Origin of the sequence: Kitasatospora sp. NPDC059646, from assembly GCF_042734615.1 — a bacterium.
Classification (GTDB): domain Bacteria; phylum Actinomycetota; class Actinomycetes; order Streptomycetales; family Streptomycetaceae; genus Kitasatospora.
In genome coordinates, this window is the sequence record NZ_JBHWDS010000044.1 from 1 (window position 1) to 55,735 (window position 55,735).

53 protein-coding genes (1 of these 53 cut by a window edge) are annotated in these 55,735 nt (G+C 74.9%); 24 read left to right on the plus strand and 29 right to left on the minus strand.

Annotation, left to right across the window (positions count from 1 at the left end):
- Positions 1-42: 42 nt before the first annotated feature.
- The 3 genes from ACFV1L_RS26480 to ACFV1L_RS26490 form a co-directional block, all read right to left on the minus strand.
- Positions 43-1,995, minus strand: coding sequence for an APC family permease (locus ACFV1L_RS26480; protein WP_380370279.1), 1,953 nt, complete (start codon positions 1,993-1,995; stop codon positions 43-45).
- A gap of 231 nt (positions 1,996-2,226) precedes the next feature.
- Complete coding sequence (locus ACFV1L_RS26485) at positions 2,227-2,787, minus strand: DUF421 domain-containing protein (RefSeq protein WP_380370137.1); 561 nt, start codon at positions 2,785-2,787, stop codon at positions 2,227-2,229.
- Between the two features lie 66 nt (positions 2,788-2,853).
- The gene (locus ACFV1L_RS26490) at positions 2,854-3,432 is read right to left on the minus strand and encodes an O-methyltransferase (RefSeq protein ID WP_380370139.1); all 579 of its coding nucleotides are present in this window, start codon (positions 3,430-3,432) and stop codon (positions 2,854-2,856) included.
- Between the two features lie 234 nt (positions 3,433-3,666).
- Here ACFV1L_RS26490 and ACFV1L_RS26495 point away from each other — a divergent pair, with 234 nt between their 5' ends.
- Complete coding sequence (locus ACFV1L_RS26495) at positions 3,667-4,446, plus strand: VOC family protein (RefSeq protein WP_380370141.1); 780 nt, start codon at positions 3,667-3,669, stop codon at positions 4,444-4,446.
- A gap of 60 nt (positions 4,447-4,506) precedes the next feature.
- Here the strand turns inward: ACFV1L_RS26495 and ACFV1L_RS26500 are convergent, their stop codons facing one another.
- Positions 4,507-5,418 carry a M56 family metallopeptidase gene (locus ACFV1L_RS26500; protein WP_380370144.1) on the minus strand — a complete coding sequence of 304 codons (912 nt, stop codon included), beginning with the start codon at positions 5,416-5,418 and terminating at the stop codon, positions 4,507-4,509.
- Positions 5,415-5,819, minus strand: a complete 405-nt coding sequence (locus ACFV1L_RS26505; protein WP_380370147.1) for a BlaI/MecI/CopY family transcriptional regulator — start codon at positions 5,817-5,819, stop codon at positions 5,415-5,417. The genes ACFV1L_RS26500 and ACFV1L_RS26505 overlap by 4 nt, the downstream gene beginning before the upstream one ends.
- Positions 5,820-5,968: 149 nt before the next feature.
- Between ACFV1L_RS26505 and ACFV1L_RS26510 the strand changes: the two genes are divergently transcribed.
- Positions 5,969-6,991: an NlpC/P60 family protein gene (locus ACFV1L_RS26510; protein WP_380370150.1), complete on the plus strand. Its 1,023-nt coding sequence runs from the start codon at positions 5,969-5,971 to the stop codon at positions 6,989-6,991.
- A gap of 13 nt (positions 6,992-7,004) precedes the next feature.
- Here the strand turns inward: ACFV1L_RS26510 and ACFV1L_RS26515 are convergent, their stop codons facing one another.
- On the minus strand, positions 7,005-7,514 hold the full coding sequence (locus tag ACFV1L_RS26515) for a hypothetical protein (RefSeq protein WP_380370152.1): 510 nt from the start codon (positions 7,512-7,514) through the stop codon (positions 7,005-7,007).
- On the minus strand, positions 7,511-8,422 hold the full coding sequence (locus tag ACFV1L_RS26520) for an arginase family protein (RefSeq protein ID WP_380370154.1): 912 nt from the start codon (positions 8,420-8,422) through the stop codon (positions 7,511-7,513). The genes ACFV1L_RS26515 and ACFV1L_RS26520 overlap by 4 nt, the downstream gene beginning before the upstream one ends.
- 168 nt (positions 8,423-8,590) lie before the next feature.
- Here ACFV1L_RS26520 and ACFV1L_RS26525 point away from each other — a divergent pair, with 168 nt between their 5' ends.
- On the plus strand, positions 8,591-9,241 hold the full coding sequence (locus ACFV1L_RS26525; RefSeq protein ID WP_380370157.1) for a CGNR zinc finger domain-containing protein: 651 nt from the start codon (positions 8,591-8,593) through the stop codon (positions 9,239-9,241).
- 640 nt (positions 9,242-9,881) lie between these two features.
- Here ACFV1L_RS26525 and ACFV1L_RS26530 read toward each other — a convergent pair.
- Positions 9,882-10,628 (minus strand): dienelactone hydrolase family protein, encoded by a 747-nt coding sequence (locus ACFV1L_RS26530; protein WP_380370158.1) that lies wholly within the window; start codon positions 10,626-10,628, stop codon positions 9,882-9,884.
- A 75-nt stretch (positions 10,629-10,703) separates the two neighbouring features.
- Here ACFV1L_RS26530 and ACFV1L_RS26535 point away from each other — a divergent pair, with 75 nt between their 5' ends.
- Complete coding sequence (locus ACFV1L_RS26535; RefSeq protein WP_380370161.1) at positions 10,704-11,225, plus strand: GNAT family N-acetyltransferase; 522 nt, start codon at positions 10,704-10,706, stop codon at positions 11,223-11,225.
- 34 nt (positions 11,226-11,259) lie between these two features.
- Here the strand turns inward: ACFV1L_RS26535 and ACFV1L_RS26540 are convergent, their stop codons facing one another.
- Positions 11,260-11,448, minus strand: a complete 189-nt coding sequence (locus ACFV1L_RS26540) for a hypothetical protein (protein WP_380370164.1) — start codon at positions 11,446-11,448, stop codon at positions 11,260-11,262.
- Positions 11,449-11,601: 153 nt separating this feature from the next.
- Between ACFV1L_RS26540 and ACFV1L_RS26545 the strand changes: the two genes are divergently transcribed.
- Both ACFV1L_RS26545 and ACFV1L_RS26550 read left to right on the plus strand, forming a co-directional pair.
- Positions 11,602-12,825 carry an aminotransferase class V-fold PLP-dependent enzyme gene (locus ACFV1L_RS26545; RefSeq protein WP_380370166.1) on the plus strand — a complete coding sequence of 408 codons (1,224 nt, stop codon included), beginning with the start codon at positions 11,602-11,604 and terminating at the stop codon, positions 12,823-12,825.
- A gap of 4 nt (positions 12,826-12,829) precedes the next feature.
- Positions 12,830-13,012, plus strand: a complete 183-nt coding sequence (locus ACFV1L_RS26550; RefSeq protein ID WP_380370169.1) for a hypothetical protein — start codon at positions 12,830-12,832, stop codon at positions 13,010-13,012.
- 44 nt (positions 13,013-13,056) lie between these two features.
- Here the strand turns inward: ACFV1L_RS26550 and ACFV1L_RS26555 are convergent, their stop codons facing one another.
- From ACFV1L_RS26555 to ACFV1L_RS26580, 6 genes are all read right to left on the minus strand, one after another.
- Positions 13,057-13,464 carry a DUF3224 domain-containing protein gene (locus ACFV1L_RS26555; RefSeq protein ID WP_380370171.1) on the minus strand — a complete coding sequence of 136 codons (408 nt, stop codon included), beginning with the start codon at positions 13,462-13,464 and terminating at the stop codon, positions 13,057-13,059.
- 36 nt (positions 13,465-13,500) lie between these two features.
- A complete protein-coding gene (lepB, locus tag ACFV1L_RS26560) occupies positions 13,501-14,112 on the minus strand; it encodes a signal peptidase I (RefSeq protein WP_380370174.1) in 612 nt (203 codons plus the stop codon).
- 131 nt (positions 14,113-14,243) lie between these two features.
- Positions 14,244-15,479 carry a serpin family protein gene (locus ACFV1L_RS26565; RefSeq protein WP_380370177.1) on the minus strand — a complete coding sequence of 412 codons (1,236 nt, stop codon included), beginning with the start codon at positions 15,477-15,479 and terminating at the stop codon, positions 14,244-14,246.
- A gap of 66 nt (positions 15,480-15,545) precedes the next feature.
- Complete coding sequence (gene cutA, locus ACFV1L_RS26570) at positions 15,546-15,878, minus strand: divalent-cation tolerance protein CutA (RefSeq protein ID WP_380370178.1); 333 nt, start codon at positions 15,876-15,878, stop codon at positions 15,546-15,548.
- Positions 15,879-16,107: 229 nt separating this feature from the next.
- Positions 16,108-16,962, minus strand: a complete 855-nt coding sequence (locus tag ACFV1L_RS26575) for a carbohydrate-binding protein (protein ID WP_380370181.1) — start codon at positions 16,960-16,962, stop codon at positions 16,108-16,110.
- A 269-nt stretch (positions 16,963-17,231) separates the two neighbouring features.
- Positions 17,232-18,101: a helix-turn-helix domain-containing protein gene (locus ACFV1L_RS26580; protein WP_380370184.1), complete on the minus strand. Its 870-nt coding sequence runs from the start codon at positions 18,099-18,101 to the stop codon at positions 17,232-17,234.
- A 182-nt stretch (positions 18,102-18,283) separates the two neighbouring features.
- On the opposite strand from ACFV1L_RS26580, the gene ACFV1L_RS26585 reads away from it, so the two are divergent.
- Positions 18,284-20,047 (plus strand): glycosyltransferase, encoded by a 1,764-nt coding sequence (locus ACFV1L_RS26585; protein WP_380370186.1) that lies wholly within the window; start codon positions 18,284-18,286, stop codon positions 20,045-20,047.
- A gap of 241 nt (positions 20,048-20,288) precedes the next feature.
- Here ACFV1L_RS26585 and ACFV1L_RS26590 read toward each other — a convergent pair whose 3' ends face one another.
- From ACFV1L_RS26590 to ACFV1L_RS26605, 4 genes are all read right to left on the minus strand, one after another.
- On the minus strand, positions 20,289-20,960 hold the full coding sequence (locus ACFV1L_RS26590; protein WP_380370189.1) for a response regulator: 672 nt from the start codon (positions 20,958-20,960) through the stop codon (positions 20,289-20,291).
- Positions 20,945-22,213, minus strand: coding sequence for a sensor histidine kinase (locus ACFV1L_RS26595; protein ID WP_380370190.1), 1,269 nt, complete (start codon positions 22,211-22,213; stop codon positions 20,945-20,947). The genes ACFV1L_RS26590 and ACFV1L_RS26595 overlap by 16 nt, the downstream gene beginning before the upstream one ends.
- A 67-nt stretch (positions 22,214-22,280) precedes the next feature.
- On the minus strand, positions 22,281-22,805 hold the full coding sequence (locus ACFV1L_RS26600; RefSeq protein ID WP_380370192.1) for a hypothetical protein: 525 nt from the start codon (positions 22,803-22,805) through the stop codon (positions 22,281-22,283).
- Positions 22,806-22,869: 64 nt separating this feature from the next.
- Positions 22,870-23,661: a DeoR/GlpR family DNA-binding transcription regulator gene (locus tag ACFV1L_RS26605; RefSeq protein ID WP_380370194.1), complete on the minus strand. Its 792-nt coding sequence runs from the start codon at positions 23,659-23,661 to the stop codon at positions 22,870-22,872.
- Between the two features lie 123 nt (positions 23,662-23,784).
- Here ACFV1L_RS26605 and galK point away from each other — a divergent pair, with 123 nt between their 5' ends.
- The gene (gene galK / locus ACFV1L_RS26610; RefSeq protein ID WP_380370197.1) at positions 23,785-24,930 is read left to right on the plus strand and encodes a galactokinase; all 1,146 of its coding nucleotides are present in this window, start codon (positions 23,785-23,787) and stop codon (positions 24,928-24,930) included.
- Positions 24,931-25,007: 77 nt separating this feature from the next.
- On the opposite strand, the gene galT is transcribed toward galK, so the two are convergent.
- The 3 genes from galT to ACFV1L_RS26625 all read right to left on the minus strand — a co-directional run bounded on the left by galT (position 25,008) and on the right by ACFV1L_RS26625 (position 26,870).
- On the minus strand, positions 25,008-26,090 hold the full coding sequence (gene galT / locus ACFV1L_RS26615; RefSeq protein WP_380370282.1) for a galactose-1-phosphate uridylyltransferase: 1,083 nt from the start codon (positions 26,088-26,090) through the stop codon (positions 25,008-25,010).
- Positions 26,091-26,261: 171 nt separating this feature from the next.
- The gene (locus tag ACFV1L_RS26620; RefSeq protein WP_380370200.1) at positions 26,262-26,522 is read right to left on the minus strand and encodes a hypothetical protein; all 261 of its coding nucleotides are present in this window, start codon (positions 26,520-26,522) and stop codon (positions 26,262-26,264) included.
- Positions 26,523-26,714: 192 nt separating this feature from the next.
- The gene (locus ACFV1L_RS26625) at positions 26,715-26,870 is read right to left on the minus strand and encodes a hypothetical protein (protein ID WP_380370203.1); all 156 of its coding nucleotides are present in this window, start codon (positions 26,868-26,870) and stop codon (positions 26,715-26,717) included.
- A 65-nt stretch (positions 26,871-26,935) separates the two neighbouring features.
- Between ACFV1L_RS26625 and ACFV1L_RS26630 the strand changes: the two genes are divergently transcribed.
- Entirely contained in the window at positions 26,936-27,169 is a 234-nt protein-coding gene (locus ACFV1L_RS26630; RefSeq protein WP_380370206.1) for a hypothetical protein, read from the plus strand.
- 73 nt (positions 27,170-27,242) lie between these two features.
- Here ACFV1L_RS26630 and ACFV1L_RS26635 read toward each other — a convergent pair whose 3' ends face one another.
- Positions 27,243-27,632: a DUF5997 family protein gene (locus ACFV1L_RS26635; protein WP_380370208.1), complete on the minus strand. Its 390-nt coding sequence runs from the start codon at positions 27,630-27,632 to the stop codon at positions 27,243-27,245.
- A gap of 59 nt (positions 27,633-27,691) precedes the next feature.
- Between ACFV1L_RS26635 and ACFV1L_RS26640 the strand changes: the two genes are divergently transcribed.
- The 3 genes from ACFV1L_RS26640 to ACFV1L_RS26650 all read left to right on the plus strand — a co-directional run bounded on the left by ACFV1L_RS26640 (position 27,692) and on the right by ACFV1L_RS26650 (position 31,932).
- Complete coding sequence (locus ACFV1L_RS26640; RefSeq protein ID WP_380370210.1) at positions 27,692-28,492, plus strand: LysR family substrate-binding domain-containing protein; 801 nt, start codon at positions 27,692-27,694, stop codon at positions 28,490-28,492.
- Positions 28,493-28,613: 121 nt separating this feature from the next.
- Positions 28,614-30,257 (plus strand): phosphoglucomutase (alpha-D-glucose-1,6-bisphosphate-dependent), encoded by a 1,644-nt coding sequence (pgm, locus tag ACFV1L_RS26645; RefSeq protein WP_380370212.1) that lies wholly within the window; start codon positions 28,614-28,616, stop codon positions 30,255-30,257.
- Between the two features lie 112 nt (positions 30,258-30,369).
- Positions 30,370-31,932, plus strand: coding sequence for an adenosine deaminase (locus ACFV1L_RS26650; protein ID WP_380370213.1), 1,563 nt, complete (start codon positions 30,370-30,372; stop codon positions 31,930-31,932).
- Between the two features lie 80 nt (positions 31,933-32,012).
- Here ACFV1L_RS26650 and ACFV1L_RS26655 read toward each other — a convergent pair whose 3' ends face one another.
- From ACFV1L_RS26655 to ACFV1L_RS26665, 3 genes are all read right to left on the minus strand, one after another.
- On the minus strand, positions 32,013-33,392 hold the full coding sequence (locus ACFV1L_RS26655) for an NAD(P)/FAD-dependent oxidoreductase (protein WP_380370216.1): 1,380 nt from the start codon (positions 33,390-33,392) through the stop codon (positions 32,013-32,015).
- 119 nt (positions 33,393-33,511) lie between these two features.
- Positions 33,512-35,152, minus strand: coding sequence for an amidohydrolase (locus ACFV1L_RS26660; protein ID WP_380370217.1), 1,641 nt, complete (start codon positions 35,150-35,152; stop codon positions 33,512-33,514).
- Between the two features lie 38 nt (positions 35,153-35,190).
- Positions 35,191-36,690, minus strand: a complete 1,500-nt coding sequence (locus ACFV1L_RS26665) for an APC family permease (RefSeq protein WP_380370220.1) — start codon at positions 36,688-36,690, stop codon at positions 35,191-35,193.
- Positions 36,691-36,894: 204 nt separating this feature from the next.
- Between ACFV1L_RS26665 and ACFV1L_RS26670 the strand changes: the two genes are divergently transcribed.
- Together ACFV1L_RS26670 and ACFV1L_RS26675 are read left to right on the plus strand one after the other, a co-directional pair.
- Positions 36,895-37,593 (plus strand): TetR/AcrR family transcriptional regulator, encoded by a 699-nt coding sequence (locus ACFV1L_RS26670; RefSeq protein ID WP_380370222.1) that lies wholly within the window; start codon positions 36,895-36,897, stop codon positions 37,591-37,593.
- Positions 37,594-37,678: 85 nt separating this feature from the next.
- Positions 37,679-38,068, plus strand: coding sequence for a VOC family protein (locus ACFV1L_RS26675; protein ID WP_380370225.1), 390 nt, complete (start codon positions 37,679-37,681; stop codon positions 38,066-38,068).
- A 15-nt stretch (positions 38,069-38,083) separates the two neighbouring features.
- On the opposite strand, the gene ACFV1L_RS26680 is transcribed toward ACFV1L_RS26675, so the two are convergent.
- Positions 38,084-38,950 carry an alpha/beta fold hydrolase gene (locus ACFV1L_RS26680; protein WP_380370227.1) on the minus strand — a complete coding sequence of 289 codons (867 nt, stop codon included), beginning with the start codon at positions 38,948-38,950 and terminating at the stop codon, positions 38,084-38,086.
- Positions 38,951-39,000: 50 nt separating this feature from the next.
- Between ACFV1L_RS26680 and ACFV1L_RS26685 the strand changes: the two genes are divergently transcribed.
- From ACFV1L_RS26685 to ACFV1L_RS26695, 3 genes are all read left to right on the plus strand, one after another.
- Positions 39,001-39,603, plus strand: coding sequence for a TetR/AcrR family transcriptional regulator (locus ACFV1L_RS26685; RefSeq protein ID WP_380370229.1), 603 nt, complete (start codon positions 39,001-39,003; stop codon positions 39,601-39,603).
- Positions 39,604-39,668: 65 nt separating this feature from the next.
- Positions 39,669-40,205: a GNAT family N-acetyltransferase gene (locus tag ACFV1L_RS26690; RefSeq protein ID WP_380370230.1), complete on the plus strand. Its 537-nt coding sequence runs from the start codon at positions 39,669-39,671 to the stop codon at positions 40,203-40,205.
- Between the two features lie 14 nt (positions 40,206-40,219).
- Positions 40,220-40,729, plus strand: a complete 510-nt coding sequence (locus ACFV1L_RS26695; protein WP_380370232.1) for an NUDIX hydrolase — start codon at positions 40,220-40,222, stop codon at positions 40,727-40,729.
- Between the two features lie 1,231 nt (positions 40,730-41,960).
- Here the strand turns inward: ACFV1L_RS26695 and ACFV1L_RS26700 are convergent.
- Together ACFV1L_RS26700 and ACFV1L_RS26705 are read right to left on the minus strand one after the other, a co-directional pair.
- A complete protein-coding gene (locus ACFV1L_RS26700) occupies positions 41,961-42,716 on the minus strand; it encodes an alpha/beta fold hydrolase (protein WP_380370235.1) in 756 nt (251 codons plus the stop codon).
- 46 nt (positions 42,717-42,762) lie between these two features.
- A complete protein-coding gene (locus tag ACFV1L_RS26705) occupies positions 42,763-45,510 on the minus strand; it encodes an AAA family ATPase (protein ID WP_380370238.1) in 2,748 nt (915 codons plus the stop codon).
- Positions 45,511-45,696: 186 nt separating this feature from the next.
- Between ACFV1L_RS26705 and ACFV1L_RS26710 the strand changes: the two genes are divergently transcribed.
- From ACFV1L_RS26710 to ACFV1L_RS26740, 7 genes are all read left to right on the plus strand, one after another.
- A complete protein-coding gene (locus ACFV1L_RS26710; protein WP_380370240.1) occupies positions 45,697-47,874 on the plus strand; it encodes a M4 family metallopeptidase in 2,178 nt (725 codons plus the stop codon).
- A gap of 392 nt (positions 47,875-48,266) precedes the next feature.
- Positions 48,267-48,476 carry a DUF397 domain-containing protein gene (locus tag ACFV1L_RS26715; protein ID WP_380370242.1) on the plus strand — a complete coding sequence of 70 codons (210 nt, stop codon included), beginning with the start codon at positions 48,267-48,269 and terminating at the stop codon, positions 48,474-48,476.
- 827 nt (positions 48,477-49,303) lie between these two features.
- Entirely contained in the window at positions 49,304-50,845 is a 1,542-nt protein-coding gene (locus ACFV1L_RS26720) for an amino acid adenylation domain-containing protein (protein WP_380370244.1), read from the plus strand.
- 199 nt (positions 50,846-51,044) lie between these two features.
- Positions 51,045-51,362, plus strand: a complete 318-nt coding sequence (locus tag ACFV1L_RS26725; RefSeq protein ID WP_380370247.1) for a phosphopantetheine-binding protein — start codon at positions 51,045-51,047, stop codon at positions 51,360-51,362.
- Positions 51,359-52,756 carry a flavin monoamine oxidase family protein gene (locus ACFV1L_RS26730; protein ID WP_380370249.1) on the plus strand — a complete coding sequence of 466 codons (1,398 nt, stop codon included), beginning with the start codon at positions 51,359-51,361 and terminating at the stop codon, positions 52,754-52,756. Before ACFV1L_RS26725 ends, ACFV1L_RS26730 begins: the two co-directional genes overlap by 4 nt.
- A 144-nt stretch (positions 52,757-52,900) precedes the next feature.
- Positions 52,901-54,616: a class I adenylate-forming enzyme family protein gene (locus tag ACFV1L_RS26735; protein WP_380370252.1), complete on the plus strand. Its 1,716-nt coding sequence runs from the start codon at positions 52,901-52,903 to the stop codon at positions 54,614-54,616.
- An 11-nt stretch (positions 54,617-54,627) separates the two neighbouring features.
- Positions 54,628-55,735: the 5' portion of a KamA family radical SAM protein gene (locus ACFV1L_RS26740; RefSeq protein WP_380370253.1), read on the plus strand. Its footprint extends 317 nt past the window's final position; only the first 1,108 of its 1,425 coding nucleotides appear in the window; the start codon lies at positions 54,628-54,630; its stop codon lies off the right edge, out of view.

Genomic DNA, 55,735 nt, shown 5'->3' on the forward strand with positions numbered 1-55,735 from the left:
GTCCGCGCCTGGCCGCGGCCCCGCCCCCGCGAGCGCCGGGCGCTACCGCCCCTGCCCCCGTCGGACCGCCCCCGGCGCCCGTCGGGCGGGCCGGTCCGCGCGGTTCGCCGACGTCAACTGCCACGGCACCGATATGACCATCACCCCGGGCGTGAACAGCAGTCGGCTCTTCAGCCACAGCGCCGACTGGTTGTGCAGCAGGTTCTCCCACCACCGTCCGACCACGTACTCGGGGATGAACACCGCGACCGCGTCCCCCGGCCGGTCCGCCTTCAGCTCCCGCACGTGCGCGACGACCGGCTTGGTGATCTCCCGGAACGGCGACTCCAGCACCCGCAGCGGAACGTCCAGCCCGCTGGCCTCCCACGCCGCCCGCAGCTCCGCCGTCGCCTCGGGCTCGACGTCCACGGTGACCGCCTCGACGGTGTCCGGCCGGAACGCCTCCGCGTAGCCGAGCGCCCGCAGGGTGGGCTTGTGGAGCTTGGAGACCAGTACCACCGCGTGCACCTGCCGGGGGCGCGAGCTCTCCGCGGCGACGTCCTCGACGGCGAGTTCGGCCGCGACCGTGTCGTAGTGCCGCCGGATGCCGCGCATGGTGAGCCAGAGCAGCAGCGCGGCGACCACGGCCAGCCACGCGCCCTGGGTGAACTTGGTGATCAGCACGATGACCAGCACCAGCGCCGTGGTGACGGCGCCCAGCCCGTTGATCAGCCGGGAGCGCTGGGCGGAGGCCCGCACCGCCGGGTCGGCCTCGGTGGCCAGGGCCCGGTTCCAGTGCCGGACCATGCCGATCTGGGACAGCGTGAAGGAGGTGAACACGCCGAGGATGTACAGGTGGATCAGGCTGGTGACGTCCGCCTTGTAGAACCAGAGCAGTCCGCCGGCCACCACGGCGAGCGCGATGATGCCGTTGGAGAAGGCCAGCCGGTCGCCGCGGGTGTGCATCTGCCGGGGCAGGTAGCGGTGCTGCGCGAGGATCGAGGCGAGCAGCGGGAAGCCGTTGAAGGCGGTGTTCGCGGCGAGGATCAGCACCAGCGCGGTGACGGCCTGGATGAAATAGAAGAGGACCGTGTCGGAGCCGCCGAAGACGGTCGCGGCGAGCTGCGCGATCACCGTCTGCTGGGTGTAGGTGTGGCAGTCCCCGGCCAGGCCGGTGAGCTGGCAGGCGTCCTCGACGTAGTGGACGTGCGAGGTGAGCGCGAGCAGCGTGACGCCGGCGAACATCACCACGGCGACGATGCCCATCACGGCCATGGTCGCGGCGGCGTTGCGGGACTTCGGGGCGCGGAACGCGGGCACGCCGTTGGAGATCGCCTCGACGCCGGTGAGCGCGGTGCAGCCGGAGGCGAAGGCGCGCAGGCCGAGCATCAGCAGGCCGAGGCCCTGCAGGGTGTCCTTGCCGTCGAGCGCGGTGACGCCGAGGGCGGCCGTGGGGGCCTGCGGGTTGTCGCCGAACGCGAGCCGGACCAGGCCGGTGACGACCATCAGCAGGATGCCGCCGATGAACAGGTAGGTGGGCGCGGCGAAGGCCCGGCCGGACTCGCGGACGCCGCGCAGGTTCATCGCGGTGAGCAGCGCGACGAAGCCGACGGCCAGCGCCACCCGGTGCTCGGCGAGCGAGCCGAACGCGGAGATGATGTTGTCGACGCCGGACGCCACCGAGACGGCGACCGTCATCACGTAGTCGACCAGCAGCGACGCGGCCACCACCAGGCCGGAGTTGGCGCCGAGGTTGCGGGACACCACCTCGTACGAGCCGCCGCCGCTCGGGTAGGCGTGCACCACCTGCCGGTAGGACATCACCACCACGGCCATCAGCGCGATCACGCCGGCGGCGACCCAGGGGGTGAGGTAGAGGAAGGCGGTGCCGCCGACGGTGAGGACGAGCAGGATCTCGCCGGTCGCGTAGGCCACCGAGGAGAGCGGGTCGGAGGCGAAGATCGGCAGCGCGAGCCGTTTCGGGAGCAGGGTCTCGCCGAGTTCCTCGCTGCGCATGGCGCGGCCGATCACGAGGCGCTTGAGCGCCTGGGGGAGGTTGAACACAGCACGGGAGCGTATGCGTCAGCGCCGTTAAGACAAGCAGCCCGTCAGATCCTGATACCGGCCACATTTCCGCAGGCCAGAGGCGGTACGACTGATCGATTCGAAGGCCGGAACGGCGTTAACGCCTGCCGTTAAGGATTCGTCAAGGTCGCGCGGAAGACGCCGCAAACCATCCGAAATCGGTCACCCGGCGGCCGGCAGGCGGGCCGCGACGGCGGCCAGCGCGGCCCGGATCGCCGCCACGTCGGCCTTGTCGGCGACCTGGTCGCCCTCCTTCAGCTTCACCAGCAGGGTGCCGCCGGGCTCCAGCACGATCAGCGAGGTCTCCTCGACCGCGTCGCCGCCCTGGTGCCGGATCGCCACGTCCAGGTCGGGCACCCGGATGCCCTGCCGGGCGATCGTCCGACGGTCGTACGCGCCGTCCCGGGCCAGCACCGTCGGCGTCCCGTCGAGCAGCCGGTTGAACCAGTCCCAGCGGGCCGCCTGCCGCACCAGCACCCAGTCCGCGACCAGCAGCACCAGCGCCCCGTACAGGCCGCCGACCACCGAGTTGTCGTCGCCGATCACCGCGTTCTGCACCACGTTCGACAGCAGCAGCATGACCACCAGGTCGAAGGTGTTCAGCTGCGCCAGCCCGCGCTTGCCGATCACCCGCAGCAGCACCAGCAGCGCCAGGTACACCAGCACCGTGCGCACCGTCTTCTCGCCGTACGAGATCCCCGCCTCGAACATGTCGTGCCACATGCCCGCCACCGTAGGCACCGGTCCGATCACCGCACCGGTGCCCACGCCCGCACTCGCCCGGACGGGCTACGGGCGGCGGGTGGCCAGCAGCAGCCCGGTCGAGCAGTCCAGGTGGGTGGCGTGCAGCCGGGGGTCGGTGGTCAGGCGGTCGACCAGCGCGGCGACGGCCTCGGCGTGGCCGGCGGGCCAGGTCGGCTGCGGCAGCAGGTCGTCGACCAGGTAGTGGCCGCCCGGGGCCAGCAGGCCCAGCGCCTGGTCGAGGTGGTGGAACTTGCCGGGCCAGGTGTCGGCGAAGACCAGGTCGAACCGGCGGCCGGCCAGCGCGTCGATCAGCTCGGCGCCCTCGCCCACCACCAGCTCCAGCCGCGGGTCGGACCCCAGGTGCTCGGCGGCGATCGCGGCCACCGCCGGGTCCTGCTCGACGCTCAGCAGGGTGGCGTCCGCGTCCATGCCGCTCAGCAGCCAGCTGGTCGACACGCCCGCGCCCGTCCCGAGCTCCAGGATCCGTCCGCCCGGCCGCGCCGCGGCGAGGGTGCGCAGCAGCTGCCCGGTCGTCGGGTCGCAGGACATCTCGAACCCGAGCGCCGCGCAGCCCTCGGTGATCGCGGCGAGCACCGCGGAGTGGGAGTCGGTCGTGAGCGTCATGGCACAGCCTCCGGTGACGTGACGGTCCGTCAGTGAGCGGACAACCTAGCGGCCGTGCCGGGGCCCGCGCGGCGCGTTCCACTCCTCGGACAGCCGGGCTCCGGGACCTCCGGCTCGCCGCGGCGCGGCGGGGCCGCCCCCGACGGGACGACGTCCGGTGGCGGATCGGGGGCCGCGCGGTGAGGGTGACTTCCTGGGGGGAGCCCCGGAACGCCTCACCGGAAAGAGCGAGAGATGCCCGTAGTCACCGAACCGTACGCGACCGGCACGCCGTGCTGGGTCGACCTGATGGCGAAGGACCAGCAGGCGGCGCTGGACTTCTACCGCGACCTGCTCGGCTGGCAGGGCAAGCCCGGACCGGCCGAGTTCGGCGGGTACGCGGTCTGCGAGCTGGACGGGAAGGCCGTCGCCGGCATCGGACCCGCGATGGCGCCCGAGGGCATGCCGGAGCCGCCCACCGTGTGGACCAGCTACCTGGCCAGCACCGACGCGCAGGCCACCCAGGACGCGATCGTCTCGGCCGGCGGCACCCTGCTGGTCCCGGTCGCGGACGTCGGCGACCTGGGCCGGATGGTGGTCGCCGCCGACCCGCAGGGCGCGGTGTTCGGCGTCTGGCAGCCGGGCGAGTTCATCGGCGCGCAGGTGGTCAACCAGGCCGGCGCGCTGACCTGGAACGAGCTGCACACCAGCGACATCCCGGCGGCCACCGCCTTCTACGGCGAGGCGTTCGGCATCGAGATCGAGCCGGTGGACGGCGTGGACTCGTACTGGGAGCTGAAGGTCGGCGGGCGCAGCGTCGGCGGCGCCACGCTGCTCGCCAACGACCCGCCCGGCACCCCGGCGCACTGGCTGACGTACTTCTCGGTCGACGACGTCGACTCCACGGTGGACGCGCTGGTGCGCTCCGGCGGCACCGTGCTGGCCCCGCCGTTCGACATGGTGGCGGGCCGGATGACGGTGGTCGCCGACCCGCAGGGCGCACCGTTCGCGATGATCCGGCCGCAGCCGATGTAGCCGCCGCACCGAACGCCCGCCGCCCGCCCGGACTGCCCGGGCGGGCGGCTCGGCGTGCGGTCAGGGCACCACGGGACCGCAGGTGAACAGCAGCGGCAGCACCGGCGCGGCGGCGGCGGTGAGGGCGGCGGCGGCGCGCAGCGCGGGGTGCGGGGCGGCGGCGGGGGCCAGCAGGCGGCGTACCCGCAGCAGGGCGGCGGTGCCGCCGGCGGCGAACGCGGTCTGCGGGACGGGGCCGCCGGCGACCCGGTACATGGCGGCGGCGAGCACGGCGCGCGGGTGCCGGCGGACGGCGCGGTCGTCGGCGGCCATCTCCAGCAGCAGCGGGGTCTCCCGGGCGGCGAGGCGGGCCAGCGGCAGGAACGGGAACGCGGCGGCGAGTGCGTCGGCGGCGGTGCGGGCCAGGTGGTGGCGGCCGGCGACGTGGGCGCGCTCGTGGGCCAGGACGGCGGCGAGCTGCTGGGGCGTCAGCAGGTCGAGGGCGCCGCGGGTGAGCACGATCCGGGCGCGGCGGCCGGGCAGGCAGTACGCGGCGGGGGTGTCGTGGTCGAGGACGTGCGCGCCGAGCCGCGGGTCGCGGGCGGCGACCAGGTCGAGCAGGGTGCGGTGGCGGCGGCGGTGCCGGGCGGTGCGGATCAGCACGGCGGCGTACCGGCCGAGCGGCCAGGCCGCCGCCGCGGCGGGCAGCAGCAGCCGCCAGGACTGGCCGGGCCCGGTGGCGAGCAGGCCGCCCGGGTGGTCGACGCCGCACAGGTGCAGCAGGCCGACCAGGCCGAGGTGCAGGTGGACGCCCGGGACGGCCAGGTGGTGGGCGGCCAGCACCAGCGCGGTGAGGAAGGACAGCGTCAGCCCCTGCCAGAGCGCGACGGCCAGCCGGGGCGCGCGATGGGTCCAGCGGGCCCGGGCCAGCGGCAGCGGGGCGAGCACGCCGACCAGCAGGGCGTAGCCGAGCAGGGCGAGGGCGGCGGTCACCGGGCGGCTCCGGGGGTGCCGTCGCCGGGCCGGCCGCCGGGCTGGTCGCGGTCGACGGATTCGATGGCGGCGCGCAGGGCGTCGAGCTCCTCGGGGGTGAGCTGTCCGACGAGGTGGGCGAGGGCGCCGGTGGGGTTGGGGCTCTCGCCGAGGACGTCGCGCATCAGGGCGGCGCTGTACGCCTCGCGGGTGCAGGCGGGCCGGTAGTTCCAGGCCCGGCCGGACTTCTCGCGGCGCAGCATGCCCTTGCGGTACAGGATGTCGGCGACCGTCATGACGGTGGTGTAGGCCAGCGGGCGGGACCGGTTGAGGTCGTCGACGATCTCCCGGACGGTGGCGGGGCGGTCCCAGGTCCACAGGCGGTCCATGATCTCCGCCTCCAGGTCGCCGAGTCTGCGCACTGCCGTTCCGCCCTTGGTGCCGTCGTCAGGTGGTCCGGCTCATCGTAGTGGGCGCGGGGTGGCTTGCCGGTCGTTCTACTGAACTACTAAGTTGTCTCGTAGTGATCGCCCGGACGGCGGGTGCCCCGACCCGAGGAGAGACCGCAGCGATGGGAACGCACCGCCGACCCCGACCCGCCGGACGCACCCGGACGGCCGTCCTCGGCGCGGCCGCCGGCGCCGCCGTCCTGCTGCCCGCCGGCACCGGCTGGGCCGAGCCCGCACCGAGTCTCGACCAGGTGAAGGCGAAGGTCGACGGCCTGTACGAGGAGGCCGAGGCGGCCACCGAGGAGTACAACAAGGTCGACGAGCGGGCCAAGCAACTCCAGGACCAGGCCGGGAAGTTGCAGGACCGGCTGGCCGGACAGCAGGAGAAGGTCCTGCAGTACCAGGAGACGCTGGGCGCACTGGCCGCCGAGCAGTACCGCAGCGGCGGGCTCGACCCCAGCGTGCAGCTGATGCTCAGCGCCTCCCCCGACGAGTACCTGCGGCGGGCCGGCCTGCAGGAGCTGGCCGGCGGACAGCAGGCCGACGCGCTGCGCAGCGCGCTGCGGCTCCAGCAGTCGATCGACCAGGAGCGCGCCGAAACCGCCGCCAAACTCGCCGAGTTGGACCAGGCCCGCACCACCCTGACCGCCAAGAAGGCCGAGGTGCAGGCCAAGCTCGGCGAGGCCTCCCGCATCCTGGCCGGCCTGAAGGCGGCCGACCGGGCCCGCGTCCTGGGCGACAACAACCAGGCGGCGTCCCGCAGTTCGGCCCGCGGCCAGACCTACACCGGCCCCGCCACCGGCCAGGTCAAGGCCATCCTCGACTTCGCCTACGCCCAGATCGGCAAGCCCTACCAGTGGGGCGCCGCCGGCCCGAGCTCCTTCGACTGCTCCGGCCTGACCCTGATGGCCTTCCGGGCCGGCGGCGTCAGCCTCCCCCGGGTCTCCCAGGACCAGTGGAACGCCGGCAAGCGCATCGCCAAGGCCGACATCCAGCCCGGCGACCTGCTCTTCTACTACAACGACCTGCACCACGTCGGCATCTACATCGGCAACGGCAAGCTCCTGCACGCCCCCCGCACCGGCAAGAACGTCGAGATCGTCGACATGGACGTCATGCCGTACATGGGCGCCGTCCGCCCCTGACCGCCCCGCGCCCTCAGCGCAGGCGGCGGGCGCTCACCTCCTGGTCGAGCCGCCAGGTGGCACCGCCGTCGGACGACCGCTCGTTGCGCCAGTGGAAGGCGTCGGCGGTGATGTCGGCGAAGGTCCAGCGGACCAGGGCGGTGCCGGTGGCGCGTTCCATGACGATCTCGTCGCCGATCCGACGGGCGTACATCTGCACCTGGTCGCCGCGGGCGGTGCCGTGGAAGGTGAACCGCCACAGCTGAAGCCGCGGGTCCCAGATCCGCACGCACAGGCCGCACTCCTGGTCCGCGGCACGGTCGGCGCCGGCGAGGTCCTGCTGCCCGGGCCAACGCCAGACGTCGAGGACCGCGCGGCCCTCCAGGGCGTAGCCGAACTCCCATTCGCCGCTGACCCGGTGGGCCGGCGAGCCGTCGGCGGGGTGGTAGGTGATGACGGTCGCCCAGTGTCCGGCCAGCTGCCCGAACTGCTCCATCTCGGCCGGGTGGTGCGGGCCGGGCCCGGCCGCGAGCAGGGTCCTCATGCGTGCGCCTCCGTGGCCGTGAGCGCGGACAGGGCGGCGGCCAGGCACTCGGCGATCGGGGCGGCATGGGCGCCGTCCGGGTCGCGCTCCGGGTCGTAGACGGCGACGTCCAGCCCGGCCACCCGGCCGGTGCCGACCAAGGCGGCGACCAGCTCGGCGAGTTGGGCGAAGTCCAGGCCGGGGCGGCCGGGCGAGTCCACCGCCGGCAGGACGCGTTCGTCGAGCACGTCGAGATCGAGGTGCAGCCAGCTGCGGTCCAGGGCGCGCCGCTCCAGGCGGTCGATCACCCGCTCGGCGAGTCCGGCGATGCCGAGCCGCCCGATCTCCCGGGCGGTGAAGCGGGCGACCGGCAGCACCTCGCCGTCCTCCCGGTCACCGATCTGGACCACGTCCTCGTCGGCGACCAGCGGCCGGCCCGCCACCGGCCAGTGGGCGAGCAGCAGTTCGCCGCGGCCGGTGGCCAGGGCCAGGTCCATGCCGGCCGCGGCGCCCAGGTCCGCGCCGGTGTCGTGACGGCCCGGGTGGCGGAAGTCGTTGTGCCCGTCCAGGTGCAGCAGGCCGCAGCGGCCGGCGTACCGGGCACCCAGCAGGCAGCCGAGCAGGATGCTGCAGTCGCCGCCCAGCACCACCGGGAACCGGTCGGCTGCCAGCGCGTCGCGGACCACCTCGGCGAGCCGCAACGAGTGCTCGCGGATGGTCACCCCGTTGCGGATCCTGGTCGCCGGCTGCGGGTCGAACTCGTACGGCGGACGGTCGAGTTGCACGACCCGGGCCGGCCGCAGGAGCGTCGCCAGCCCCGCCGACAGCAGCGCCTGCGGGGCCCGCCACGTTCCGGGCTCGCGGCCCGGGGCGGACGGCCGCAGGCCGAGGTTCCAGGGGGCGGCGATGAGTTCGACGGCGGCGGCCACGGCCGACTCCTTCCAGTCGCGTTCCGGTCGCGTGCCGGGCGCGTGCGGGGCGCGTGCGGGGCGTGTGCCGGACGCGTGCCGACAGCCTTCCGGCTGGCGGGATTCCAACCGGATAACATCCGTACACTGGTTGGACATGATCGGGCAAGAGCGGAGAGGCGGTCAGTCGTGGCAGGAACCGTCCAGGCCCACACCTTCGAGGCCCGCGACCTGCTCGGCGGGTACCTCGTCCTCGACCTGACGAACACCGTCACCGCGCGCGACACCGAGCCGGTCGACTGGCTCGACGGCTACCCGCGCCTGCTGGAATGGGCGGCCCTGACCGGCGAGTTCGACCCGACCGCGCTCGGCGAACTGCGGCGGCTGGCCACGGCCGATCCGGCCGGGGCCGCCCGAGCCCTGGACCGCGTCCGGGAGCTGCGCGAGGCCGTGCACGACCTCGTCACGACTCTGCTCGACGGCAGCGGGCCGGCTCCCGCCACGGCGGCCGAGCGCGTCGAGACGCACTGGAAGCCGGCGGTCGCCGCCGCGCGGCTCGCCGTCCGCGGCGGCTCGACGCGGCCCGAGGTCGACGTCGAGACCTCGGGGCTCGACTTCCTCGGCCACGACCTGGCGCTGCGCGCGGTCGACCTGCTTCGGTCGGCGCCATGGGAACGCGTCCGAGTCTGCGCCGGCCAACGGTGCGGATGGGTCTTCATCGACAAATCGAGAGGCGGAGGCCGCCGCTGGTGCTCCATGGCCACCTGCGGGAACTCCGCCAAGGGCCGCACCCACTACCGCCGCAAGCAGCACGCCACGCACCGCCACAACGAGCCCTGACCCCGACAGCCCAGTGCCACCCCCGCACGGGGGATGCACGCCGAGACACGCGAACGGCCGGCCCGCAGCCCCGGAAACGCGACAACTCCCGCCCCGCCCGCGAGAACTCCGCCACGGGCCGCACCCACTACCGCCGCAAGGAGCACGCCACGCACCGCCACGACGAACCCTGACCCCGACAGCCCGGTGCCAACCCTGGGCGGGCGGCTGCACACCGAGACACGCGAACGGCCGGCCCGCAGCCCCGGAAACGCGACAACCCCCGCCCCCGCCCGCGAGAACTCCGCCAGGGACCGGGCGCAAGCAGCAGACAGCCGACCGCCCCAACGAGCCCCGACCCAGCCCAGCCGGAAACCCCCGGCAGCCCGGCACCACCCCCCGCTCGGGGGCCGCACGCCGAGGCGCGCGAGCGGCCGGCCCGCAGCCCGGGAACGCGACCGCCCCCGCCCCCGCCTGCGGCACGGACCGGCCTCCAACGACCAATTGCCACCTGCGGGAGACTCCGCCACGGACCGGGCGCAAGCAGCACGCTGCGGGGGCCGCACGCCGGGGCACGCGAGCAGCCGGCCCGCAGCCCGGGAGCGCGTCCACTCCTGCGCGATGGGGGCTTCGTCGACAAGTCGTCACCTGCTGCCGGTGCTCATGAGGTGGGCGGGCCGGGCTCGCTGATGGGCAGGCACTCGGCGAGGAGGGCCAGGATGTCCTGCCAGGCGCGGGCGGCGTGCCGGGGGTGGTGGGCGACGCCGGGCAGGACCTCGTGGTCGGCGGTCGGGTGGTGGAAGGCGTGCTGGGCGCCGCCGTAGACGGTGAGGCGCCAGTCGACGCCGGCGGCCTGCATCTCGGCGGCGAAGGCGTCGCGCCGGTCGGCGGGCATGATCGGGTCCTCGGAGCCGACGCCGGCCCACACCGGGCAACGGATGTTCGCGGCTTCGCCGGGGCGGCCGGTGACGAGCGCGTTGACGGTGCCGATGGCGCGCAACGGGTAGCCCTCGCGGCCGAGTTCGAGGGCGATCGCGCCGCCGGTGCCGTAGCCGATGGCGGCAATCCGGTCCGGGTCGGTGCGCGGTTCGGCGTGCAGCACGTCGAGCGCGGCGTGGCCGATGGCGCGCATCCGGTCGGGATCGTCGAGCAGCGGGAGGGCGCGGGCCAGCATCTCCTGCGGGTCGGCGATCCAGCGGCCGCCGTTGATGTCGAACGCCAGGGCGAGGTAGCCGAGTTCGGCGAGGGCGTCGGCCCGGTGGCGCACGGCGTCGCTCAGGCCGGGGCCTTCGGGTCCGATCAGGACGGCGGGCCGGCGGCCGGTGCCGGCCGGCCGGGCGAGGTGGCCGACCATGGTGAGGCCGTCGGCGGGGTAGCGGACCGTGCGGGTGGTGACCGTCGTCGTCATGCGTTCGGAGACTACGGAGTGTCGGGCCCGGTCGGTACGGTCTTAGCTGCGGGCAGAGCGGAAGGGGCGAGCGGCATGCTGTTGCGCGATGTCGCGGCGGGGGACGTCGGGGCGTACGTCCGGATGCGCTGTGATCCGGTGATGATGGCCGAGTTGGGCGGTCCGCTGCCGGCCGGGGGGATGGCCGAGAAGGTCCGGCTGGATGTGGAGCGGACGGCGGCGGACGACTGGTGGGTCCGGATGATCGTGCCGGACGGCGCCGCGCCGGAGGTGGTCGCGGGGACGGTGGCGCTCTGGCCGCACGAGGAGGGCGGGGAGGCGATCTCCGAGATCGGGTGGATGGTGCTGCCGGAGTTCCAGGGCCGCGGGCTGGCCGGGCGGGCTGTCCGCGAGGTGCTCGAAGCGGCCGGCGCGGACGGGCGCTGGGGCCGGGTGCACGCGTTCCCGGGAGTCGCCAACGGAGCGTCGAACGGGCTGTGCCGCGCGCTCGGGTTCGAGCTGCTCGGCGAGCGCGGGACGGTGTTCGCCGGACGGCTGCTGCGGACCAACCACTGGGTGTTCGACACGTCCGGGCGGGCCGGACGGCCGGCCGGCTGACGCCCCGGCCCCGGCGGGGGGCCGGGGCGCGCGGTCACCACTCGCGGGGGCTGCGCGGCGGCCGGAGGGTGCGGGCGGGCGGGCGCGCGGTGAGGCGGACGCCGGCGAGCGGGCGGCGGGGCGCGGGGATGGCCGGCGGGCGGGACTGCTGGAACATGCGGAGGTCCTCGTTCTCGATCGGCGGCCCGCCCGTGGGACGGGGCGGGTCGTATGCGATCAGCATGGGCGACCCGCTCGGCCGCATCCGGACGGCGCAACGGGAAGCCACCCGAACGGGCCAGCGTCGACCTCCCGGCGGGGCCGGCGGGCGGCTGTGCCAGGATCGGGCAGCAGGCCGCCACGGCACGGACGCCCGCGGCCGGATCGGAGTTGGACCGTGGCACCTGTCGTCGCTCCCGAGCCCCTGCTGCTCCAGGACGGGCGGCCGGCCGCCGCCGGCTGGTCGCTGGACCCGTCGATGCGGCACCTCAACCACGGCTCGTTCGGGGCGGTTCCGCTGGCCGCGCAGCGCGAGCAGCAGCGGCTGCGGGACGAGATGGAGCGCTCCCCGGTGGTGTGGTTCCCTGCGCTCCCCCGCCGGGTCGCCCGGGCGCGCGCCGCGATCGCCGAATTCCTGCGCGTCCCGGCGGAGTTCACCGCGCTGGTGCCGAACGCCAGCGCGGGCGCGAGCGCGGTCTACGGCAGCCTGCCGCACCGGCCGGGCGGGGAGGTGCTGGTCACCGACCACGGGTACGGGGCGGTCACCATGGGCGCGGCCCGGCTGGCCCGGCGCTGGGGCGGCTCGGTCCGGACGGCGCACGTGCCGCTGGCGGCCGGGCCGGAGGAGGCCGCGGCCGCCGTGCTGGAGCAGGTGGGCGACCGGACGGCGCTGGTGGTGCTGGACCAGGTGACCTCCGCGACGGCGCGCCGGCTCCCGGTCGACCTGATCGGACCGGCCGCCCGCGAGCGCGGCGTCCCGCTGCTGGTCGACGCCGCGCACGTCCCCGGCCTGGCCGAGGATCCGCGGGCGGGCGTGGACTGCGACGCCTGGGTCGGCAACCTGCACAAGTTCGGCTGTGCGCCGCGCGGCACCGCCGCGCTCGTCGCCCGGGGCGGGCTCAGGCACGCGCTGTACCCGTTGATCGATTCGTGGGGCGCGGAGGAGCCGTTCCCGGAGCGCTTCGACACCCAGGGGACGGTGGACGCGACCGGCCCGCTGGCCGCGCCGGTCGCGCTGGACTTCGTCGCCCGGCAGTGGGGTTGGGACCGGGCCCGCCGGTACATGACCGAACTGGCCGACTACGCCGAGGCGTTGATCGGCGAGGCGGTCGGCGGGGCGACCGGGGAGCCGGCCGCGGCGGAGGTCGGCATGCCGGTCAACGCGCTGCGCCTGGTGCGGCTGCCGGCCGGGCTGGGCCGGACCCGGTTGGAGGCGGACGGCCTGCGGGACCGGGTGGCGGCCGAGTTGGGCGTCGAGGCGGCGTTCACCAGCTTCGCCGGGACGGGGTACTTCCGGCTGTCGGCGCACGTGTACAACACGCCCGCGGACTACGAGTACTTCGCCGAGCGATGCGTGCCGGTGCTGTGCGAGTGGGCCCTGAGGGCCCGTCAGGAGGCGTAGCGGGGTGGGTGGCTACCGCCGGGTCGGGGCCGGCGAGCGGCGGGTGCAGCTGGATCTGCCGGTGGAGCTGGCGGAGTGGCTGCAGGGTTTCGCGGAGCTCTCGCACCGCTCCCCGGCGGAGGTGGTGCGGGGGCTGCTGGAGGAGGAGCGGCGGCGGGTGGAGGCGAACTGGTCGTCCCGCGAGTGAACGCCTCCGACCGCCGCCGCCACCGCCGGGGTCGACCGCGCCGGCTACCGGCCGAGCTCGTAGTCGAGGTGGATGCGGTGGGTGCCGTCCTCGTCGATCACGATGCTGCCGGTGCCGGTGATGCCGGCCAGGCCCGCGGTGCCGCTGCCGGGGACGATCACGAAGTACTCGCCCTCGCGGCCCGCGCCGAGCGTGGTCGCGGAGTGCGCGAAGTTGAACGCGCCCTCGGCGTCGTGCAGGCGGCCGGCGAAGGACTCCATGGCGAGGTAGGTGCCGACGCCCGCGGCGTGGTCGAACGCTGAGGTGAACAGCGTGGTGGAGCGGCCCGCGATCTCGCCGTGGAACTCTTTGCGCATGGTGGCCACGCCGACCCCGACGGCGGTCCTGATGTCGCCCTCGGGGACGGGCGCGGGGGTGAACTCGGGGACGGTGAAGGTTCCTGATGCTCGCATGGGCGCGATGGTAGGGGCCGCCACCGACAACGGCGGTCAGGGCGCGCTGGCGACCCACGCCGGGTACGCGGCGGGCGCGGGGCGGCCGCGGCGGCGGGCCACCGCGGCGAGGACCGCGGCCACGACGAGGAGGGTCAGGCCGAGCAGGCCCGCTCCGACGACGACGGCCAGCCGGGCGGCGGTGCCGGGCATGTCGCGGGCCTTGACGGTGTCGACCGGGACGTCGCCCCAGATCCGGGAGTCGACGGAGTTGGCGCGGTGGTCGCCGAGCACGAACATCCGCCCGTCGGGGACGGTGACGTCGAAGCAGCGGTAGCCGTTCACGGCGCCGGCCTCCAGGTACGGCTCGTCGAGCGGCGCACCGTTCAACTGGACGGGCTGCTCGCCGCATTGGGAGACGTGGTCGCCGCCGAGCGCGATCACCCGCTTGAGGTGGTCGATGGCCGGGCTGCCGGGCTCGGCGGCGTAGCGGAACACCACCACGTCGCCGCGCCGCACCTGGCCGGGGTCGACGGCGGCCGTCATGAGGTGCTGGCCGGGCCGGTAGGTGGGCGCCATGTCGGAGCCTCCGACGAGCGTCGTGCTCGGGCGCAGCGCCAGCCCGTAGCCGAACCCGCCGAGCACCAGCAGCGCTCCGACGACCGCCACGACCAGTGCCGTCCTGCCGAGTCGGCTCCATCGCCGCATGTGCACACACCCGTTCCGCGCGTCGAACGCCCATGCGGTCCGCGTGGGCGTTCGGGAGTGTAGCGGGGGCCGGGCCCGGCGGTGACGGGCGGTCAGCCCTCGGTCCCCTCCCAGTCCTCGGGCTCCTCCGGCTCGCGCTCGGCCACCCGGGGTTCGGCCACCCAGCCGGCCGCCAGGACCAGTCGGGAGGCGCGGTGCACGGCGAGGAACGCGAAGGGCCGGGAGAAGTCGGCCTCGATCCGCCGTACCCGGTACGGGGGCCGGCGGGTCGGGCCGGTGCCGGCGCCGATCGCCGCGAAGGCGGTGACGGCGGCGGCCCGGAAGCCCTTCGGGCCGAACAGGGCGGTGGCGGACTGGGCGGCCGCGCCGATCGCGAGCGGCGCGGAGCTGATCCCCGGGAAGTGCCCCCGGGTGGCGTCGGTGGCGGCGCGCAGCCCGAACAGTTCGGCGTCGGCCAGCAGGTCGTGTTCCGCGGACAGCTCGAACTCGACCGTCCACTGCGCGAGTTGGTGTTCGCTCCGGTAGCTCGGGTGCCAGTACGACCGCAGCCCCGGGCCGGGCTCGCCGTCCGCGAGGGTGCTGCCGAGGCGTAGGGCGCGGGGTTGTTCGGCGGTGCGGACGGCGGCGGCGAGGACGGCGCCGGGGGCGGCGTCCTCGCCGCCCAGGCAGAGGTGGACGTCGATGCCGTCCAGGCCGAGCACGTGCAGCACGGTGAGCGGGCCGGCCTCGGTGTCGGCGACGCCGACCCGGTCGAGCAGGGCGGTGGTGCGGGACAGTCCGGTGACGTCCAGCCCGGCCCAGGGGCCGCTCCGCGGCCGGTACGGGCGGGCGGCGAACGGGCGGATCCAGTCGGTGCGCAGGGTGAGGGCGGCGGCCAGCAGGAGTTCGGTGTCCGGCCGGACGGTGACGGGCATCCGGCGGATCGCCCCGGCGGTCCGGTCGGCGGCCCAACGGTCCAGCTCCGCCTGGTTCTCGGCGGTGTCCGGGCCGAGCAGGCGGTGGCTGTCCGGGGGCAGGGCGGTGGTCCAGCGCAGTTCGACGGGCAGGTCGCCGCGGGTCCACACGCCGAGGGCGGCTTCGACGCCGCGCAACTCACCGAGCGCGCCGACCAGTTGCCGTCCGGCTTCGGCGGCCCGGTGCGGTGGGACGCCCAGCGCGAGCCCGAGTTCGGCGGCGGCCGACCCGGCGGCTCCGGCGGCGAGGAAGGCGAGCGGCACCCAGGCCGAGGGCGCGCTGACCACGGTGTTCCGCCCCGGCGCTGCCGCCGTCCGGGCCCACCGGGCCGTCAGGTCGTTGACGGCGCGGACGGTGTGGGACGGTATCGGCACGGCGGGGGCTCCTCTGACGGCGGTTCCGCCGGAGCGTAGGGCAGCGCGGCGGGGCGCCGCGACCGGTTATCCGGCGGCGGTCTCCGCGGTCAGCCAGGCCAGGTAGCCGGGCGCCCCGGCGGTGATCGGAACGGCGATCACCTCCGGGGTGTCGTACGGGTGCAACTCGACGATCCGGTCGACGAGTCGCTGGGCGCGCGCGGCCCCGGTCTTGAGGTCGATCCGCCACTCGGCAGCGTCCTGGAGCACGCCGCCCCACCAGTACACGGACCGGACGGGGTGGACCTGCGCGCAGGCGGCGAGGCGTTCGCGGACCAGGGTGGTGGCGAGGGCGCGGGCGGCGTCCTCGTCCTCATGGGTGGTGGTGACCACCAGGTGCTGGGGCTGGGGCTCGGTCATGGACCGAGCCTACGGGGGTCGGGAGGCAGGTCCTGGGTGGCTTCGGGGTGGCGTCGTGCGGGAGCGGCGCGCGGCACGCCATGGCGGCTCGGGCACCCCGCGCTCGAGCCGCCATGACGCTTGGCGGTCGTCGGCCGCACTCCCGGTTTTCCCCTCCCGGGGAGCGGGGCCGCGCCGCCGCTTCGGATGGCTTGTCGTGGGGGGGCCCCCCTCGTGGGGGTGGGTGCGGTCAGCGACGGGACCAGAGGGCGGGAACGTTCGGCGGTTCCCAGCCGGCGAAGGCGGTGTGCGCCTGGATGCAGACGTACGTCACGCCGTTGTAGGTCACCACGTCGCCGGCCTTGTAGCTGGTCCCGGCCTTCCAGGTGGTGGTCCCGCCGGGCGAGGAGCTCGGGCTCGGGCTCGACGATCCGGTCGGGCTGGTGCTGGGCTTCGGCGTCCCGTTGACGTTCAGCACGAAGTCGAAGCTGGCCTCGCGCCCGTTGCCGACCTGACGGACCGTCATGACCAGCGCCGGGTCGAAGATGGTGTCGGTGGCGTTGCGCGGCTCGTTCGGGAAGTACAGCTGGGTGGTGAGGATCGGCTGCCCGGGGGCCTGCACCTTGACGTGGATGTGCCGGGTGCGGCCGGGGTAGAGGCCGGGCACGATCGTGGTGAGCGTGTAGGCGCCGTTGGCGTCGCTGAACTGGTGGCCGCGGAAGGTGTAGCCGGTGTTGTCGTAGGTGCCGTTGGTGTCGGCCTGCCAGAAGTCCAGCAGTGCGCCGGAGATGGGGGCGCAGTTGCGGCCGAAGACGAAGCCGCTGACGGTCAGCGGGGTGCCGGGGGTGCCCGAGGTGACGAGGTTGGTGCGCAGCGGGGAGCCCGGCTTGAAGTAGGGTCCCTCGATCTGCTCGCCGGTGGGCGCGTCGCCGTCGTGGCAGTCGGGGGTGAGCGGGGCGGCCGTCCCGCCGGCTGCGGCGGTGTCACGGGCCAGGGCGGTGCCGCCGCCGATCAGCACCGGTACGGCACCGGCCAGCGCGGCGGCCTTGAGCAGGCTCTTCCGGCTGATCTGCCGGTCGCCCAGGGGGTTGTGGGGGGTGGACATGGCTCTCCGTTCGGGTGCTTCGTCGGTCGCCGGCCGCTCGGATTCCGCTGGTTGGGACATGACACCTGGAGAGGTCGGGCGTCCCCGATCGGCGGCGCTGTGGGGTGCCTCAGACGCTAGGCCCTGCCCGGCGGGCCGTCGATGGACGGGGGCCGCCGGACGTGGTGCATTCCTCAGCAGAGCTTTACCCGACGTTGAACCTGTGGCGGGGCGCGACCGCTCGCCCTGCGGGGCCGGGCGTTCGTGCGCCGGCACGACGGCGCGCCGGCTCAGCCGGCGCGTTCGCGGAACTCGCCCGGGGTGCGGCCGACTTCGCGGCGGAAGAAGCGGCAGAAGTAGGCCGGGTCGGAGAAGCCCGCCGCGAGCGCGACCTGGCGGACCGTCATGTCCGTGGTGGCGAGCAGGCGTTTGGCCTCCAGGGTCTGCTGTTCGCGGATCAGGCGGGCCGGGGTGCGGCCGGTGGCCTCCTTCACCACCTCGTGCAAGTACCCCGCGGAGACGCCGAGTTCGCGAGCCAGCGCGAGCACCGAGCGGTCGGTGCGGTCGGGTTCGGCGATCAGCCGGGTGAACCGGTCGGCCAGCGGGTGCACCGGTGCCCGCGGCGCGGCCGTCCCGTCGGCGGGCCCGCGCTCCCGGGCGACGCGCAGCGCCCGCACCAGCAGGACGTGCAGCAGCGCTTGCAGGACGCCCAGCCCGCCGTCCAGTCCGGCCCGGTACTCGGCGGTCAACTCGCGCAGCAGCCGGAGGAGTTCGCCGTGGCCGTGGTGCGACGGCCGGGAGGCGGTGGCACCGGCCAGGGTGCGCAGCAGGGTGAGGTCCTCCGGGTGCCGGTGCAGGAAGTCCTCGTTGAACAGCAGCACCCAGCCGTCCAGGTGGCGGGCCCGCTTCCAGTGGTGGACCTGCCCGGGCAGCACCACGTACAGCACCGGCGGCTCGATCCGGTACTCCGCCAGGTCCACCACGTGCGTGCCGGATCCCTTGGTGACGTAGACCAGTTCGTAGAACGAGTGGCGGTGCGGGAAGTCCGCCCGGGAGAGCGGGCCGATGGAGTCGAAGCTGCCGGCGGCGAACGGCAGCAACCCGGGGTCCGGCACCTCCAGGTCGTGCAGTTCCAGTCCGGCGGGCGGTCGGAGCGTCATCGCGCCAGTGTGCGCAGACATCCCACGAGCCGTCCAGTGGTCCAGACCATCGCTGGTCACGGGGCGGCTGGCGGGGTCAGGGAGGGGGCGGCCGGGGGGACGGCGAGGGTAGGGAAAAGTCGACCACTGGGTCTCGACCTGGGCCTGCTGACGCCACCCCGGCCGCCGAATGGAATGGAGGGGTGTCCACTCCCCTCCTCCACCTCACCTCGCTGCGGCGCTGGTTGTGGCCGGCCGGCTGGCTGCTCTGCGCCGCCTGGGCGGCCGCCTTCCCGCTGCTGTCCCCGCTCGGCCCGCACCGCACCTGGGGTGCGGTCGCCGCCGCCGGCTACCTGCTGGCCGCCGCGCTGTCCGGGCTTGTTCGCCGCCGGAACGGACAACTGGCCTCTGCCGCAGTCGCGTTCGGCGTGTGTGCGGTGCTGCCGCTCGCCCTGGCGCTCCGGGCCGGCACCGGCCAGAGCGAGGTCGCAGTGATCGGACGGGCCGGCGAGCGGCTGCTCGCGCAGGGCTCGCCGTACCTCGAAGCGCCCTCCGCCGTCGCCGACTTGACGCCGTACCTGCCGGGCATGGCGGCGTTCGGCCTGCCGCGAGCGCTGCTCGGCGCGGACGCGGCGCTCGGCGACCCGCGCCTGTGGTGCGCGGCCGCGTTCCTGGCGGCGGCGGGCGGCGGATGGCGCCTCCTCCGCCGACCGGACGACCGGCCGGGACCACCCAGCCACGACCGGCTGCGCGAGCCACGGGCGCGGCGGTCCGCGACAGCACTCACGACCGCTGCGACCGGTCCGCTCACGGCCTGGCACGAGGTGCCGCACCGCCCGACCGGCCCGCGCGCACGGCGGTCCACGACAGCACTCCCGGCCAACGCCACCGATCGACCCGCCACCCGGTACGGCTTGCGCGCAGGGCGGCCCGCGGCGGGATCGCCCACCCTGGCGGGTGTGGTGGCGCTGGCGGCGTCGCCGGTGGTGGCGCTGCCGTTGGCGGTGAGCGGGGTGGACCTGCCGATGACCGGGCTGCTCTGTCTGGCGCTCGCGCTGGCGGGGCGGGGCCGCGGGGCTGGTGCCGGGCTGGCGCTGGCGGCCGCGTGCGCGCTGAAGTGGACGGCCTGGCCGGCGGTTCCGGTGGCGGTCGCGCTGCTGGCGGCCGTGGCCGGTCGGCGGGCGGCGCGGCGCTGTGCCGGGGTCGCGGTGGCGGGGGCGGGCGCTCTGGTGCTGCCGTGGCTGCTGATCGCGCCCGGGCCGATGGTGCGTCAGGTGTTCGCGTTCCCGCTCGGCCTCGGGGCGTGGCGGACGCCCGCCGCGAGTCCGCTGCCGGGTCGGCTCCTCGCCCAACTCGGGCCCGGCGGCTGGTGGCCGGCGCTCGTCGCGCTGCTGCTCGGCGGGTGCGCGGTGGCCCTCTCACTGGTCCTGCGTCCGCCGGTGGGCGCGGTGGCGGCGGCGGACCGGCTGGCGATCGGCCTGGCCCTGGCGTTCCTGCTCGCCCCGGCCGGCCGCTTCGGCTACCTGGCCCTGCCGGTGTTCCTCGCCGTCTTCATGCGGCTCGCCGGACCGCCGCCCCACGCGGCCGGGCTCACCACCGCACCGCCCACGGCCGAGGCCGCCACCACCGCCACCGGCCCCTGCCCCGCCGCGCACCCACGATCCCGGCCGCGCCCATCCCGCACGGCAGCCCGGAAGCACGGCCCGCCATCCCCTGACGCACCGGACGCCGTCCTCCCGCACCGCACCGGCACGGTCGTCGAGGGCCGTGCGCTGCCGGCGCTCGCCGACGTCGTCGCCTCGTACTCGGAAGGCCCTTCCGGCGCGGCGGAGTTCGGCGGAGCCGGCCGCGCCCGGGTCGAGCAGCAGTGGTCCTGGGACGCCTCCGCCGCCCGCCAGAACGCCCGCCTCGCCGGCGACGGCGCCGCACCGCCGGAGCGGCTCCCGACCGAACCTCGGCCACGATGACGCGGCCACCGCGTCCGGTCGCCGTCGTCGACGCGCCCGCTCGTCGCGACCCGCACGGGGAGGGCAGACCCCCGCCGGTCGGGGCGGTCCACCGGTCGTGGCCGAGTCCGGCCCGGGCTGCCGCCCTGCACGCCGACGCAGGCAGCGACGCCGACGCGGCCCGGTTCGGGCGCGACCCCGGTTCCTCGCCGGCCCGGAGTCCGCCCCTTCGGACGGGCCCTTCCCGCCGGTCGACGCCCCATCAGGCGGGCTCGGCCGCCGGCCGGTTGCGGTAGGCGAGGACGGCGAGGACGCGGCGGTTTCCCTCGGTCGGGTCGAGGTCCAGTTTCGTGAAGATGTTGCCGGCGTGCTTGACCACCGAGGCCTCGGTGACGGTGAGGCGCTGGGCGATGGTCTGGTTGTTGAAGCCCTCGGCCATCAGCGCGAGGACTTCGTGCTCGCGCGGGGTGAGGCGGCGCAGCGGGTCGTCGGCGGTGCGGTGGGCGAGCAGGATGCGGACGACCTCCGGGTCGATGACGGTCTGTCCGGCGGCGACGCGTTCGAGGGCGTCGGTGAAGTCGGCGACGTCCATCACTCGGTCCTTGAGCAGGTAGCCGAGGCCGCCCCGGTCGGCGGTGGCCGCGCCCAGCAGGCGGGTGGCGTAGGCGGTGGCGACGTACTGGGAGAGCACCAGCAGGGGCAGGCCGGGGTGCCGTTCGCGCAGGTGGAGTGCGGCCCGCAGTCCCTCGTCGCGGTGGTCGGGGGGCATCCGGACGTCCGTGAGGACGATGTCCGGTCGGTCCGCGTCGACGGCGGCGACCAGCTGCTCGGCGTCGCCGACCGCGGCGACCACCCGGTGGCCGAGCCGGGCGAGGAGTTCGGCGAGGCCGGCCCGCAGCAGCACGGCGTCCTCGGCGATCACGATCCGGAGCACGGCACCTCCAGGCGCAGGCGGGTCGGCCCTCCGGCGGGGCTGGTCACGGTCAGTCGTCCGCTCAGGACGGCGACCCGGTCGGCGAGTCCCTGGAGGCCCGCGCCGGCGGCCGGGTCGGCGCCGCCGCGGCCGTTGTCGGTGACGGACAGCACCAGGGTGTCGCCGTCCAGGGCGCCGTGGACGGCGATCTCGTCGGCGTGGCTGTGCTTGGCGGCGTTGGTCAGCGCCTCGGTGACGGTGAAGTAGGCGGCGCTCTCCACCGGGCCGGGCAGCCGGTGCGGCAGGTCCAGGTCGACCAGCACCGGCACGGGGTGGCGGAGCGCCAACTCGGCGACGGCGGCGGGGAGTCCGTGGTCGGTCAGGACCTGCGGGTGGATGCCGCGCACCAGGGACCGGAGCTGGTCCAGGGCGAGCCGGGCCTCGGCGCGGGCCCGGGTGACCAGGGCGGCGGCCGGGGTGTCCTGGCCGAGCAGTTCGAGTTCGGCCAGGCCGAGCGTCATGCCGAGCGCCACCAGTTGCTGCTGCGCGCCGTCGTGCAGGTCGCGTTCGATCCGTCGGCGCTCGGCCTCGAAGGCGTCCGCCAGCCGGGCCCGGGAGCGGGTGAGTTCGGCCACCTGCGCGCCGAGGTCGTCCTCCCGGACGGTCAACAGCAGCCGGGCGAGCCTGACTTGCACCCCCGCCACCAGCGCTCCGCTGTACGCGGCGACGACCAGTCCGAGCAGTCCGACGGCGCTCGCCGCGAGCCCGTCCAGCGGCCCGGAGACGGGACGGCCCGGCAGCAGCATCACGGTGTCCGGGCGCACCGCCCAGATGAACACCGGCGCGGAGAGCAGCACTGCGCAGAACCCGAGCAGCGCCGCGAATAGCAGGCCGACGGCGGTGAACACCGTCGACTGCAGAGCCGCGTAGGCCAGTTCGCGCCAGGTGGCCCGTTCACGGAGCCGGCTGCGGAGCCACCGCTCCGTCACCGTCCGGTGCGGGTCGGCGAGTCGGACCGGTTCGACCAGCCGCAGGCGGCGGCGCTCCAGCGCACCGACCGGGACGCCCAGGGCCGCCGTCGCGGCCAGGATCGGCACGCCGACGCCGACGACGGCCAGCGCGACGCCCAGCAACTCCCCGGCGAGCAGGGCCAGCAGGACGACCAGGCCCTGCACCGCACCGGTCAGCAGCAGCCCCCAGATCCGCCACGGCCACCCCGACACCAGGAACCGCAGGGGACGCTGCCGCACCGCCACCCACACCGCGACGTCCATCCGTGCCCCTCCCCCGTCCGCCCCCGACTCTACCCAGCCGCCGCGCGGGCCCCGGAGCACCGGAGCGTCAGTCCGCCGTCTCCAGTGCCGCCCGCACCACTGCCTCCGGCCCGCGGCCGAGCGGCCAGGACGTGACGGCTTCCAGGCGGCCGATCGCCCGGCTCAGCCACTCCGGGTCACCGAGCCGGTGGGCCTCGCCGTCGGCGACCGTGTTGACCATCAGCTGGGCGGTGAGCAGGAGTTGGGTGGCGGAGTAGCGGTGCGGGTGCCGGTCGAAGGTCACCGTCCGGTACTCGTACGGGTGCCGAAGCGTCAGGAAGAGGCGGCCGACCCCGGGCTTCCGGCTCCAGAAGCCGTCGAACCCGGAGGTGACCGGGAAGCCCGCCCGGTACGAGTAGCGCCCGATCTGCAGGGTGATCCCCTCCATGACGCCGGCCCAGCGAATGACCTCGCCCGGCGCGTCACCGGTGTGCGGCACCATCCCGTCCTCGCGGAACTGCACCCATCGCCCGCCCGGCAGCGCGGAGTCCCCCACCGCCCAGCGTCCGTCGACGAGTTCCAGCGGCCCGTACAGCTTTCGTCGGTTCACCATACGACCAGTCGATCACAGGGCCGGTCGGCCCGGAAGCCCGTCGGCCGACCGCGGTGGGTCCCGGTCAGACGATCAGGAGGTCGCCGCAGGATTCGGTGAGGACGGCGCGGGCGTCCGGGGGGAGGTCGTGGTCGGTGATGAAGCAGTCGACGTCGGTGAGGGCGGCGAAGCTGCTGAGGCCGACGACGCCCCACTTGGTGTGGTCGGCGACGACGACGGTGCGGTGGGCGGAGGCGATCAGCGCGCGGTTGGTCTGGGCCTCGGCGAGGTTGGGGGTGGTGAGGCCGGCGTGTTCGCTGACGCCGTGGGCGCCGATGATCAGGAGGTCGGCGTGCAGGGAGCGGATGGCCTGGTCGGCGAGGGGGCCGACGAGCGCGGCGGAGCGGGTGGGCGCACCGCCGGTGAGCAGCAGCGCGGGGGTCTCCTCGCCGCGGTCGTTGGTGTGGCTGCGCAGGAGTTCGGCGACCGGCAGGGAGTTGGTGACGACGGTCAGGCCGGGGACGTCGAGGAGGCGGGCGGCGACCGCGTAGGCGGTGGTGCCGGCCGAGATCGCGACCACGCTGCCGGGCTGGACCTGGGCGGCGGCGGCCTCGGCGAGGGCGGCCTTGGTGTCGGTCTCCAGGCCGGACTTGGCCTCGAAAGCGGGCTCTTCGGCGGTGGCGGTGCGGGCGACCGCGCCGCCGTAGACCTTGCGGACGGCGCCGGTGCGGGCGAGGGCGTCCAGGTCGCGGCGGACGGTCATGTCGGACACGCCGAGCCGGTCGACGAGTTCGGCGACCTTGACGGCTCCGTGCAGGCGAACCTGGTCGAGGATCAGCGCCCGCCGCTGGGCGGCGAGCAGTGCGCCGTCGGTCACTCGGTCCTCCGCCGGGGTGTGGGGAAGCCGCCAGCATAGTCGACCGGCGCAACGCTGTTCGGCTCTGGTGCTGTGTGTTTGAATGTGTTGAGTATCCCCATATCGTGATCGCTGGAGTTCCCGATGACCACCGACGCCGCCGCTGCCTTCGCCGCCGCCTACGGCGACTCCCCCGACGGCGTGTGGGCCGCGCCCGGCCGGATCAACCTGATCGGCGAACACACCGACTACAACGAGGGCTTCGTCCTGCCGGCGGCCCTCCCGCAGACCACCCGGGTCGCGGCCCGGCGTCGCACCGACGGCCGGATCCGGCTGACCAGCGTGCAGGGCGACGGGAGGGTCACCGAGCTGGCCCTCGCCGACCTCGCGCCGGGCGGGGTGCCGGGCTGGGCGGCGTACCCGGCGGGCGTGTTCTGGGCGCTGGCGCAGGCCGGCCGGCCGGTGGGCGGCGCGGACCTCGCGTTCACCTCGGACGTGCCGACCGGCGCGGGCCTGTCCTCGTCCGCCGCGCTGGAGTGCGCCACCGCGATCGCGCTGGACGAGTTGTTCGGCCTCGGCCTGGACGCCCCGGCCCGGGCGCTGCTCGCCCAGCGCGCCGAGAACGACTTCGTCGGCGTGCCGTGCGGGGCGCTCGACCAGATGGCGTCCAGCTGCTGCGTCGCCGGCCACGCATTCTTCCTGGACACCCGGACGCTGACCGGCCGTCAGGTCCCGCTCGACCTGCCCGCGGTGGGCCTGTCGCTGCTGGTGATCGACACCCGGGTCAAGCACGACCTGGGCGACGGCGCGTACGCCGCGCTGCGGGCCGGCTGCGAGCGGGCCGCCGGGCTGCTGGGCGTGCGGGCGCTGCGCGACATCGGCATCGAGGAGCTGCCGGCGGCCGAGGAGAAGCTGCCCGTCGAGCTGCGGCCGCTGCTGCGGCACGTGGTGACGGAGGATCAGCGGGTGCTGGACGCCATCCGGCTGCTGGACGCGGGCGAGCCGCGCGGGCTCGGCCCGGTGCTGACCGCCGGGCACGCCTCGCTGCGCGACGACTACCGGGTGTCCTGCCCGGAGACCGACCTGGCGGTGTCCGCCGCGAACGCGGCCGGGGCGCTGGGCGCCCGGATGATGGGCGGCGGCTTCGGCGGCTCGGTGCTCGCCCTGGTCGGCACCGACCGGCTGGACGCCGTCGAGCGGGCGGTTCGGGCCGCGTTCGCCGACGCCGGGTTCACCGCGCCGTTCGTGTTCCCGGCCGTCCCGTCGCAGGGTGCGCACCGGATCGCCTAGCAGGCCGGCCCACGACGAAGCCCCGCCCGGGAACTTCCCTTCCCCGGGCGGGGCTTCGCGCCGGCTGCGGCCGGCGGTCACAGCTCGCGCAGGGTGCGGGCCGCGGTCTCGGGGCGGATGTCGTTCATGAACGCGCCCATGCCGGACTCGGTGCCGGCCAGGTACTTGAGCTTGCCGGCGGTCCGCCGGACGGTGAACAGCTCCAGGTGCAGGGCGAGTTCGGTCTCGGCGGGGCGCGGCGTCTGGTGCCAGGCGGCGATGTACGGGGCCGGCTCGGGGAACAGCCGGTCGAAGCGGCGCAGCAGGTCCAGGTAGATCCGGGGGAACTCGGCGCGGGCGGCCTCGTCGAGCGCGGTGAGGTCGGCGACCCGGCGGTTGGGGTACAGGTGGACCTCGTACGGCCAGCGGGCGGCGAACGGGACGAACGCCGTCCAGTGCTCCCCCGCCAGCACGACCCGGGAGTCCTCCCGGCCGGCGGTGGCGCGTTCGGCGGCGAGCACGTCGTCGTACAGGTTGCGGCCGGTGGCGCGCAGGTGCTCGGCGGCCCGGGCGAGGGCCTGCGCGGTGCGCGGGGTGGTGAACGGGAAGGCGTAGATCTGGCCGTGCGGGTGGCCGAGGGTGACGCCGATGTCGGCGCCGCGGTTCTCGAAGCAGTACACCTGCCGGACGTCGGCGCGGGCGTGCAGGTCGGCGGTGCGGTCGGTCCAGGCGTCCAGGACCAGGCGGGCCCGCCGCTCGGTCAGGTCGACGAAGGACGCGCCGTGGTCGGAGGTGAAGCAGACCACCTCGCAGCGCCCGGTGCCGGGGGTGAGCGCGTAGGGGCCGTCCGTCCAGGGGGTGACGTGGTCGGCGGAGGAGCCGGCCAGGGACGGGAAGCGGTTCTCGAACACCGCCACCTGGTAGTCCGCGGCGGGCACCTCGCTGAGCCGGCCGTCCCGGGACGGGCACAGCGGGCACTCGTCGGCCGGCGGGTGGTAGGTGCGGCCCTGGCGGTGCGCGGCAATGGTCACCGCATCGCCGGTGAACGGGTCGACCCGGATCTCGGAGGTGCTCGCGGCCGGCTCCAGCGGGCGCGCGTCGACGGCGTCGCGAACCGTGGGCTCGGTGTCGTAGTAGATCAGCTCGCGGCCGTCGGCCAGCTTGGTCACCGTCTTGTGCACGGCGGCGCTCCCTTGAATGTCGACCATCACATCGAACATTTTCAAACATGAAGCACCGCAATGCAACATTCATGCCCTGGCGCGCCTGTCGACGTCCGCCGGAGGCTCGATGCGGGCTGTCCCGGGCGGCGGCTGGAGTCCGGCACGCACACCGGGAGAACCAGGGGGAGTTCACATGTTCAGGACCGGACGCGCGCTGCGTGCCGCCACCGTGCTCGTGCTTGCGCTGACCGCGACGGCCTGCGGCAGCAGGGGCGGCGACGGCGGCGGCGCGAGCACCGGCAGCGCCGAGAGCACCGGGGGCGCCTGGCCGGACGCCGGGCTCACGCCCGCCGCGACGCTCGCCCTGGTGGGCGAGAAGACCACCGCGGCCAAGTCCGCCAAGGCGGAGGCGACGATCCAGGTCGGCACCGCGAAGGCCACCACCGTCAAGGGCGCCCTCTCCTGGGAGCACGGCCTCAAGGGGGAACTGACCGGCGCCATGGGCGGGCCGACGGCCGAGAGCCTCGCCGGGATCGGCAGCGACGGCACCTTCACGGCCCGGTACCTCGGCGACGCCATGTACGTCGACATGGGCCCCGCCATGGCCGGCCGGCTCGGCGGAGCCCACTGGATCAAGTACGACTACGAGGAGGTCGCCAAGGTGGCGGGCGCGGCCGGCAACAGCCTCAAGAACCAGTTGCAGAACGCCGACCCGGTCGCCTCGGTCCGGGCGCTGATCGCCTCCGGCAGGGTCGCCAGGGCCGGGACGGAGACCGTCAACGGGGTCCCGACCACCAAGTACGCCGGCTACCTGGCGGTGTCCGACCTCTCCCGGGCTGCCGCCACGGGGCCCCCGGGAACAGGTGGACGAACTCCGGAAGACCTTCGTCGCCGCGGGGATCAGCGCCGAGCACATCGAGGTCTGGGTCACCGCCGACAACCTGATGGTGAAGAAGGTGGAGCAGATCCAGAGCAAGGCCGGCGAGATCAGGACGACGGCGGTCTACTCCGACTACGGCACCCCGGTCACGACCGCCGCCCCGGGCGAGGGCGACACCGTGGACTTCACCGAGCTCGCGGCCGGCACGACGGGCTGAGGCCCGCCGACGCGCACGCCCCGGGGCGGATCGTCCGTCCCGGGGCGTGCGCGTTCGATGCGGGGGGCCGCGGTTACTTCTTCTTCGGCGCCGGCTTGTCCTTGAGGCGCTGGGCCTCCTTGCGGACCTCGGCCTGGATGGTGCGCTCGCGCTGCAGCCAGTCCGGGTTCTCCTCACGGAGGGCGTCGATCTGCTCGCTGGTGAGGGCCTCGGTGACGCCGGCCCGGTTCAGGCCGGTGACGGAGATGCCGAGGCGGGCGGCGACCACCTGGCGCGGGTGCGGGCCGTTGCGGCGCAGGTCGGCGAGCCACTGCGGCGGGGTGGCCTGCATGGCGTTGAGCTCGTCGCGGGTGACGACGCCCGCCTGGAACTCGGCGGGGGTCGCCGCCAGGTAGATCCCCAGCTTCTTGGCCGCGGTCGCGGGCTTCATGGTCTGGGAGCTCTTGGGCTTGGGCGTAGTCATGGGTCCAAGGGTATAGGGAGTGCGCACCTGCCCAGGTCACGGTGGGTAGCCTGGACGGTGTGACCGAGATCGAGCAGCCCTCCGCTTCCTTCCGCCTGGTGTACGTGCCCGGCGTGACCCCGACCAAGTGGCTGCGGGTGTGGGGTGAGCGGCTGCCGGACGTTCCGCTGGAGCTGCTGCAGTCGTCGCCCGCCGACGGGCACGGCCTGCTGCTGTCCGGCGGCGCGGACGCGGGCCTGGTGCGGCTGCCGGTGGACCGGACGGTGCTGAGCGCGATCCCGCTGTACACCGAGACCACCGTGGTGGTGTTCCCGAAGGACCACTGGCTGGCCGCCGCCGAGGAGGTCGCCGTCGCGGACCTGGACGAGGAGATCGTCTTCCACCCGCAGGACGACACCCTCGACTGGGCCCGGCTGCCGGGCCGCCCGGCGTTCGAGCGGCCGGCGACCACCGGCGACGCGATCGAGCTGGTGGCGGCGAACGTCGGCGTGCTGGCCGTCCCGCAGTCGCTGGCCCGGCTGCACCACCGCCGCGACCTGACCTACCGCCCGCTGACGGGGGACGTCCCGCAGTCGCAGGTCGCGCTGGCCTGGCCGGAGGAGGCGACCACCGACCTGGTCGAGGAGTTCATCGGCATCGTGCGCGGTCGCACCGCGAACAGCTCGCGCGGCCGGGCCGCGGCCGAGCCGGCGAAGAAGCAGCCCGCCGCGGAGAAGGCCGCCGCCCGGTCCGGCAACTCCCCGGCGCAGCCCGGCGGTCGGCAGCAGAAGCCGCGCGGCGCGGCCGGCCGCCAGGGGCAGGCGCCGGGCAAGGGTCAGGGCAAGGGCGCGGCCCGGGCGAAGCGGGGGCGCAAGCGGTAGCGGACGGCCCGCCGACGCACCGCCGGCCCGGCTTCGGCCCGCGTTCCCGCAGTTGGCGCGGTGTGGCCCGCATGATGGTCGGCGGGCATCCTTGCCGTACCGACCGAGGAGAGAAGCGACCATGGTGCACGCACGGGCCGGGCAGCCGGCGCAGCCGCAGGACCTGATCGACGTCGCCCGCCTGGTGACGGCCTATTACACCCTGCACCCGGATCCGGCGGAGGTCGGGCAGCGGGTGGCGTTCGGCACCTCGGGCCACCGGGGGTCGGCGCTGAAGGCGGCGTTCAACGAGGACCACATCGCGGCGACGGCGCAGGCGATCTGCGACTACCGGGCCGAACGGGGCACCACGGGGCCGCTGTTCCTCGGCATCGACACCCACGCGCTGTCGGAGCCGGCCCGCGCGACCACGCTGGAGGTACTGGCGGCGAACGGCGTGACGGTGCTGCTGGACTCGGCGGACGGGTACACGCCGACGCCCGCGGTGTCGCGGGCGATCCTCGCGCACAACCGGAGCCTGCCGACGGCGCTGGCGGACGGCATCGTGGTGACGCCCTCCCACAATCCGCCCGCGGACGGCGGGTTCAAGTACAACCCGCCGCACGGCGGCCCGGCCGACTCGAAGGCCACCGGCTGGATCGAGCGCCGCGCCAACGAGCTGCTGGAGGCCGGCCTGACGGGGGTGCGCCGGATCCCGTACCCGCGGGCGCTGGCGGCCGACAGCACGGGCCGCTACGACTTCCTGGGCGCGTACGTGGACGACCTGCCGGCGGTGCTGGACCTGGACGCGGTGCGCTCGGCGGGGGTGCGGATCGGCGCGGACCCGCTCGGCGGGGCGTCCGTCGCGTACTGGGGCCGGATCGCCGAGACGCACCGGCTGGACCTGACGGTGGTCAATCCGCTGACCGATCCGACCTGGCGGTTCATGACGCTGGACTGGGACGGGAAGATCCGGATGGACTGCTCCTCGCCGTACGCGATGGCCTCGTTGATCGACCGCCGGGCGGACTTCACGCTGGCCACCGGCAACGACGCGGACGCCGACCGGCACGGCGTCGTGACGCCCGACGGCGGGCTGATGAACCCGAACCACTACCTGGCGGTGGCGATCGACTACCTGTTCCGGACCCGGGACGGCTGGCCGGCGGCGGCCGCGGTCGGCAAGACGCTGGTGTCCTCCTCGATGATCGACCGGGTGGCGGGCGCGCTCGGCCGGGAGCTGCTCGAAGTGCCGGTCGGCTTCAAGTGGTTCGTGGACGGGCTGCTGAACGGGACGGTCGGGTTCGGCGGCGAGGAGTCGGCCGGGGCGTCGTTCCTGCGGCGGGACGGCTCGCCGTGGAGCACCGACAAGGACGGCATCCTGCTGGCGCTGCTGGCGTCCGAGATCACCGCCGCCACCGGCCGCACCCCGTCCGAGCACTACCGCGACCTGACGGCCCGGCACGGCGACCCGGTGTACGCCCGGGTCGACGCCCCCGCCGACCGGGAGCAGAAGGCGGCGCTGGCGGCGCTGGACGCGGACCGGGTCACGGCGGCGGAGCTGGCGGGCGAGCCGATCACCGCCGTGCTCACCGACGCCCCGGGCAACGGCGCGGCGATCGGCGGCCTCAAGGTCTGCACCGAGAACGCCTGGTTCGCGGCCCGGCCGTCCGGCACCGAGGACGTGTACAAGATCTACGCGGAGAGCTTCCGCGGCGCGGACCACCTGGCGCAGGTCCAGGAGGAGGCCCGCGCCCTGGTGGGCGAGGTGCTCGCCAAGGCCTGACGTCCGGCCCCGGGCGGCGGGTTCGGGCGGAGGTTCGGGCGGCCACTCTTTCGGATGGTGCGCGCGCGACACGCGCGACCGCGTGGGGTGCGGCGGCTGACGGAGCGTCAGCATGGCGGGCATGATCTCGCTACGCCGTACCACCACCGCCGCTCTCGTCGCCTGTGCGGCGCTGCTCGCGCCGATGGCCTCCGCCCAGGCCGGGCCCCAGCTGCCCGGCGGGCGTCCGTCGGAGGGGAGGGTGGCCGCGTACCTGGACGGGATCCGGCAGGACCCGGCCCGGCTGGACGCCTTCCTGCGCCAGTTGCCGAAGGGCGGCGACCTGCACAACCACCTGTCGGGCGCGGTGTCGACGGAGCTGCTGATCCAGCTGGCCGCCGAGGACGGGCTGTGCATCGACTCGGCGACGTACGTGTCGTCCGACGGCCCGTGCCAGGGCGCGGCCCGGCCGGCGCAGGACGCGGTGACCGACCAGGCGTTCCGCACCCAGGTGGTGCGGGCCTGGTCGATGCAGGACTTCACGCCGGGCGCGGAGTCCGGGCACGACCACTTCTTCGCCACCTTCGGCAAGTTCGGCGAGGCCAGCTGGCGCCACCCGGGCCGGATGCTGGCCGAGGTCACCGACACCATGGCCGCGCAGCACCAGAGCTACCTGGAGACGATGCTGACGCCGGCCTCCGGCGGGGCGGCGGCGCTCGCGGCGAAGACCGGCTTCGACCCGGACTTCGCGGCGCTGCGGCGGAAGCTGCTGGCGGACGGCCAGGTGCAGGCGCTGGTGGACCAGGCGCGCGGCGACCTGGACCGGGCGATGGCGGAGTACCGGGACACCGAGCAGTGCGGCACCGCGCAGGCCCGGCCCGGCTGCGCCGTGACGGTGCGGATCCAGTCCCAGGCGTCCCGCGCGGCCGCCCCGGAGCGGGTGTTCACCCAGCTGCTGCTCGGCATGGAACTCGCCTCCCAGGACGACCGGTTCGTCGCGGTGAACCTGGTGCAGCCGGAGGACCACCAGTCCTCGCTGGACAACTACGACCTCCAGATGCGGATGCTGGACTACCTGCACCCGCTCTACCCGAAGGCCCACATCAGCCTGCACGCGGGCGAGTTGGCGCCGGGCCTGGCCAAGCCGGAGGACCTGCGCTTCCACATCCGCCAGGCGGTGCTGACCGGCCACGCCGAGCGGATCGGCCACGGCGTGGACGTCGCGCACGAGGACGATGCGGCGGGCCTGCTGCGCACCCTCGCCGAGCGCAAGGTGCTGGTCGAGGTGCCGCTCACCTCCAACGAGCAGATCCTCCAGGTCTCCGGCCGGGACCACCCGTTCGCGCTGTACCGGAAGAACGGGGTACCGACCGCGCTGTCCACGGACGACCCGGGCGTGGAGCGGATCGACATCACCCACGAGTACGTGCGGGCCACCCGGACGTACGGGCTGACGTACCGGGACCTCAAGGACCTGGCGCGGACCTCGCTGGAGTACGGCTTCGTCGCCGGCCGCAGCCTGTGGCGGGACCGGAACGGGTTCGTGCCGGTGCCGGAGTGCCAGGGCCGCCCGCTGGGCACGGCGCCGACGCCGCGGTGCGCGGCGCTGCTGCGGGACAACCCGAAGGCGGACCTGGAGTGGCGGCTGGAGGGTGAGCTCCGCACCTTCGAGCAGACGGTGCTGGCACAGCAGTAGCGGGGCGGGTGACGGCCCGTCGGGATGCTCCCGGCGGGCCGTCCGCGTGCGCGGGCGGCTCAGGTCCGGGGGCGGGTCGGTCAGGCCCGGCCGCTGATCCGGTCGGCGAGGGCGGCCAGCGGGGAGGTGGCGGCGTGCTCGTGGCGGTCGGCGTGCCGGTAGACGGCGTACAGGGCGTGCACGCCGAGCCAGCGCAGCGGTTCCGGTTCCCAGCGGCGGACGCGGTGGCCGACCCAGGGCAGTTCGGTGAGGTCGGTGCGGCCGCCCCGGCCGAGGTGGCGGAGCGTCAGGTCGCGCAGGGTGCGGCCGGCCAGGTTGGCGGTGGCGACGCCGCTGCCGACGTAGCCGCCGGCGAAGCCGAGTCCGGTCGCGGGGTCGAGGTCGACGGCGGCGCACCAGTCGCGGGGGACGCCGAGCACGCCCGACCAGGCGTGGTCGATCCCGGCGTCGGCCGCGGCGGGGAACATCCTCCGCAGGATCTCCCGGAGTCGGGCCACCGTTCCGGCGGGTGTGGCGCCGTCCTGGTCGATCCCGGAGGCGTACCGGTACGGGCGGCCGCGGCCGCCGAGGGCGATCCGGTCGTCGGCGGTGCGCTGCGCGTACATGTAGGCGTGCGCCTCGTCGCCGAGCACCTCGCGGCCGTCCCAGCCGATCGCCTCCCACACCTCGGCGGGCAGCGGCTCGGTGGCGATCATCGAGGAGTTCATCGGCAGCCAACTGCGCTTCTGGCCGGGGACGCCGGCGGTGAATCCCTCGGTGCAGCGCAGCACGGTGCGGGCGGTGACGGTGCCGTGCGCGGTGACGGCCCGACCGGGGGCGATCTCGCGGACCGGAGTCGACTCGTGGATCCGGACGCCCAGCCGCTCGGCGGCCCGGGCCAGGCCGAGGACCAGCTTCGCGGGGTGCACCCGCGCCCCGTGCGGCGACCAGGTCGCGCCCAACGTCCCCGGCACGTACAGCCGTTCGGCGGCCCGACCGGCGTCCAGCAGCTGCACCGGGTCGGCGCCGAAGGCCTGCTCGTGGGCGAACCGGTCCTTCAGCCGGGCGAGTTGGGCGGGCGTGGTGGCGATCTCCAGCACCCCGCCGCGGTGCGCGTCGCAGTCGATGCCCTCCGCGGCGGCGGCCCGGAGGGTCTCCGCCACCGTGTCGTTCATGGCGAGTTGGAGCCGCCGCGCCGCGTCCTCGCCGTGCAGCCGGGCGTACCGGCCGCGGCCGGCGATGCCGTTGTACAGCCATCCGCCGTTGCGCCCGGACGCCCCGTACCCGCAGAACTCGCGTTCCAGGAGCACCACGTCGAGCTCGGGTGCGGCCTGCTTCAGGTAGTACGCCGTCCACAGGCCGGTGTAGCCGCCGCCGACCACGCAGACGTCGGCCTGCGCGTTCCCGGCCAGCGGCGCCCGGCGTCGGGGCAGTCCGGTCGCCGCGTACCAGAAGGAGACGCCGCCGTTGACGGTGGTCATGGGCCTGTCCTGCTTCCGTGGTCGTGGGCGGTGGTGCCGGGACGCTGTGCGGGGCGTCCCGGACCCGGTGACGGGCACCGTGTCAGGCCTCCCCTCCCGGGCCTGACACGGTGTCCGGGTCAGGCGGCGGTGAAGACCGCGCGTCCGCCGACGTAGGTGCGCAGGACGCGGGTGTCGGCGATCTGCTCGGCCGGGGCGGCGAACGGGTCGCGGTCGAGCACGACCAGGTCGGCGAGGTGGCCGGGGCGCAGGACGCCGGTGTCGTCGAGGCGGTTGAGGTGGGCGGTGCCCGCGGTGTAGGCGGCCAGCGCGGTGGCCAGGTCGAGGCGCTGCCCGGGCAGGAAGACCGGCGTGCCGGGGTCGGCGCCGGGTTCGCGGCGGTTGACGGCGACGTGCAGGCCGTCGATCGGGACGGCGCTGGAGACCGGCCAGTCGCTGCCGGCGGCGAGGGTGGCGCCGCTGCGCAGCAGGTCGCCGAACGGGTACTGCCAGGCGGCGCGTTCGGGCCCGAGGAAGGGGATGGTGAGCTCGTCCATCTGCGGTTCGTGGGCGGCCCACAGCGGCTGGATGTTGGCGGTCGCGCCGAGCGCGGCGAACCGCGGCACGTCGTCGGGGTGGACGAGTTGCAGGTGGGCGAGGTGGTGCCGGTTCCCGCGCCGCCCGTTCGCGGCGATCGCCGCCTCGACGGCGTCCAGCGCCTCCCGGACGGCGCGGTCGCCGAGCGCGTGGAAGTGCACCTGGAAGTCGAGCGCGTCCAGGGCGGTGACGTGCGCGCGCAGCGCGAGCGGGTCGACGAAGCTCAGGCCGGAGTTGCCGGTGGCGCAGCCGCAGCCGTCCAGGTAGGGGCTGCTGAGGGCGGCGGTGAAGTTCTCCGCGATGCCGTCCTGCATGATCTTCACCGCGCCGGCCCGGAAGCGTCCGTGGCTCAGCCTCTCGCGCCGGCCGACGAGTTCGGGGATCTGCTCGGCGCCCCGCTCGCGGTCCCACCAGAGCGCTCCGACCACCCGGGCGGTCAGCGTGCCGTCCTGGGCGGCCGTCAGGTAGGCGTCGGACGGGTCGGGGTTGCCGCCGAACTCGCCGAGCAGGGCGTCCTGCCAGGCGGTGATGCCGAGCGAGTGCAGCATCCGCTGGGCGCGGAGCAGGGCGGCCAGCCGGTCGGCGGCGGTGGCCTGCGGGGCGTGCTTGCCGACCAGGCCGCAGGCGCCCTCCTGGAGCATGCCGCTGGGGGTGCCGTCGGGTTCGCGTTCGATCCGCCCGTCGGCCGGGTCGGGGGTGTGCCGGGTGAGCCCGGCGGCCTCCAGGGCGCGGGTGTTGGCCCAGGCGCCGTGGTGGTCGCGGTTGGCCAGCAGCACCGGGCGGTCGGGGACCACCCGGTCGAGCAGCTGGCGGGTGGGCAGGCCGCCCTCGAAGCTCTCCATCGACCAGCCGCCGCCGGTGATCCACTCCCGTTCCGGGTGGGCGGCGGCGTACTCGCCGATCAGCCGCAGGTAGTCGTCCACGCCGACGGTGCCGGTGAGGTCGCAGGCGGCCATCTCCAGGCCGCCGTACACCGCGTGGATGTGCGCGTCCTGGAAGCCGGCGATCAGCAACTTGCCGTGCAGGTCGACGACTTCGGTGCCGGGTCCGATCAGCTCCCGGACCTCGTCGTGGCCGACGGCGGTGATCCGCTCGCCGGTGACCGCCAGGGCGGTGGCCCGGGTGCGGGCGGCGTCGCCGGTGTGGATCGGCCCTCCGGTGAAGACCAGGTCGGCGCGGGTCATCTGCGGTGCTCCTTCGTCGGGGTGCAGGTGGGGTGGGGTCACGCCGGGTCCGCCTCGGCGGCGGGTGCGCCGGAGGTGAAGTACGGCGAGCGGCGGCCCCAGCGCGACCAGGCGGCGGCCAGCACGCCGGAGCCGATCATCAGGAGCGGCACCGAGAGTTCGAACCAGCCGTTGTCCGCCGCGAGTTCGAAGTGGTCGGCGGAGTCGTAGAAGGTCCAGGCGAGGTAGCCGCCGACCAGCAGCAGCACCGTCCCGCCGAGCAGCGGGGCGACCACCGCCTTCAGCGCCTCGGCGAGGTCCTCGCGCAGCAGGTGCCGGAAGCGCACCGCGGAGGCGATCGCCACCAGCGCGTAGTACAGCGCGACGACGATGCCGATCGCGTTGACGGTCGCCGAGATCAGCTGGGTGACGGTCGGGATGACCAGCGACAGCGTCGCCAGCGCCAGCGCGATGCCGGTGATCAGCCAGGTGGCCGTGGACGGGGTGCGGTGGCGCGGGTGCAGTCGCGTCCATGCCCGGCCGAGGGTGCCGTCGCGGCCCATCGCGAGCGCGCCGCGCGCGGTGGGGATGACGGCGGCCTGCAGCGAGGCCGCCGCCGAGCAGGTGAGCGCCACCAGGGGCAGTGCGGCCAGCGGCTGGTGGGCCAGCCGTTCGGCGAAGTAGGCCAGGCCGGTCGCCCCGTTGTCGGCCAACTCGTCGAGCGGGAGCACCCGTTGGAAGGCGGTTCCGGCGAACAGGAAGAGTCCGAGCATCAGCACCAGCGACCACAGTCCGCCGCGGGTGGCGTCCTTGGGGTCGTGCACCTCCTCGCCGACGCTGAACACCGACTCGAAGCCCCAGTAGCAGAACACCGCGAGCACCATGCCCTGGGCGAGGGCGCTCAGCGACGGGATCTCGAACGGGTCGTACCAGGACAGGCTGAACGGCTGGTCGCCGGCGATCAGCCCGTACCCGCAGAACGCGACCAGCACCGCGTACTCGAAGATCAGCAGGTACTTCTGCAGAGCGGCCGCCAGGTCGAGCCCGCGCACCGCGACCACCGTCGCGGCCAGCAGCACCACCATGCCGATCAGTGTGCACTGGACGCTGGAGTCCGGGTCCAGCTCCACGCCGGGCAGCGCGTGCAGCCCGGCCTTCGCGGCGAGTTGGACGAGCGCCGAGCCGGTCACCGTCGTCGTGTACGCCATGAAGACGATGGTGGTGAGGATGTTGACCCAGCCGGTCAGGAAGCCCAGCCACGGGCTGAGCACCCGCCCGACCCAGCGGTAGGAGCTGCCCGCGTCCGGCTCGACCCGGTTGAGCCGGCCGTAGCCGCAGGCGATGCCGAGCACCGGCAGGAACGCCAGCAGCATGATGGCCGGCAGGTGCAGGCCGACGACGCCGGCCATCAGGCCCAGGCCGATGCCGATCGAGGTGGTGGCGGCCGTGGAGGACGCGGCGATCACCACCACCGCGCCGACACCGACCGATCTGCGCATCGCGTCCGGCGCCGGGCCGCTCTTCGGGACGGGGCCGCCGTCCTCGACCGTCGCTGCCAAGGGATCACCACCGATTCAGTCGTGGGGGAACGCCCGTGCGGCGGGCGCGAGTCGGGGAGGGCCGGCCCGGGGGGCGCGGCGGGGCGACGGGCCGCGGAGCGTGCGGCACGCCGGGGTGGGGGTACCGGCGGGAGCGCCGGTGGCACGCCATGAAACCCGCGCCCCGCTTCACACGTCAATGCCGTTGTCGTAAGCTCGGCGACCATGACCGACCGAGTGGTCCCCGAGACCGAGCGCCGCCGCCGGCGCCCCACCAAGCAGGGCACCGTGCTCTCCGAGCGCGTCATCGTCGACACCGCGCTGCGCCTGGTCGGCCAGCACGGCGCGCAGGCGTTCACCGTCCGCCGCCTCGGGGCGGCGCTCGGCGCGGACCCGAGCGCGATCTACCGCTACTTCCACAGCACGGACGACCTGCTGCTCGCCGTCGCCGACGAGCTGATCGGCCTCGGGCTGCACGGCTGGCGGCCGACCGGCGACTGGCGGGCGGACCTGCGCGAGGTCGGGCTGCGCATCCACGCCCACTCGCTCGCCCACCCGCAGGCCGCCGTCCTGGCCGCCTACCGCACCACCGGCCGCGCGAACGAGATCCGCGCCATCGAGACCATGCTCGGCATCCTCCGCGACGCCGGCTTCCCCGACCCGGACGCCGTGGGCCTCTACCACGCGTTCATCGACCAGGCCCTCGGGTTCGCCGTCCTGGACTCCGCGGCCCTCGCCCTGCCCGCCCCCGCCCGGCGCGCCGACCTCGCCGTCTGGGACACCGCCTACCGCACCGTCGACCCCGCCACCCATCCCCACATCGCCGCCACCACCGACCTGCTCGCCGCCGACATGCGCCGCAGCGCCTACCCGCTCGCCCTCGACCTCCTCCTCGACGCCGTCGCCGCCCGCCTCCCCGGCTGACCGGCCGCCCCGGCGTGCCGCCGCCGGCCGGGACGCCGCCGGGCCGTAGGGTCGGAGCGGACGGCCAGGCGCGGAGGGCGGCGGGATGCGGATCTACATCACCTCGGTGTTCGTCGAGGACCAGGAGAAGGCGCTGCGCTTCTACACCGGCGTGCTGGGGTTCGTGAAGAAGCACGACGTGCCGCTGGGCGGCGGCGCCCGCTGGCTGACGGTGGTCTCCGCGGAGCAGCCGGAGGGCACCGAACTCCTGCTGGAGCCCTCGGGCCACCCCGCCGTTCCGCCGTACAAGGCGGCGCTGGTGGCGGACGGCATTCCGGCGGTCTCGTTCGCGGTGGACGACGTGCAGGCGGAGTACGAGCGGCTGCGCGCCCTCGGGGTGGAGTTCACCCAGGAGCCGACCCGGACGGGGCCGGTGACCACGGCGGTGTTCGACGACACCTGCGGCAACCTGGTGCAGATCGTCCGCACCCCGTAGCCGGGTGACGCGCCGTCAGGCCGCCGTCCGGGCCAGGATCCGCCGGGCGACCAGCGCGGGCGCGTCCATCGGCAGCGCGTGCCCGGCGCCGGGGACGACCTCCACCCGGGCGGTGGCGGGCAGCACGCGGGCGATCCGGGCGGCGACCTCGGCGGAGTCGTGCAGGGCGCTGCGCGCGCCGAGCAGGAACAGGGCGGGCAGGTCGATCCGCCGCAGTTCCTCGTCGCCGAGCACCGGCGGGACGGGCAGGGCGCGGCGGAAGCCCACGGCCGCACGGGTGAGCTTCATCAACTCGTCCTCCAGCACCGCGCCGTTGCCGACCGCCCGGGCCAGCCGGGGGCGCAGGGCCCGGGGTGCGCTCGCGGCCAGGCCGCCGGCGATCAGCCAGGCGTAGAAGCGGAACCCGAAGCCGTTGAACCCGGCCGGGTCGAGCAGGGTCAGCGCGCCGACCCGCCCCGGGTGGTGCAGGCGGTGCTGCAGGGCGACCCAGCCGCCGTACGAGCAGCCCACCAGGTGAACGTCCGTCAGGTCGAGTCCGGTGAGCACGTCCTCCAGCCAGCGGGCCGCGTCCGCGCCGTCGGCGATCGGTGCGCGCTGCACGCTGGCGCCGGGTTCGCCGATCGGGTCGACGGCGAACACCGGGTGGCGGGCGGCCAGTTCGGGCAGCTGGTGGTGCCACATCAGGCCGTTGCCGCCGGAGCCGGGGAGCAGCACGATCGGCCGTCCGGCCCCGGGGCCGGCGCGGTGGACGCGGGTGGTGCCGTGGGCGGTGGAGACGTCGACGGCGGTGCGCGGGCCGGGCAGCAGCGCGGCCAGGGCGTGGTCGTAGGCGGCACGGAAGCGGGTGGCGGACCGGGCGTTCCTGAACTCGCTGATTCGCATGGTACATCTGTATCACGGCATGATACGGGTGTACCAGGGAGGCCGGATCAATGAACGCGAAGGTCGAGCACGAGGAGCGCCGGCGGCAGATCGCCGAGGCGCTGCTCCGGATCGCCGACACCCAGGGGCTGCAGTCCGCCAGCATGCGCGCCGTCGCCGCCGAGGCCGGCGTCTCGCTGCGGCTGGTCCAGTACTACTTCGAGACCAAGGAGGGCCTGCTGCTGGACGCCCTGGCCCGCCTCGGCGCCCAGCTCCAGGGCCGGATGGCCCGCTGGATCGCCGCCGCCGGCAGCCCGCCCACCCCGCGCGCCCTGGTCACCGCCGTCCTGGCGTGCATCCTGCCCACCGACGCCGAGAGCCGGCGCATCGCCCGCACCTACACCGCGTACTACGCCCTGGTGCTCAACGACCCCGAGGCGCTGGAGAAACACGGCACCGGCCAGGCCGACCTGCTGGAGTCCTTCCTCGCCGAGCAGCTGCGCGCCGCCCAGCGGGACGGCTCCCTCTCCCCCGCCCGCGACGCCGGGATCACCGCCGCCGGCCTCGCCGCGCTGGTCAACGGCCTCGGCCAGAGCGTCCTGGGCGGCCAGCGCGACGGCGAGGCGGCCCTCGCGATCCTCACCCACCACCTCGACGAGCTCTTCGCCTCCTGACGGTCCGTCAACGCCCGGGCGGTCCTCCCACCGACCGGCCGCACCGGCTGCGGTAGGTTCCCGACATGACCGATCTCGGACCCGTCGCCTGGCCGCCCGCCCCGATCCGCACCGAGCGCCTCGTCCTGCGGGAGCCCGAGGCGCGGGACCGGGCGGCGATCATCGGGCTGTTCACCTCGCCGGAGGTCTGCGCCTTCCTCGGCGGGGCCCGCCCGCGCGAGGAGTTCGAACGGACCGTGCCCGAGACGCCCCGGCGCCGGCCCGGCCTGTTCGTGGTCGACCTCGACGGCGCGATGATCGGCATGGTCACCCTGGACCGCCGCCCCTCGACCCGGCCCGGCCACCTCCACCCCGAGGCCCAGGAACCCGAGCTCAGCTACCTGTTCGCACCGCCGGCCTGGGGCCACGGGTACGCCACCGAGGCCTGCACCGCCGCCCTCGGCTGGGCCGCCGAAGCCCTCCCCGGCGAGCCCGTCGTCCTCTGCACCCAGATCGCCAACGGCGCGGCCCTGCGCCTGGCGACCAGGCTGGGGTTCACCGAGGTCGACCGCTTCCGGGAGTTCGGCGCCGAGCAGTGGTTCGGCGTCCGGCTGCCCGCCTGAGCCCGCCCGCCGCCATGGCCCTGCACCTCCGCCGCACCTCCCGCGTCCTGCTGCTCGACGACCGCGACCGCCTGCTGCTGCTCTGCGGCCGCGACCCGCGCCGGGACGGCGCCCGCTGGTGGTTCACCGTCGGCGGCGGGATCGAGGACGGCGAGGACGCACTCGCCGCGGCCGTCCGGGAGGTTCGCGAGGAGACCTCGCTCACCGTGCCCGCCGACCGGCTGGGCCCGCTCGCCTGGACCCGCCGCACCCGGTTCAGCGTCGACGGCCGCCGCTTCGACCAGACCGAGGAGTACCGCCTGCTGCGGCTCACCGCCGCCGAGGCGGCGGCGGTCCGGGTCGCCACCGAGGAGGCCCGCTACGGCCACCACTGGTGGAGCGTCGAGGAGTTGGCCGCCACCGACCGCACCGTCCGCCCGCGCCGCCTGGCCCACCACCTCGCCGCCCTCCTCCGCACCGGCCCCGGCCCGGCGCCCCTCCACCTGGGCGACTTCGACGAGGACAGCGACCCGGACCCCGGCTGAACCGCTGCACGGAGGGCGGGAGCCGACCGGCCGGACCGGCGGTCGGCGACGGCGCAGACCACGGCCGCCGTCGCCAGCAGCGCCGCCGCCGCCCGGAGCAGGCCGCTCTCCGGGTACGTGTCCGTGACGGCGTGCAGCGCGCCGTACCCGGCGACCAGGCCGGCCGTCGCGGCGACGGCCAACGGCACCGACGCGGAACGGACCTGACGGTCCCCCAGGGCGGCAGCGGCCGCGAGCAGTCCGGCCGCCGCCGCCACCCGCGGATCGGCGAAGCCGAGGCCGTACCGCACCGCCAGGGCCGGCACCAGGAACAGCACCAGCCCGCGCCGCAGCACCACGGTGAGCGCGGCCGTGCTCGGGCCGACCGTCCCCGGGTCGGCGGGCCGTCGGCTCCCGGTGACCGCCAGCACCGCGACCCACCCCACCAGCTCGGGCCAACGGGTGCGCAGATGCGCCGAGTTGTACAGCAGGGCGGTGTCGTAGACCACCATCACCAGCCCGCCGAGCGCCCACAGCGAGACGGCGAAGTGCAGCAGCCCGACCGGCCCGGGCCGGTGCTCGGGCCCCCGGTCGCGGCGGGCGAGCGCGAGGACGAGCGGCGCGGTGACGGCCGCGGAGCCGGCACGGATCAGCACGTCCTGGACGGTCCACGGGTTGCGCAGCGCCCACTCCACCACGCCGAACACCGCCGTGTACGAGAGCGCCGCCGCCCATACCGGCGGACCGGACCCGAACACCGCCCGGTACAGCGCCGGGCTGAGCCGCCGCAGCACCGTCCCGTACGCGAACAGCACGAACGGCAGCTCCAGGAACGCCTGTACGCGCAGCACGCTCGGCCCGAACAGCCGGGGTGCCGGCATCCGTTCGGCCAGCGCCCGCACCACCGGACTCCCCACCGGCTGGTCGAACCACCCGGGCGGCAGGTACCGCGCCACGAACGACGCGTCGCCGCCGTGCACCCTCACCACGTAGGCCGCGCACAGCAGTTGGTTGACGTAGACGGCCGCGACCACCACTGCCAGGCCCACCGCGGGCCGCACCGTCCGGCCGCGCCGCTCCGGCGCACCCCGTCTCAGCGCGCGCGGCCCGAACCACAGCCCGGCGGCGGTCGAGAGGACCACGGCGGCGTCGATGGACAGGGTGGTGCGGTTCATCCACCGGATCCTACGGACCGACCGACCGCCGCTCCGGGCCGCCCGCCACCCGGGGCGGACGGCCCGCGGCGGTGGCGTCAGTTGTGCAGGAAGCCCTCCAGGGACGCCGCGAGGGCCACCGGGGTCTCGTACATCGGGTAGTGGCCGCTGCCGGCCAGTTCCTCCAGTTCGGCGTTGGGGTAGTGGGTGAGGAAGGTGCCCCGCATCACGTCGGCGGTGAGGGCGAGGTCGTGCTCGCCGACGATCACCTTGACCGGCACCGGGTTGCCGCTGACCCGCCGCTCCAGGTCGGCCGTCGCCCAGTCGCGCAGGTAGCCGCCGAAGGCCTCGGGGTCGGACTCCCGGAGCGACTGCTCGACCATGCGGTCCAGCCAGACCCGGCCCGCCCGCCGGCCGGTGACCAGGTCGAGGATCGCGAAGCGCTTCTCCCGGTCCTCGGCGGCCCCGTGGAACAGCGCCTCCCCGGCCTCGTCCAGCGGATACGCCCCGGCCGGCACGGGCGCCAGCCCGACCAGCTTGCGCACCCGCAGCGGCGCCTCGGCCAGGACCTGCTGGGCCGCCTTCCCGCCCATCGAGTGCCCGACCAGCGAGAAGCGCTCCCAGCCGAGTTGGTCGGCCAGGGCAAGCGCGTCGGCGGCGATCTCGGCGAGCGTGTACGCGCCCCGGACGTCCTTGCGCTGCCCGTAGCCGCGGTAGTCCAGGAACGCGTAGCTGAAGGCGTCGCCGTCGAGGTAGTCGAGGAACGGGCCCCAGCCCGCGCTGGTGCCGAACCAGTCGTGCAGGACCAGGACGTGGTGGTCGCCGGTGCCGGTCGAGCGGTGAGGGATCGTCATGCCCTCCGTCGTTCCCCGCGGACGGGCGCCCCGAACTGACGGGCCCTCAGGAATCGGCGTCCTCCGCGGCCGGGGCGACGGCTCGCGCGAGTTGGACGCGGGAGTGCAGGCCGAGCTTCCGGTAGATCCGGGTGAGGGTGGCCTCGACCGTCTTCACGCTGACGTTCAGGGTGGCGGCGATGTCGCGGTTGCTCGCCCCGGCGGCGGCGAGCTCGGCGCAGCGCTGCTCGGCACCGGTGAGGCGGGACCGGGTGCCGCCGTCCGCGGGGGTGTGCTCCAGCCGCTGGAGGGTGCGGGCGGCGGCGTCGGCCCAGGGGTGCGCCCGGTGGGCGGTGAAGAGGTCGGCGGCGTTCCGGGCCGCGGCGCGGGCGCTGGCCCGGCGGCGTCCGCGCCGTTCGGTCTGACTGAGTGCCAGCAGGGTCCGTCCGCGTTCGATCGGGAGCCGGTGCAGGCGGGCTGCCGCGTCGGTGAGGCGGCGGGCGGCCGCGTCGTGGTCGCCGCGCGCGGCGTCGAGGAGGGCGCGGGAACGTTCGAGCGCGGGCAGCACGGAGCTCCGGCCGAGGTCGGCGGCGGCGCGGCAGGTCCCGGCCAACAGCTCGTCGGCCTCGTCGAGGCGGCCCACGGCGACGAGGGCTTCGGCCAGGTCCGCGTGCCAGCGCAGGACGGACGGGTCGCGGACCTGCTGCAGTTCTTCCAGGGCGCGGACCTCCTCCAGCGCTTCCAGGGCTTCCTTCGGGCGGCCGGTGACCAGGAGGAGGTGGCCGAGGGCGCACAGGTTGCGGGACAGGAAGACCCGGTTGCCGTCCTGCCGGGAGGCGTCGGCTCCGCGGCGGGCGTGGGCGAGGGCGGAGTCGGTGTCCGCGGCGGCGCCCTCGACGAGGGCGGAGGTGTAGCAGACCGGCCCGGGCGGCATGGCGGCCCGGTCGGTCAGCTCCCGGGCGCGCCGGGCGTAGTCGAGTGCCAGGGTGCACCGTCCGGCGCGGATCTCCACCTCGGCGAGGCTGCGGAGCACGTCCACGGTTCCCTCGGCGTCGCCCGTCCGCTCGGCTTCGACGAGCAGGGGCAGCAGCGCGGTCCGCGCCTCGTCCAGGCGGTCGTCGAAGAGGGCGTGCCGGGCGGCCAGGTGTTCGGCGGTGGCGTTGACCGGGGTGTGCGGGCTGCGCGGCAGCGACAGGGCGCGCCCGAGCGTGTCCTCGGCCTCGGGCCGGCCGAGGATGCGTTGGACGCGGGCCTGCATGGTCAGGGCCATGGCGGCGCCGACGGCGTCCCCGGCGCTGCGGGCGAGGTCGGCGGCCCGGGCGGCCAGGGCGCACGCCCGCTGCGGGTCGCCGTCGTTGACGTTCGCCCAGATCGCCTGCCGGACGAGGATCCGCGCCGTCAGGTCGGGTCGCCCGGCTGCTTCGTGGGCGGCGTCGGCGAACAGTTCGTCCACGCTGTGCAGGTGTTGTCCGCTGGCGTCGATGAGGGCGAGCAGGGCCTCGACGCGTGGCGCCGGGCTGCTGTCGTGGCCGAGGACGAGGCGGGCAGCGGCCCGGCTGCGGGGGAGGTCGCCGCAGCGCGCGGCGTCGCGCACGGCGGCCAGGGCCCGCTCGGTGAGCAGTGCGGCGTCCTCGCGCGGGGTGCGTTCGGCGGCGAGCAGCGAGAGCTCGGCGGCCAGCGGGTGTTCGCCGCGGAGCCGGGCCCGGCCGGCGGCGCGGGCGGCGGTGCTCGCCAGGTGCCCGGCGGTGGCCGGGTCGGCGGGATCGGCGGCCAGCACGGTGTGCCGGTCGCGGCGGACGGCGTCGTGGCCGGCGGCGGCGAGGCGCGCGTGCAGGGGCCGGCGCGTGGTGTCGGGGAGCCGGGCCGCGAGTTCCGCGCCGATCGCGGAGGCGGTGAACCGCACCCGGCCGTCGGGTTGCCCCGGGTCGAGCAGCCCGGCGGCCTCGGCCTCGGCCAGCAGGTGCTCCACCGACGGGCCGGCGAGTCGGCTCAGCAGCGCCAGGTCGGGGCGGTCGTCGAGGGCGGCGAGGGTCAGCAACTCCCGCACCTCGGCGGACACCTCGTCCAGCCACTCGCCGACCAGCCGGCGGGCCGGCGGCGGGAGGGCGGCCTCGTCCTCGCCGGGCCGGCCCGCGGCCGGCCCCGCGTCGGCGAGCGCCAGCGCCAGCGCCGGGTTCCCGCCGCTGCGCCGGTGGATCCGCTCCAGCTCGCGGGGCGCCAGGCGGTACGGCGACAGCAGGGCCGCGACCTGGGGCCCCGTCAGGGGCGGGACGCGCACCGCGCACGCGTCCTCCCCGCACCAGTGGGCCCCCGCTTCCGGGTGCCGGGCGCGTTCGGCCGCGATGACGGGCAGGGCCGGCGCCAGCCGCAGGGCCCAGCCGAGGACGGCCGCGCTGGCCGGGTCGAGCCACTGGGCGTTGTCCACCACCAGGGTCAGGGGCGGTGCGTCCCGCAGCGCGGCGGCGGTCAGCCGGCGCAGTCGCAGGGCGTCCCCGGCGCCCTGCGGGGTGCCCGGCGCGCCGGCGGCCTCGTCCAGGGCGTCCGCGAGTTCTCCTGCGGCGGGCAGCGGTTGGAGGGCCAGGGCGAGTTCGAGCAGCCCGGTGTACGGGATCCCGGCGTCCTGCGGGGCCGGCGCCAGGCGGCGTACGGGCAGGCCGAGTTGCCGTGCCAGCAGGGCGGCGGCGGTGGTCTTGCCGATTCCGGGCGGCCCGAACAGCACCACCCGGCGGGTACCGCGGGCCGCCTCCGGGACCACCGGCAGCACGGCGCCGTCCGTCTCCCGGAGCCCGGTGAACCATCTCGCAGAGTCTTGCACCGGGCCATGGTGCGTCCTCGGGGCCGTCCTGCGCCAGGACAAGGGTTTGCCCTGATGCCCGCGGTTCCCCGGCTTCCCTAACGTCATCGCCACAGTCGAGCTGCTTCCCGGTCGCCGGACGCCCCCACCCCTCTGACGTCCTGCGGCCGCTTCCCCCCTCAACCCCAGCTCGGCGGGAGGAAAGTGATGTCCCGCAAGAACGCTCTGGCGGCCGCTGTCGCGGCGGCCCTCACCCTGGGCGCCGTGACCGCGGTGGCCACCCAGTCGACCGCGGCCGCCACCGGCTCCGCCGCCCGACCCGGCGCCGGGTTCCGGGCGATGACGGCCGACGCGCGCAGCGAGGCGCTGCGCACCGCCGACCGGGAGGCCGCCGACGTGGCGAAGTCGCTCGGCTTCGGTGCGGACGAGCGCCTGACGGCCAAGGACGTGCTGGTCGACACCGACGGCGCCCGGCACGTGCGCTACGACCGCACCTACCGCGGCCTGCCCGTCGTGGGCGGCGACCTGGTCGTCCACTACGACAGGAACGGCAGGGCCACCGGCTCCGACCAGGCCCACCAGGGCGCGATCAGGCCGGTCGGCACCACGCCGAAGCTGACCGCGGCGGACGCCTCGGCGGCGGCCGTCAGGCACGCCAAGCACGTCAGGAACGCGAAGACCGACAGCGCGGACAGCAGCACCCTGGTGGTGTACGCGGTCGGCAAGGTCCCGGTCCTCGCCTACCGCTCGACCGTCACCGGCGACGGCGAGACCGGCCCCGCCTCGAAGGAGGCGGTGATCGTCGACGCCGCCAGCGGTGCGCCGCTGGACCAGTACGAGCTGCACCAGGGCGTCACGGGCACCGGCAACGGCGTCACCTCCGGCCAGGTCTCCATCGAGACCACCCAGACCACCGGCGGCTACACCCTCACCGACGCCGCACACGGCGGCACCATCGTCTACGACTCGTACAACAGCCCGCAGTCCAACCCGAAGCAGAACGCCCGCACCTTCAGCAAGTCCACGAACTCCTGGGGCACCGGCTCGACTTCGAGCCGCGAGAGTGCGGCGGTGGACGCCTCCTACGGCCTGGCGAAGACCTGGGACTTCTACAAGGACGCCTTCAACCGCTCCGGCATCCGCAACGACGGCCGCGGCGCCCCCGCGTACGTGCACGTCGACAACCAGCTGCTGAACGCGTTCTACGACGACTCGTGCTTCTGCATGTCGTTCGGCGACGGCTCCTCGCAGAACGGCAACACCCCCGTCACCGCGCTCGACGTGGCCGGCCACGAGATGAGCCACGGCGTCACCGCCGCCACCGCCAACCTGAACTACTCCGGCGAGTCCGGCGGCCTCAACGAGGCCACCTCCGACATCTTCGGCACCATGGTCGAGTTCTACGCCAACAACGCCGGCGACCCCGGCGACTACTACATAGGCGAGAAGCTCAACATGTCGGGCGGCTACATGCGCCGGATGGACAACCCGGCCGCCGACGGCAACTCGCTGTCCTGCTGGACCTCCGGTGCCGGGTCGGTGGACGTGCACTACTCCTCCGGCATCGGCAACCACTTCTTCTACCTGGCGGCCGAGGGCACCGGCGCCAAGACCATCGGCGGGCGCTCGCACAACGGCACCACCTGCAACAACGACACCTTCACCGGTATCGGCCGGGACAAGGCCGCCGCCGTCTGGTACCGCGCCCTGACCACCTACATGACCTCCACCACCACCTACTCCTCCGCCCGCACCGCCACCCTGCAGGCCGCCGCCGACCTGTACGGCGCCAACTCCCAGGAGCGGTACCTCGTCTCCAAGGCGTGGGCCGCCGTCAGCGTCGGCACCGCCCTGCCCGACCCCGGCACGAGCAGCCCGACCCCGACGCCGACCGCCTCCACCTCCTCCAGCCCCTCGCCCTCGCCCTCGTCCTCGTCGACCCCGACCGGGAACGCGCTGACCAACGGGAACTTCGAGCAGGGCACGGCCGGCTGGACCCAGAGCGACAACGACATCAGCAACTCCACCCTGCAGGCCCCGCACAGCGGTTCCTGGTACGCCTGGATGATGGGCTACGGCACCTCCGCCGCCGAGTCCCTCTCCCAGTCGAACATCGCCGTTCCCGCCTCCGGCAGCCCCAAGCTCACCTTCTGGCTGAAGGTCACCACCCAGGAGTCCGGCTCCACCGCCTACGACACCCTCAAGGTCAACGTCAACGGCACCACCCTGGCCACCTACTCCAACGCCGACGCCGGCGCCGGGTACGTCCAGAAGACCGTGGACCTGAGCGCCTACAAGGGCCGGACGGTGAAGCTGGAGTTCGCCGGCCTGGAGGACGCCTACCTGTCGACGATCTTCCTGCTCGACGACATCGCCATCGGCTGACCGTCCACCCGCACTCCTGCGGCCGGCCTCGCTGTGGGGCGGCTCCGGCCGCAGGAACTGCCGCGTTCACGCGGGGTAGCCACGAAGGCGGCAGGCCGGCGGACGGGCCCTGGTGGGGCAGAGCCCGTCCGCCGCTCCCCGGCGTCTCCACCCGCGTTGTCGGGCAAGGCAGTTGACGCTCCACTTCGCGCCTGGGTGGACCCCACAGCATCCTCGCACCTTCGGCCGGCGCGGAGGGCGGTTACGGCGAGGCTCACGCTTCCGAGCGACCGACGCGCGCTTCGGGCATCGTCTGGTCATGCTCATGTACCTATGATCTCCCCAGATCGACACCGGTCCCTCCGGATCGGTCGATCGCCATGCCCAGGGCCACAGTTGGAGGAGCTACCACCATGAGCAACACCACGGACGTCGAGCTGACCTGGCGCAAGTCCAGCCACAGCGGCGGGAACGGCGCGTGCGTCGAGATCGCGGCTCCGACTTCCGCGACCACGGCCGTCCGGGACTCCAAGGACCCGAGCGGTCCGCAGCTCCGCTTCTCGAACGAGGCGTGGGCGGCGTTCGCGACCGCCGCCGCCGGCGGCGTGTTCGGCGAGATCTGAACCCGTCCTTCCGAAAGCCGAGTTCGGGCCCCTGCCGCCATCGAGGCGGCGGGGGCCTTCGCCTTGCGCCCCGCCCGCCCCAAGGCCGTTCGGACTCGGCCGAATCTCCCCCGCCCCGACCTGGCCATTCCGGCCGACCGGCTCGAATCGGCCGGCGGCAGCGCGGAGTTGATCGGTCCGACGAATTGGCCGCACTTTCGTCCGGGCCGGATCCGCTCATCGCGGACGCCCCCGCCCCGGGGAGCCGCGGGCCGCGCCGCACCACAGGGCCCGGCACGGCGCTGCCGCCCGCCTCGGCTCCGCCCCGAACCGCCCGAACCTTCGTTCGGTAACGCTCCGTTGTCCCGCGCGTGCCGCCACGGCTTTCGGTACCGCCCGCGAGCAGCCCGGGAATTGACGGCCGATCAACCGGTCGTATTTCTTCGCCACTCCATTTCCCGGCGGCTTCGAAGCGCGGCCGGCGGCGGATCGACGGTCCGGACACGGAGGAAGACGACCCGATCCGGAATTCCGGTCGGACAGGGAACGGGCCGGCCCCCTGCGCGAGCAGCCCCGACCGGCACCCGCCGTTCACCTGCTCGCCGTTCCGTCACCCAGCGCAGCCCTTCTCGGGCACTGCCGGCGCGGCGTCGCAGGAAGGCTGCCCTCACCTCCGCGACCGCAATGACGGACCGTCACTGCGGGGACTTCGCCGGGAGTTCACAAGGCGGCCGCCCGCCCGTGGGAAAACCGCCTCGACAACCATTGTGGGGGCGGATCGGTGGTTGTAGAGTCCCGGTTCGCCGAAGCACGGACTGGCGCCTCTGGGCATTTACCTTGGAGCGGGCATGTCAAAGAACGGCGGCGTCAACAGATCGGGTTCCGACCTGTTGGACGCGTTCGCGGAAACCGTTCTCCGGTGGCCCGAGCGAATCGCGATCGAGTCCCCCGAGCACACTCTCAGCTACCGTCAACTCGCGTTATCGGTCCGGCGGCTGGCCGCCGCACTCGGCGACCGGCCGGGGCCGGTGGCCGTACCGGCCCGGCACCACCCGGACACCGTGGTGGCCCTGCTGGGCGTCCTCACGGCCGGCGGCAGTTACGTCCCGCTCGATCCGGGCTTCCCGGTGGAACGGCAGCGACGGATGGCGGCGGCAGCCGGCTGCCGTCTCCTGGTCGGCCGCGGAGCACACGCCCAGGCCGGCCGACTCGACCTGACGTACCTCGACCTGGAGGCGGCCGGCCCCACCGCGACCGGAGGGGCCGGCGCGCCACTCCTCGGTCCGGACGATCCGGCGTACCTGCTGTTCACCTCGGGATCCACGGGGCAGCCGAAGCCGGTGCTGACGCCGCACCGGGCGATCTCCGCCTCGGTCGGGTCGTTACGACAGCTCTTCGCACTCACCCCGGCGGACCGGGTGTTGCAGTTCGCGTCGGTGAACTGGGACACCTGCTTCGAGGAGATCCTGCCGACGCTCACCTCGGGCGCCCGGCTGGTGTTCGACCCGGAGGCGCACTCGGCGTCGTTCCCCAGGCTGCTGCGGATGGTCGAACGGCGCGGCATCACCGTGCTCGACCTGCCGACCGCGTTCTGGCACGAGCTGGTCCTGCACCTCGCCGAGGACGAGACCGATGCCGGACTTCCGGACTGCGTACGGCTGGTGGTGATCGGCGGAGAGGCGGCGAGCCCGGCCCGGCTGGCCGACTGGAGCCGGCTGGGCAGCAGCCCCCGGGTCCGCCTGCTGAACACGTACGGGTGCACCGAGACCACCCTGATCACCCACGCGGTGGACCTGCTCGGGCCGAACTCCCCCTTCCCGCACGAGCACTGGGATCCGGACCGGCGGGCGCCGATCGGACGCCCGCTCCCCCACGTCAGGGAACTCCTGACGAGGCACGGCGAGTTGCTGATCGGCGGACCTGCCGTCGCCTCCGGCTACCGGGGGCTCCCGGCGGCCACCGCCGAACGGTTCGTGCTCCGCGACGGGCGGCGCTGGTTCCGCACCGGCGACCGGATGGCCCGGGGCCCGGACGGACTGCTCAGCCCGCTGGGGCGGCTGGACCACGAGGTGAAGATCCGCGGCATCCGGGTCGACCCGGCGGAGGTGGAGGCCGGACTCGGCGCCCATCCGGCCGTGGGCGCGGCCGCGGTCACCGCGGCCACCTCGGCCGGCCGGGCCGCCCTGGTCGCGTACGTCGTCCCCCGGTCCGGCGGCCCCGATCCGGCGCTCGCCGCCGAGTTGATGCACTTCCTGCTGGACCGGCTGCCCGGCCACCTGGTGCCGAGCCGGATCACCGTGGTGCCCGACCTGGTCCGCACCGCCGGCGGCAAGATCGACCGCGCCGCCTCGCACCGCCGGTACGGCGGCGGCGCCACCGGCCCGCGCTGACCCCGCCCGTACGGGCGCCCACGGCGGCGCGTACCTGACGGACCGCCGGATTCGCAGAAGCCACCCCAGCAGCACCCGCAAGGCGGCCACCCGTCCACCGCGCCGCAGCTCGAACGTTCCCCGCGTACAGCACCGCGCACCACGCACCGCTGGCACCGCCGGACCACGCGCACCCCGCACCGGTCGAAGGAGACCCCCCATGAGCCTCGACATGCCCGTCACCGCACCCGCCGCCGCGACCCCCGACGCAGCGCCGCCCGAGGACTCCGCGCTGTTGACGGAGCTGGCAGGGCTGTTCGGCCGCATCCTGGAGCTCGACCGGGTGCCGGCCGACGGCAACTTCTTCCTGCTGGGCGGGGATTCGCTGATCGCGACCCGGGTGCTGAGCGCCGTCGCCCGCGGGCACGGCGTCGAGCTGGCCTTCGACGACTTCCTCGCCGACCCGACCCCGGCCGGCCTCGCCGCCCGCATCGTCGCCGCCCGCGCCGACCACGCCGCGCGGGCGGCCGCCCGGTGAGCGCCGCGGCCCTCTCCGCCGAACGCCCGGCCCCGGGCTCGGTGATCGTGGTCGGTGCGGGCCTGGCCGGGCTGACCGCGGCGGTCGAACTGGCGGACCGCGGCGTGCGGGTGACGGTCCTGGAGGCCCGGGACCGGGTCGGCGGCCGGGTCCGGGGGATCGAGGTCGCGCCGGGGCGGTGGATCGACGCGGGCGCCGCCTACCTCGGCGACCGGCACACCGAACTCCACGCCCTGCTCGCCGCCTGCGACGTGAAGACCGCGCCGACCACCATGCTCGGTGCCAGCCGCTTCGCCCTCGCCCCGGGCACCGGTGACGCCCCGGACACCGGGCTCGGCGACGCCGCGACCCGGGACGGGCGGTTCCCGCCGCTGAGCGCGGTCGCACTGGGCGACCTGTTCGAGCAGTTGGAGGAGTTGACGGCCGCCGTCCGCCCGGACGCGCCGTGGCTGTCGCCGGACGCGGCGCGGTGGGACGCGCTGACGGCCGCGGACTGGGCGGAGCAGCACCTGTCGCACCCGGACGCCCGGTTGTTCTTCCCGCTGTTCCTGGGCGAGATGATGGCCGCCGATCCGGCCCGGATCTCCGTCCTCCACCTGGCGTTCTACCTGCGGTCGGGCGGCGGGCTGCGCTACCTGAACGCCTTCGCGGGCGGCGCGCAGCAGGACCGGGTGGCGGGCGGAGCGCAGCGGCTGTGCGAGCGGTTGACCCGGCGGCTGCTGGACCGGGGCGGGATGCTGCACACGGGCGAGCCGGTGCTGTCGGTCGACCAGTCCGTGCGGGAGGCCACCGTCCGTACGCCGGAGGGGAGTTACCGCGCGGAGGCGGTGGTGGTGGCGGTGCCGCCGCTGCTCGCGGACGCGATCGGGTTCCGGCCGGCGCTGCCGGTGCCGCGGGCGGCGTCCCGGACGGCGCGCGGCTGTGCGGTCAAGGTCCACCTGGTGTTCCCGGAGCCGGTCTGGCGGGCGCACGGCCTGTCGGGGTGGTCGGTGAACGCGGCCGGCCCGCTGCTGTCCACGGTGGACGACACCCCGCCGGAGGGGTCGCCGGGTGTGCTGACCGGGTTCGTCACGGGCGCGGAGGCGCACGCCTTCGCCGCTCTGCCGCCCGACGCCCAGCGGGCGGCGGCGGTCGCGCAGGCGGCCCGGCTGTTCCCGATGCTGCCGGAGCCGCTCGCGTTCCACGTCACCGACTGGGTCAACGAGCCGTGGAGCAGGGGCTGTTACGCCGCGCTGTTCGGGCCCGGCGACTGGTCGGCGCTCGGACCGACGCTGACCGCGCCGCACGGGCTGGTGCACTTCGCGGGCACCGAGACCAGCACCGAGTTCTTCGGGCTGCTGGAGGGCGCGGTCCGCTCGGGCCGCCGCGCCGCCGCCGAACTCCTCGGCGAATAGCGCCCCTTGAGGGCCCCCGCCGCCCGAACACCCGCTCCCCCTGCACCACCTTCCTCTTCGTCGGGCCTGTCCCCCCGGTCCGGCGCACGCTCCACGAGGGCGTGCCCGGGCATCGAGTCCTGCTTCGGAAGACCGGAGACCGCCATGAGCGATCAGACATCCATCGCGCCGCTTTCCGTCCGGGAGCGGTTCATGTCCGACCCGACGCTGGGGGCGGGCAACTTCCTCGACCGGGCCGTGGAGGCGAATCCGCACCGTGCGGTGCCGTTCGCGTTCAGCCACCGGCTCGACCACCGCGGCCGGGTGGTGCTGCGCGGGCACAGCCTGCTGGACCTGGTCGCGCTGCGCGACCGGTACGCGGCCTGGTACCACGCGAACGGGGTGCGGCCCGGCGAGCCGGTCGGCGTGGTGGTCGCCGAGGGCCTGGAGCCGCTGCTGCACTTCTTCGCGCTGACCGCGCTGGGCGCGGTGCCGGCGCTGGTGAACGATGCGATGCGGCACGACGTGATGGTCCGCTACCTGAGCCACGTGGGCGTGGTGGGGGTGGTGGCGGACGACACCACCCGGCTGGCCTCGGCGTACCGGCAGGATCCGCAACTGCGGCCGCGGTTCCTGTCGTTGACGGCCGAGGTGCAGGCGTTCGACGCCGCTGCGGCGGCGCTGCCCCAGGGGTACCCGTACCGGCACGCGGCGCGGGACGTGGTGGCGCTGATCCACTCCTCGGGGACGACCGGCACGCCGAAGTCGACGATGCTGGCGCACCGGCAGTTCTGGGAGGGCAAGCAGCCGCGGATGGTGCGGTTCCCGGCGGAGCCGTACGACCGGTTGATGTCGCTGATGCCGCACACCCATGCGGGGGGCCTGAGCTACTTCCTGACGGCGACGCTGCTGGGTCTGCCGACGGTGGTGATGGCGGACTGGCGGCGGGCGGTGGTGGAGCCGGTGATGGAGGCGTTCCGGCCGACCATGGTGGCGTCGTTCCCGCGCACGTTCGTCGAGTTGGCGACCGGTGAGCTGCCGGTGGCGGGCGCGGCGAAGGTGCACTCGTGGTTCAACACGGGCGACAGCGCGCACTTCGGGCACGTCCGACGGCTGGTGGGGCTGGGCGAGCGGCCTGCGGGGTTGATCCGCCCGTGGCTGCTGCCGCAGGAGCGGGACGGGCAGCCGGCGCTGCCCGGTTCGCAGTTCGTGGACGGGCTGGGGTCGTCCGAGATGGGCATGGCGCTGTTCGGACAGGTGACGTCGCCGGAGTCGGGGCGGGCCGACCGGTGCGTGGGCCGGCCGACGGAGGTGGTGGAGCGGGCCGCCGTGCTGGACGAGGACGGCGCGGAGGTGCCGGACGGGACGGTCGGCCTGCTGGCCGTCGTCGCGCCGTCGATCACCCCCGGGTACTGGAACGACGAGCGCCTGACCCGGTCGTTCCGGCGCGACGGGTACTGGCTGACCGGCGACGTGGCGTACCGGGACGGCGAAGGGCGGTTCTTCCACCTGGACCGGACGGTGGACGTGATCGACACGCCGGACGGGCCGGTGTACAGCCTGCCGCTGGAGGAGGTGCTGCTCGCCGACTGCGCCGAGCAGGTGCAGGACTGCTCGGTGGTGGGCGTGCCGCACCCGGACGGCGGGCAGCGGCCGATCGCGGTGGTCCGGCTCCAGGACGGGGCGTCCGCGGACGGGCTGCTGGCGGCGGCGAACGCGCAGCTGGCGAAGGCGGGGCTGGCCGAGCTGGCGGCGCTGCAGGTGGCGCGCACGGCGGAGGAGTTCCCGCTCGGGCCGACCGGCAAGGTGCTGAAGCGGGAGCTGCGCACCCGGCACGCCGGCCTGCTGTGGTCCGGTCCGCGCGACGCGGCGCGTTCCTGATGGTCCGCCAGGTGTCGCAGCCGTACGCGTACGTGCGGCGGGAGCTGGCGGAGCCGGACTGGCGGCGGCTGCCGGGCTGGCGGGAGGTGACGGCCGCGCAGTGGCGGGACGCGCAGTGGCAGCGGGCGCACTGCGTGCAGAACGAGCGGCAGTTGCGGCGGGTGTTCGGGCCGCTGCTGACCGACCGGTTCTACCGTGAACTGGCCGCCGACCGGGCGTGGTTCGCGACCATGTCGGTGCTGCTGCCGCCGCAGATGCTGAACACCATGGCGGTGGACGCCCCGCTGGAGCCGGCGGCGTTCACGGCGGCGTTCCTGGCGGATCCGGTGCGCCGCTACATGCTGCCGGTGCGCTCGGACCGGCATCCGGAGTGGCCCAGTCACCCGCTGGCGGCGCGGGACTCGCTGCACGAGGCGCAGATGTGGGCGGTGGAGGGCCTGACGCACCGTTATCCGACGAAGGTGCTGGCCGAGTTGCTGTCCAGCTGCCCGCAGTACTGCGGGCACTGCACCCGGATGGACCTGGTCGGCCGGTCGACGCCGCAGGTGGTCAAGGCGCGGCTGGCGCTGCGTCCGGCGGACCGCGAGGAGCAGATGCTCGACTACCTGAAGCGGACGCCGTCGGTGCGGGACGTGGTGGTGTCGGGCGGCGACCTGGCGAACGTGCCGTGGCCGCGGCTGGAGTCGTTCCTGCTGCGGCTGCTGGAGCTGGGGTCGGTGCGGGACGTCCGGCTGGCCAGCAAGGCGGTGGTCGGCCTGCCGCAGCACTGGTTGCAGCCGGAGGTGCTGGCCGGGGTGCGCCGGGTGGCGCGGCTGGCGGCCCGGCGCTCCGTCAACCTGGCCGTGCACACCCATGCCAACCATGCGGCGTCGGTGACGCCGCTGGTCGCGGAGGCGGCGCGGGCGCTGCTGGACGCCGGGGTGCGGGACGTCCGCAACCAGGGCGTGCTGCTGCGCGGGGTGAACGCCACCCCGGCGGCGCTGCTCGACCTGTGCTTCGCCCTGCAGGGCGAGGCGAACATCCTGCCGTACTACTTCTACCTGTGCGACGTGGTCCCGAACGCGGAGCACTGGCGGCTTCCGCTGTCCGAGGCGCAGCGCCTCCAGGAGGCGATCCTCG

Bases quoted from the DNA above. Each gene is read 5' to 3' on its own strand.
- ACFV1L_RS26480 (WP_380370279.1), bottom strand. From the start codon at position 1,995: ATGCGCAGCGAGGAACTCGGCGAGACCCTGCTCCCGAAACGGCTCGCG.
- ACFV1L_RS26485 (WP_380370137.1), bottom strand. From the start codon at position 2,787: ATGTGGCACGACATGTTCGAGGCGGGGATCTCGTACGGCGAGAAGACG.
- ACFV1L_RS26490 (WP_380370139.1), bottom strand. From the start codon at position 3,432: ATGACGCTCACGACCGACTCCCACTCCGCGGTGCTCGCCGCGATCACC.
- ACFV1L_RS26495 (WP_380370141.1), top strand. From the start codon at position 3,667: ATGCCCGTAGTCACCGAACCGTACGCGACCGGCACGCCGTGCTGGGTC.
- ACFV1L_RS26510 (WP_380370150.1), top strand. From the start codon at position 5,969: ATGGGAACGCACCGCCGACCCCGACCCGCCGGACGCACCCGGACGGCC.
- ACFV1L_RS26515 (WP_380370152.1), bottom strand. From the start codon at position 7,514: ATGAGGACCCTGCTCGCGGCCGGGCCCGGCCCGCACCACCCGGCCGAG.
- ACFV1L_RS26530 (WP_380370158.1), bottom strand. From the start codon at position 10,628: ATGACGACGACGGTCACCACCCGCACGGTCCGCTACCCCGCCGACGGC.
- ACFV1L_RS26535 (WP_380370161.1), top strand. From the start codon at position 10,704: ATGCTGTTGCGCGATGTCGCGGCGGGGGACGTCGGGGCGTACGTCCGG.
- ACFV1L_RS26540 (WP_380370164.1), bottom strand. From the start codon at position 11,448: ATGCTGATCGCATACGACCCGCCCCGTCCCACGGGCGGGCCGCCGATC.
- ACFV1L_RS26555 (WP_380370171.1), bottom strand. From the start codon at position 13,464: ATGCGAGCATCAGGAACCTTCACCGTCCCCGAGTTCACCCCCGCGCCC.
- cutA (WP_380370178.1), bottom strand. From the start codon at position 15,878: ATGACCGAGCCCCAGCCCCAGCACCTGGTGGTCACCACCACCCATGAG.
- ACFV1L_RS26575 (WP_380370181.1), bottom strand. From the start codon at position 16,962: ATGTCCACCCCCCACAACCCCCTGGGCGACCGGCAGATCAGCCGGAAG.
- ACFV1L_RS26580 (WP_380370184.1), bottom strand. From the start codon at position 18,101: ATGACGCTCCGACCGCCCGCCGGACTGGAACTGCACGACCTGGAGGTG.
- ACFV1L_RS26595 (WP_380370190.1), bottom strand. From the start codon at position 22,213: ATGGACGTCGCGGTGTGGGTGGCGGTGCGGCAGCGTCCCCTGCGGTTC.
- ACFV1L_RS26600 (WP_380370192.1), bottom strand. From the start codon at position 22,805: ATGGTGAACCGACGAAAGCTGTACGGGCCGCTGGAACTCGTCGACGGA.
- galK (WP_380370197.1), top strand. From the start codon at position 23,785: ATGACCACCGACGCCGCCGCTGCCTTCGCCGCCGCCTACGGCGACTCC.
- ACFV1L_RS26635 (WP_380370208.1), bottom strand. From the start codon at position 27,632: ATGACTACGCCCAAGCCCAAGAGCTCCCAGACCATGAAGCCCGCGACC.
- pgm (WP_380370212.1), top strand. From the start codon at position 28,614: ATGGTGCACGCACGGGCCGGGCAGCCGGCGCAGCCGCAGGACCTGATC.
- ACFV1L_RS26650 (WP_380370213.1), top strand. From the start codon at position 30,370: ATGGCGGGCATGATCTCGCTACGCCGTACCACCACCGCCGCTCTCGTC.
- ACFV1L_RS26655 (WP_380370216.1), bottom strand. From the start codon at position 33,392: ATGACCACCGTCAACGGCGGCGTCTCCTTCTGGTACGCGGCGACCGGA.
- ACFV1L_RS26660 (WP_380370217.1), bottom strand. From the start codon at position 35,152: ATGACCCGCGCCGACCTGGTCTTCACCGGAGGGCCGATCCACACCGGC.
- ACFV1L_RS26670 (WP_380370222.1), top strand. From the start codon at position 36,895: ATGACCGACCGAGTGGTCCCCGAGACCGAGCGCCGCCGCCGGCGCCCC.
- ACFV1L_RS26675 (WP_380370225.1), top strand. From the start codon at position 37,679: ATGCGGATCTACATCACCTCGGTGTTCGTCGAGGACCAGGAGAAGGCG.
- ACFV1L_RS26680 (WP_380370227.1), bottom strand. From the start codon at position 38,950: ATGCGAATCAGCGAGTTCAGGAACGCCCGGTCCGCCACCCGCTTCCGT.
- ACFV1L_RS26685 (WP_380370229.1), top strand. From the start codon at position 39,001: ATGAACGCGAAGGTCGAGCACGAGGAGCGCCGGCGGCAGATCGCCGAG.
- ACFV1L_RS26690 (WP_380370230.1), top strand. From the start codon at position 39,669: ATGACCGATCTCGGACCCGTCGCCTGGCCGCCCGCCCCGATCCGCACC.
- ACFV1L_RS26695 (WP_380370232.1), top strand. From the start codon at position 40,220: ATGGCCCTGCACCTCCGCCGCACCTCCCGCGTCCTGCTGCTCGACGAC.
- ACFV1L_RS26700 (WP_380370235.1), bottom strand. From the start codon at position 42,716: ATGACGATCCCTCACCGCTCGACCGGCACCGGCGACCACCACGTCCTG.
- ACFV1L_RS26710 (WP_380370240.1), top strand. From the start codon at position 45,697: ATGTCCCGCAAGAACGCTCTGGCGGCCGCTGTCGCGGCGGCCCTCACC.
- ACFV1L_RS26715 (WP_380370242.1), top strand. From the start codon at position 48,267: ATGAGCAACACCACGGACGTCGAGCTGACCTGGCGCAAGTCCAGCCAC.
- ACFV1L_RS26720 (WP_380370244.1), top strand. From the start codon at position 49,304: ATGTCAAAGAACGGCGGCGTCAACAGATCGGGTTCCGACCTGTTGGAC.
- ACFV1L_RS26725 (WP_380370247.1), top strand. From the start codon at position 51,045: ATGAGCCTCGACATGCCCGTCACCGCACCCGCCGCCGCGACCCCCGAC.
- ACFV1L_RS26735 (WP_380370252.1), top strand. From the start codon at position 52,901: ATGAGCGATCAGACATCCATCGCGCCGCTTTCCGTCCGGGAGCGGTTC.